54 protein-coding genes and 2 pseudogenes are annotated in these 42,273 nt (G+C 59.0%); 37 read left to right on the plus strand and 19 right to left on the minus strand.

The features are described 5' to 3' along the window. Nucleotides 1–145: 145 nt before the first annotated feature. The 3 genes from ACVWXC_RS09580 to ACVWXC_RS09590 form a co-directional block, all read right to left on the minus strand. Nucleotides 146–490, minus strand: a complete 345-nt coding sequence (locus ACVWXC_RS09580) for a class I SAM-dependent DNA methyltransferase (RefSeq protein ID WP_049749740.1) — start codon at nt 488–490, stop codon at nt 146–148. A gap of 9 nt (nt 491–499) precedes the next feature. After that, entirely contained in the window at nt 500–1,000 is a 501-nt protein-coding gene (locus tag ACVWXC_RS09585) for a tetratricopeptide repeat protein (protein ID WP_041438233.1), read from the minus strand. Between the two features lie 174 nt (nt 1,001–1,174). After that, entirely contained in the window at nt 1,175–3,193 is a 2,019-nt protein-coding gene (locus ACVWXC_RS09590) for a PD-(D/E)XK nuclease family protein (protein ID WP_143596958.1), read from the minus strand. Nucleotides 3,194–3,603: 410 nt separating this feature from the next. Between ACVWXC_RS09590 and rplC the strand changes: the two genes are divergently transcribed. The 23 genes from rplC (at nt 3,604) to ACVWXC_RS09705 (ending at nt 17,103) form a co-directional block, all read left to right on the plus strand. Beyond that, complete coding sequence (rplC, locus tag ACVWXC_RS09595) at nt 3,604–4,248, plus strand: 50S ribosomal protein L3 (RefSeq protein WP_457392339.1); 645 nt, start codon at nt 3,604–3,606, stop codon at nt 4,246–4,248. A 51-nt stretch (nt 4,249–4,299) separates the two neighbouring features. Then, a complete protein-coding gene (gene rplD, locus ACVWXC_RS09600; RefSeq protein ID WP_011430046.1) occupies nt 4,300–5,280 on the plus strand; it encodes a 50S ribosomal protein L4 in 981 nt (326 codons plus the stop codon). Then, nucleotides 5,273–5,572: a 50S ribosomal protein L23 gene (locus ACVWXC_RS09605; protein WP_011430045.1), complete on the plus strand. Its 300-nt coding sequence runs from the start codon at nt 5,273–5,275 to the stop codon at nt 5,570–5,572. Before rplD ends, ACVWXC_RS09605 begins: the two co-directional genes overlap by 8 nt. Nucleotides 5,573–5,632: 60 nt before the next feature. Next, nucleotides 5,633–6,517: a 50S ribosomal protein L2 gene (gene rplB, locus ACVWXC_RS09610; RefSeq protein WP_011430044.1), complete on the plus strand. Its 885-nt coding sequence runs from the start codon at nt 5,633–5,635 to the stop codon at nt 6,515–6,517. Between the two features lie 78 nt (nt 6,518–6,595). Next, complete coding sequence (rpsS, locus tag ACVWXC_RS09615; RefSeq protein WP_011430043.1) at nt 6,596–6,877, plus strand: 30S ribosomal protein S19; 282 nt, start codon at nt 6,596–6,598, stop codon at nt 6,875–6,877. A 42-nt stretch (nt 6,878–6,919) separates the two neighbouring features. Continuing rightward, nucleotides 6,920–7,291 (plus strand): 50S ribosomal protein L22, encoded by a 372-nt coding sequence (gene rplV, locus ACVWXC_RS09620; protein ID WP_011430042.1) that lies wholly within the window; start codon nt 6,920–6,922, stop codon nt 7,289–7,291. A 41-nt stretch (nt 7,292–7,332) separates the two neighbouring features. Beyond that, the gene (gene rpsC, locus ACVWXC_RS09625; protein ID WP_011430041.1) at nt 7,333–8,079 is read left to right on the plus strand and encodes a 30S ribosomal protein S3; all 747 of its coding nucleotides are present in this window, start codon (nt 7,333–7,335) and stop codon (nt 8,077–8,079) included. A 55-nt stretch (nt 8,080–8,134) separates the two neighbouring features. Beyond that, a complete protein-coding gene (rplP, locus tag ACVWXC_RS09630) occupies nt 8,135–8,611 on the plus strand; it encodes a 50S ribosomal protein L16 (RefSeq protein ID WP_011430040.1) in 477 nt (158 codons plus the stop codon). 17 nt (nt 8,612–8,628) lie between these two features. After that, nucleotides 8,629–8,865 (plus strand): 50S ribosomal protein L29, encoded by a 237-nt coding sequence (gene rpmC / locus ACVWXC_RS09635; RefSeq protein WP_011430039.1) that lies wholly within the window; start codon nt 8,629–8,631, stop codon nt 8,863–8,865. Then, on the plus strand, nt 8,865–9,116 hold the full coding sequence (rpsQ, locus tag ACVWXC_RS09640; protein ID WP_011430038.1) for a 30S ribosomal protein S17: 252 nt from the start codon (nt 8,865–8,867) through the stop codon (nt 9,114–9,116). Before rpmC ends, rpsQ begins: the two co-directional genes overlap by 1 nt. Continuing rightward, nucleotides 9,113–9,481 carry a 50S ribosomal protein L14 gene (rplN, locus tag ACVWXC_RS09645; RefSeq protein ID WP_011430037.1) on the plus strand — a complete coding sequence of 123 codons (369 nt, stop codon included), beginning with the start codon at nt 9,113–9,115 and terminating at the stop codon, nt 9,479–9,481. The genes rpsQ and rplN overlap by 4 nt, the downstream gene beginning before the upstream one ends. Beyond that, the gene (gene rplX, locus ACVWXC_RS09650) at nt 9,481–9,879 is read left to right on the plus strand and encodes a 50S ribosomal protein L24 (RefSeq protein ID WP_011430036.1); all 399 of its coding nucleotides are present in this window, start codon (nt 9,481–9,483) and stop codon (nt 9,877–9,879) included. Before rplN ends, rplX begins: the two co-directional genes overlap by 1 nt. Nucleotides 9,880–9,935: 56 nt before the next feature. Further along, the gene (gene rplE / locus ACVWXC_RS09655; RefSeq protein ID WP_457392348.1) at nt 9,936–10,478 is read left to right on the plus strand and encodes a 50S ribosomal protein L5; all 543 of its coding nucleotides are present in this window, start codon (nt 9,936–9,938) and stop codon (nt 10,476–10,478) included. A gap of 60 nt (nt 10,479–10,538) precedes the next feature. Further along, entirely contained in the window at nt 10,539–10,943 is a 405-nt protein-coding gene (rpsH, locus tag ACVWXC_RS09660) for a 30S ribosomal protein S8 (protein ID WP_414389265.1), read from the plus strand. A 26-nt stretch (nt 10,944–10,969) separates the two neighbouring features. After that, nucleotides 10,970–11,515 carry a 50S ribosomal protein L6 gene (rplF, locus tag ACVWXC_RS09665; RefSeq protein WP_011430033.1) on the plus strand — a complete coding sequence of 182 codons (546 nt, stop codon included), beginning with the start codon at nt 10,970–10,972 and terminating at the stop codon, nt 11,513–11,515. 2 nt (nt 11,516–11,517) lie between these two features. Continuing rightward, nucleotides 11,518–11,886: a 50S ribosomal protein L18 gene (gene rplR / locus ACVWXC_RS09670; protein ID WP_011430032.1), complete on the plus strand. Its 369-nt coding sequence runs from the start codon at nt 11,518–11,520 to the stop codon at nt 11,884–11,886. Nucleotides 11,887–11,904: 18 nt separating this feature from the next. Beyond that, on the plus strand, nt 11,905–12,441 hold the full coding sequence (gene rpsE / locus ACVWXC_RS09675) for a 30S ribosomal protein S5 (protein WP_011430031.1): 537 nt from the start codon (nt 11,905–11,907) through the stop codon (nt 12,439–12,441). A 23-nt stretch (nt 12,442–12,464) separates the two neighbouring features. Continuing rightward, nucleotides 12,465–12,938, plus strand: a complete 474-nt coding sequence (rplO, locus tag ACVWXC_RS09680; protein WP_011430030.1) for a 50S ribosomal protein L15 — start codon at nt 12,465–12,467, stop codon at nt 12,936–12,938. A gap of 108 nt (nt 12,939–13,046) precedes the next feature. Further along, nucleotides 13,047–14,345: a preprotein translocase subunit SecY gene (gene secY / locus ACVWXC_RS09685; protein WP_099812200.1), complete on the plus strand. Its 1,299-nt coding sequence runs from the start codon at nt 13,047–13,049 to the stop codon at nt 14,343–14,345. After that, a complete protein-coding gene (locus ACVWXC_RS09690) occupies nt 14,345–14,926 on the plus strand; it encodes an adenylate kinase (RefSeq protein WP_011430028.1) in 582 nt (193 codons plus the stop codon). Before secY ends, ACVWXC_RS09690 begins: the two co-directional genes overlap by 1 nt. A gap of 38 nt (nt 14,927–14,964) precedes the next feature. Then, nucleotides 14,965–15,738, plus strand: coding sequence for a type I methionyl aminopeptidase (gene map / locus ACVWXC_RS09695; protein ID WP_011430027.1), 774 nt, complete (start codon nt 14,965–14,967; stop codon nt 15,736–15,738). Between the two features lie 130 nt (nt 15,739–15,868). Beyond that, complete coding sequence (gene infA, locus ACVWXC_RS09700; protein WP_011430026.1) at nt 15,869–16,093, plus strand: translation initiation factor IF-1; 225 nt, start codon at nt 15,869–15,871, stop codon at nt 16,091–16,093. A gap of 29 nt (nt 16,094–16,122) precedes the next feature. After that, the gene (locus ACVWXC_RS09705; protein ID WP_011430025.1) at nt 16,123–17,103 is read left to right on the plus strand and encodes an alpha/beta fold hydrolase; all 981 of its coding nucleotides are present in this window, start codon (nt 16,123–16,125) and stop codon (nt 17,101–17,103) included. A gap of 172 nt (nt 17,104–17,275) precedes the next feature. Here the strand turns inward: ACVWXC_RS09705 and ACVWXC_RS09710 are convergent, their stop codons facing one another. The 4 genes from ACVWXC_RS09710 to ACVWXC_RS09725 form a co-directional block, all read right to left on the minus strand. Next, nucleotides 17,276–18,169: a PRC-barrel domain-containing protein gene (locus tag ACVWXC_RS09710; RefSeq protein ID WP_011430024.1), complete on the minus strand. Its 894-nt coding sequence runs from the start codon at nt 18,167–18,169 to the stop codon at nt 17,276–17,278. A gap of 97 nt (nt 18,170–18,266) precedes the next feature. Continuing rightward, complete coding sequence (locus tag ACVWXC_RS09715) at nt 18,267–19,388, minus strand: glycosyltransferase family 4 protein (protein WP_457392356.1); 1,122 nt, start codon at nt 19,386–19,388, stop codon at nt 18,267–18,269. A 60-nt stretch (nt 19,389–19,448) separates the two neighbouring features. After that, nucleotides 19,449–19,910, minus strand: coding sequence for a QcrA and Rieske domain-containing protein (locus tag ACVWXC_RS09720; RefSeq protein ID WP_228375465.1), 462 nt, complete (start codon nt 19,908–19,910; stop codon nt 19,449–19,451). A gap of 308 nt (nt 19,911–20,218) precedes the next feature. Beyond that, the gene (locus ACVWXC_RS09725; RefSeq protein WP_099812202.1) at nt 20,219–20,647 is read right to left on the minus strand and encodes a hypothetical protein; all 429 of its coding nucleotides are present in this window, start codon (nt 20,645–20,647) and stop codon (nt 20,219–20,221) included. A 118-nt stretch (nt 20,648–20,765) separates the two neighbouring features. Here ACVWXC_RS09725 and glmU point away from each other — a divergent pair. The 8 genes and pseudogenes from glmU to ACVWXC_RS09765 all read left to right on the plus strand — a co-directional run. Further along, nucleotides 20,766–22,118 (plus strand): annotated as a pseudogene (glmU, locus tag ACVWXC_RS09730) (bifunctional UDP-N-acetylglucosamine diphosphorylase/glucosamine-1-phosphate N-acetyltransferase GlmU); the annotation flags it as partial. Nucleotides 22,119–22,157: 39 nt separating this feature from the next. Continuing rightward, nucleotides 22,158–22,664: a PPC domain-containing DNA-binding protein gene (locus ACVWXC_RS09735; RefSeq protein ID WP_457392392.1), complete on the plus strand. Its 507-nt coding sequence runs from the start codon at nt 22,158–22,160 to the stop codon at nt 22,662–22,664. Nucleotides 22,665–22,754: 90 nt separating this feature from the next. Continuing rightward, complete coding sequence (locus ACVWXC_RS09740) at nt 22,755–23,207, plus strand: RNA-guided endonuclease InsQ/TnpB family protein (RefSeq protein ID WP_457392395.1); 453 nt, start codon at nt 22,755–22,757, stop codon at nt 23,205–23,207. A 252-nt stretch (nt 23,208–23,459) separates the two neighbouring features. Next, the gene (locus ACVWXC_RS09745; protein WP_457392360.1) at nt 23,460–24,308 is read left to right on the plus strand and encodes an RNA-guided endonuclease InsQ/TnpB family protein; all 849 of its coding nucleotides are present in this window, start codon (nt 23,460–23,462) and stop codon (nt 24,306–24,308) included. Between the two features lie 89 nt (nt 24,309–24,397). Beyond that, a complete protein-coding gene (locus tag ACVWXC_RS09750; RefSeq protein WP_414328976.1) occupies nt 24,398–24,844 on the plus strand; it encodes a pentapeptide repeat-containing protein in 447 nt (148 codons plus the stop codon). 52 nt (nt 24,845–24,896) lie between these two features. Beyond that, the gene (locus ACVWXC_RS09755) at nt 24,897–25,172 is read left to right on the plus strand and encodes a lipopolysaccharide assembly protein LapA domain-containing protein (protein WP_011434193.1); all 276 of its coding nucleotides are present in this window, start codon (nt 24,897–24,899) and stop codon (nt 25,170–25,172) included. A 197-nt stretch (nt 25,173–25,369) separates the two neighbouring features. Then, nucleotides 25,370–26,629, plus strand: coding sequence for a 4-hydroxy-3-methylbut-2-enyl diphosphate reductase (locus ACVWXC_RS09760; RefSeq protein ID WP_457392363.1), 1,260 nt, complete (start codon nt 25,370–25,372; stop codon nt 26,627–26,629). 26 nt (nt 26,630–26,655) lie between these two features. Next, the gene (locus tag ACVWXC_RS09765) at nt 26,656–27,588 is read left to right on the plus strand and encodes an AEC family transporter (RefSeq protein ID WP_414328971.1); all 933 of its coding nucleotides are present in this window, start codon (nt 26,656–26,658) and stop codon (nt 27,586–27,588) included. Here ACVWXC_RS09765 and ACVWXC_RS09770 read toward each other — a convergent pair. Both ACVWXC_RS09770 and ACVWXC_RS09775 read right to left on the minus strand, forming a co-directional pair. Continuing rightward, complete coding sequence (locus tag ACVWXC_RS09770) at nt 27,585–27,779, minus strand: hypothetical protein (RefSeq protein ID WP_414349826.1); 195 nt, start codon at nt 27,777–27,779, stop codon at nt 27,585–27,587. The two genes, ACVWXC_RS09765 and ACVWXC_RS09770, sit on opposite strands and share 4 nt — an antisense overlap. Before the next feature lie 301 nt (nt 27,780–28,080). After that, the gene (locus ACVWXC_RS09775; protein ID WP_414383537.1) at nt 28,081–29,616 is read right to left on the minus strand and encodes an ATP-dependent DNA helicase; all 1,536 of its coding nucleotides are present in this window, start codon (nt 29,614–29,616) and stop codon (nt 28,081–28,083) included. 94 nt (nt 29,617–29,710) lie between these two features. Between ACVWXC_RS09775 and ygfZ the strand changes: the two genes are divergently transcribed. Next, entirely contained in the window at nt 29,711–30,703 is a 993-nt protein-coding gene (gene ygfZ / locus ACVWXC_RS09780; protein WP_457392367.1) for a CAF17-like 4Fe-4S cluster assembly/insertion protein YgfZ, read from the plus strand. A 64-nt stretch (nt 30,704–30,767) separates the two neighbouring features. On the opposite strand, the gene ACVWXC_RS09785 is transcribed toward ygfZ, so the two are convergent. From ACVWXC_RS09785 to ACVWXC_RS09820, 8 genes are all read right to left on the minus strand, one after another. Then, the gene (locus tag ACVWXC_RS09785; protein WP_011430012.1) at nt 30,768–31,022 is read right to left on the minus strand and encodes an HNH endonuclease; all 255 of its coding nucleotides are present in this window, start codon (nt 31,020–31,022) and stop codon (nt 30,768–30,770) included. A 2-nt stretch (nt 31,023–31,024) separates the two neighbouring features. Then, entirely contained in the window at nt 31,025–31,447 is a 423-nt protein-coding gene (locus ACVWXC_RS09790; protein WP_457392370.1) for a KGK domain-containing protein, read from the minus strand. Between the two features lie 10 nt (nt 31,448–31,457). Next, a complete protein-coding gene (locus tag ACVWXC_RS09795; RefSeq protein WP_457392373.1) occupies nt 31,458–31,823 on the minus strand; it encodes a KGK domain-containing protein in 366 nt (121 codons plus the stop codon). Nucleotides 31,824–31,850: 27 nt separating this feature from the next. After that, nucleotides 31,851–32,006 (minus strand): KGK domain-containing protein, encoded by a 156-nt coding sequence (locus tag ACVWXC_RS09800; protein WP_457392376.1) that lies wholly within the window; start codon nt 32,004–32,006, stop codon nt 31,851–31,853. Between the two features lie 247 nt (nt 32,007–32,253). Further along, a complete protein-coding gene (locus ACVWXC_RS09805; protein WP_011430011.1) occupies nt 32,254–32,664 on the minus strand; it encodes a KGK domain-containing protein in 411 nt (136 codons plus the stop codon). Between the two features lie 47 nt (nt 32,665–32,711). Further along, complete coding sequence (locus ACVWXC_RS09810; RefSeq protein WP_457392379.1) at nt 32,712–35,246, minus strand: dynamin family protein; 2,535 nt, start codon at nt 35,244–35,246, stop codon at nt 32,712–32,714. 114 nt (nt 35,247–35,360) lie between these two features. Further along, on the minus strand, nt 35,361–36,020 hold the full coding sequence (locus ACVWXC_RS09815; RefSeq protein ID WP_099812211.1) for an SDR family oxidoreductase: 660 nt from the start codon (nt 36,018–36,020) through the stop codon (nt 35,361–35,363). 244 nt (nt 36,021–36,264) lie between these two features. Continuing rightward, on the minus strand, nt 36,265–37,062 hold the full coding sequence (locus ACVWXC_RS09820) for a CsgG/HfaB family protein (RefSeq protein ID WP_457392382.1): 798 nt from the start codon (nt 37,060–37,062) through the stop codon (nt 36,265–36,267). A gap of 553 nt (nt 37,063–37,615) precedes the next feature. On the opposite strand from ACVWXC_RS09820, the gene ACVWXC_RS09825 reads away from it, so the two are divergent. The 5 genes from ACVWXC_RS09825 (at nt 37,616) to ACVWXC_RS09845 (ending at nt 40,688) form a co-directional block, all read left to right on the plus strand. Further along, nucleotides 37,616–37,798, plus strand: coding sequence for a 50S ribosomal protein L32 (locus ACVWXC_RS09825; RefSeq protein ID WP_011430004.1), 183 nt, complete (start codon nt 37,616–37,618; stop codon nt 37,796–37,798). A gap of 94 nt (nt 37,799–37,892) precedes the next feature. Beyond that, nucleotides 37,893–38,291, plus strand: coding sequence for a J domain-containing protein (locus ACVWXC_RS09830; protein ID WP_011430003.1), 399 nt, complete (start codon nt 37,893–37,895; stop codon nt 38,289–38,291). Nucleotides 38,292–38,418: 127 nt separating this feature from the next. Then, entirely contained in the window at nt 38,419–38,682 is a 264-nt protein-coding gene (locus ACVWXC_RS09835; RefSeq protein ID WP_041438969.1) for a DUF3143 domain-containing protein, read from the plus strand. A 6-nt stretch (nt 38,683–38,688) separates the two neighbouring features. Then, complete coding sequence (gloB, locus tag ACVWXC_RS09840) at nt 38,689–39,447, plus strand: hydroxyacylglutathione hydrolase (RefSeq protein WP_011430001.1); 759 nt, start codon at nt 38,689–38,691, stop codon at nt 39,445–39,447. A 170-nt stretch (nt 39,448–39,617) separates the two neighbouring features. Then, nucleotides 39,618–40,688 (plus strand): EAL domain-containing protein, encoded by a 1,071-nt coding sequence (locus ACVWXC_RS09845; protein WP_457392387.1) that lies wholly within the window; start codon nt 39,618–39,620, stop codon nt 40,686–40,688. Here the strand turns inward: ACVWXC_RS09845 and ACVWXC_RS09850 are convergent. Then, a complete protein-coding gene (locus tag ACVWXC_RS09850; protein WP_011429999.1) occupies nt 40,639–41,829 on the minus strand; it encodes an MFS transporter in 1,191 nt (396 codons plus the stop codon). The two genes, ACVWXC_RS09845 and ACVWXC_RS09850, sit on opposite strands and share 50 nt — an antisense overlap. Before the next feature lie 41 nt (nt 41,830–41,870). Beyond that, nucleotides 41,871–42,137, minus strand: a pseudogene (locus ACVWXC_RS09855) (DUF190 domain-containing protein); the annotation flags it as partial. Nucleotides 42,138–42,273 lie beyond the last annotated feature (136 nt).

The following is a 42,273-nucleotide window of genomic DNA, read 5'->3' on the forward strand; positions in this document are numbered from 1 at the left end:
TGGGATAGCCGCGGCAGCACGCTTAATTCAGTATGGCTATTTTAGTTCCGTAAGACAATATGTTGTTCAGTAAATTCAGGACTAGAGGCTTGCCCTTTTGCCGGGCAATCTCCACCATGCGGGCGGAGAGATCCACACCCCGCAACTATCCAACGTAGGAGCGCACCTGGGATCCCGCCAGGCCGGTGCCACAGCCCAGATCCAGCGCCCGCTCAAACCAAGGAGACGCTCCCCCTGCGGCAGCCAGGATCCCTTGCCGCACAGCCTGTGGCCCCTGGTAGTTCAGTTTTTCCAGCAAATGCTGCTCAAAGCGGGGCGCATATTCGTCAAATAGACGTCGCACCCACTCCGGAGGAGTCCTGTCGGGCAGGGGCAGCTCCCCCACAATGGCCAGCATGTAGCGGGCATCGCTGTGTTCGGGCTGCAGGGCGAGCGCCCGCCGAAACCAAGAGCTGGCCACCTCCACTTGTCCCTGCTTCCAAAAGCCCATGCCGATCTGCTAAGGAATGTCTGCCTCTTGCTGGGATCCCTGCCAGGCCTGCAAATAATGGGCCAGAGCCGCCTCGTATTCTCCTCGCATCTGCAGCAGGTCGGCCAGCCCCACCCGCGCCATCAGCAGCGCTGGATCCCGGGCCAGGGCTTGCTCGAAGAGCCGTTGCGCCTGCTTTTTCTCGCCCATCTGCCGCAGTACTCCCCCCAGCAGCGCATGAACCTCAGCGGCCAAGCTGGCGGGAGCAGCAGGGGGACAGGCCACGATGGCCTGTTGGTAGTGCAGCATGGCGGCAGGGTAGCGACCGGATCCCTCCTCGATGCGCCCCAAAAGAGCATGGGCTTGCGTCAAGGCAATGGCCTCTTCCAGATCAGACCGGTCGGCAGCGGCGAGGATCTGCTCACAGAGCTGCCGGCAGCCAGCCCATTCCCCCCGCCGGAAGCGGCCTGCCGCCTGTCGGGCCGAGAGGAGCGGCTGTTTTTTCGCCGGTTTTCCAAAGCCCTTAGCCATCTCCCCAGTGTAGGAGAACCTAGCTTTCTCTCACGATATGCCCACGATAGGGGCATTCCAAATTGGCGACAATCTTGAGCACTCCCCAGTTGGGGATCGACACAACAGACAGCTTCGCTATGCTCTGGAACCTGGGTCTGGTTGCGGCTTGGGATGGGTGTAAGGTTGCTCCTCTCAGGCTGTGGCCATGGCCTTCGCGGCCTTTAAAATGAGGTAATCCAACATGCCGGTGTTCTCTTCGCCGCGGTAGTTAAAAGTGGAGCGCACCAGCCACAGCCCCTTCCGAGTTCGGCAACAGAGGTTGAGCAGCGTGCGAGCCAGGATTTGGTGACGTGCCTGTAGGTCTTGGGCTGCATTGAAAACCTCCCCATCCCACTCCGGCGTCAGCACACGGCTGTTGTAAAGCACACGCCAAAGAGAACGGGACCAAAGCGGATTCGTGATGTCGAACCAGAACTGATAATCCGCCTGCAAACCTCGGTTGATATAGGCCACCGGCGTCGCCACCACGAGGTAGCGGGAATAGTCGGGCTCGAAGCGGCTGTTGCTGGGGGTTTGTCCCGAGCGGATCATGGCCAAAAAGGCACGATCCTCTTCCGCAGGAAAGGCCCGGCGAAACCGTTGTGCCGCGTCGATCAGCGCTTGCAGCAGCTCTTGGTCTTGGGGCAAATCCATCCCCTGGGCTAGGTGCTCGGCGAAAAACCGCTGGAAGAAAGCGGCCAGGGAGGGCCCGCCGCGGTAGCTGCGCAGCCAATCCAGCAGCTTCTGGTAGCGCTCCAGGTTGGCAAACCCCACCCGCTCCGGCTGTCGCACGGCGGTCTTGGGCCGCAGGGAACGCCCTACCGGGTCAAGGGTATCTTCGGCCAGCAAAGCCGCCCGGATGGGATCCAGATCCAACACCCTGCCCAGGAGCAGTCGCCAGGCCGGCAAGGTGGGAAAAGCTCCCCACTCGGGATGGGCCACTTCCGCCGCCGTCAGCAAAGCCCGCACCAGTGGGTAGCGGATCAACGCCGGGAAAGGGGCGATCGGCAAGACCTCCGGCAACTGCTCCTGCAAGCTCAAGCTCACCCCCGCATCCATGCGAGGCAGCAGGACGGCGATGCGAGAGGCCGGGATCCCGGCCCGCAAAAGCTGCCGGATCTGGGCAACCATCGCCTCCACCGCCGCGAATTGGGTCTCGCCCTCCAGCACCTGCACCCTTGGCAGCCTCTCTGCCAGAGGCTCCGTCAGGGGATGGTCAAACCGCGGATCCAGCACCCGCGCAATCTGCAGTCCCAGGCGGATCATGCCGGCTGAGCCGCGGTAGCTCCCCTCCAGAAGCTGAACCTGGGTGTTTTCCCTCAGAAAGCGAGCCACGGCCTCTGGGATCCCCGTCAAAGAGACCCCGCCGCCGATGGTATAGCTGAAAAACTGGCTTTGCAGATGGGCTTGCCCTTGCCGGTAAAACTCCAGCGCCACCCCGCAACTGTCCTCCGCCTGATCCACGATCAGGTGATCCCACTCCTGCCAAAACTCGGCCAGCGGCAGGATGTGCTCGCCAAACAGCCGGATTTGCAGGCCGAAGTCCAGGGATCCCAGCCGCAACCCCACCTCCCACAGCCGCTCCACACAACAGCCCATCGCCTGCAAGGCCTCTGCCCGCCCCGGATCCCCCTCCGCCGGCCAGGCCGCCGCCAGCCGGGATCCCACCGCTTCCGCCGCCAAACCCGAAGCCCCCGCAATATAGGCAGCGCTGCTGATCTGATCCCAAATCTGGAACTCCTCCAGCCCAAGATCGGCAAAGACCTCCCCATGCCGCGGACACAAAGCACAGGCTCGCCCACAGAGAAATTGGGCCAGATCCTTGGCCAAGGGAATTGGCTCAAACGAGCGCGGCAACTGGGGAACCCGCTCGCACACCTGCGGCCAGTGATCGGCCAGAGAGCGCCCCACCCGCTGCAAAAACGTCTCGATCCGCCACGGGCCCACCCAGCTCGAGCTGAGCTGCTGTAAGCGCCGCAACACCCCCTCTGCCTGCCGCTGGCTGCGCACCAAAAACAAGATCCGGCCCGGATCGGTTCCCGCCCGCAACAAATCCAGGTAGCGATCTACACAAGCCTGGGTCAGCCCGCTGCCCGCCCACCCCATCACACTCCTAAAAGGAGGTGGCTCTTGCCGTCGATAGCTCTTTTCGCCCACCAGAGCGGCTTTCACAGTCGCTGCCCCCCGACCGAGCCATTTTCTCGGCAAAATCTGGACAAACAGGTCTTCACCTCATTATGATGTACTACTGTTGCCAATTAAGTCCGCCCGCTCTGACGACGGCTCTCGGCAACCTAGCGTACTGCTAAACCAGATACTGCCTCTTTGCAGGTAAGTCTGAGCAGTCTTTGAAAGCAGTTTGGCGTGTGATTTGAGGGTGAATTAAGCAAAGGGAGCAGCGCTGCTGGCGCTGTTTGGCCTGCGGGGATCCAAAGATTCCTTTTCGTTGCTTTTTCGCCTGAGCGGGCAGCCTCAGCTAGTCCTGAGCTTCCTGCTGCCGCGCCGTTGCTGCCTGGATCCGGCTCATTGAGCCAGTTGCAAGCTGACAGAAGCGAGTCGCAGAGGCTCGAGAGGAGGTTCTCGTGGCGCTTGGCATCCTTGGAAGAAAAGTCGGCATGACCCAGATCTTCTCTCCGGAAGGGTTGGCCATTCCGGTCACGGTCGTGCAGGCGGGGCCTTGCACGGTAACCCAGATCAAGACCCAAGCCACAGACGGCTACAACGCCGTGCAGTTGGGCTACTGGCCCACCGCCGAAAAGCACCTCACGCGAGCCCAGCGGGGCCACCTGAGCAAAGCGGGGGTGACGGAGCTGCTGCGCCACCTGCGCGAGTTCTGGGTCGACCAGCCAGAAGCTTACCAGTTGGGGCAAAAGATCACCGTCGAGATCTTCTCTCCGGGCCAGTTGCTGGATGTAGCCGGCACTTCCATCGGGCGGGGGTTTGCCGGCTACCAGAAGCGGCACCACTTTGGTCGCGGCCCCATGTCTCACGGCTCCAAGAACCACCGCCGACCGGGTTCTGTTGGCGCCGGCACAACCCCTGGCCGCGTGTTTCCGGGGCTACGCATGGCGGGCCGGATGGGAGGCTGCCGCGTCACCATTCGCAAACTGCAGTTGGTGCAGGTGGATCCGGAGCGGAACTTGCTGATCATCAAGGGCTCTGTGCCCGGCGTGGAAGGGGGGCTGCTGGAGATTACCCCTGCCAAGCAGGTGGGCAACAAACGCTAGGAAAGGGATCCCTGGCAAAGGCTGACCAGCATCTGCAAAGACGAGGAAACCATGGCAAGTTGTGTGGTGAAAAATTGGCAAGGGGAAACGGTGGGCAGCGCGGAGCTAAGCCTCAAAGTTGCCCGTCCCGAAACGGCCTCCCACATCCTCTATCTAGCTCTTCGCCGGCAGATGACCAACGCCCGCCAAGGCAACGCCCACACCAAGACCCGGGCTGAGGTGCGCGGTGGCGGCCGCAAGCCCTGGAGGCAAAAAGGCACCGGCCGGGCCCGCGCCGGCTCCATTCGCTCCCCCCTTTGGCGCAAGGGTGGAGTGATCTTCGGCCCCCGCAAGCGGGAGTACAACCTGGCCATGAACCGCAAAGAGCGGCAACTGGCTCTGCGCACTGCCCTGCAAAGCCGGGTGGAAGACCTGATCGTGGTGGAAGATTTCCAGGATCAGCTCAACCCGCCCAAGACTCGCGCCGTGGCCCAAGCTCTGCTGCGCTGGGGGGTGATGGAGGATCAGTCGGCACTGCTTATCGTCGCCGAGCGCTCGGAAGCCGTCGAGCGAGCCGTACGCAACATCGCCCGCGTCAAGCTGATCGGCCTGGATCAGCTCAATGTCTTTGATCTGCTCAACGTCGATTGGGTGCTGATTACCACCTCTGCCCTGGAGAAGCTCAAGGCCCGCTGGGGATCCGGCGCGGCAGCAGCAGCTCCAACCCAAGCCGATCGCCTTGAAGATCAGGCTCAGGCGGCAGAGCGAGAAGCTCGGCCAGTCGAACAAGCAGAAGGTCAAAGCCAGGAGCAGGAAGAGCAAGCAGAAGCTCAAGCCCAGCCAGAGGCTCCCCCGGCGCAGGCTGATCAGGCTAATCAAGTAGCTCTAGCAAACCCACAAGTTCAGGAAACCCAGGAAGAAGAGCTGGCCCAAGCACAAGAGCGAGAAGTTCAGGGACAAGCGGAACTAGCCCAAGAAGCAGAGCCCCTTGCCCAGCCGCCAGCTGGCGAGGAGGCCGAAACAGCCGCAGCAGAGGAGGAAGACAATGACTGAGAGCAAGCGGATCCTGGCCGATGTCCTGTTGCGTCCCGTCATCACCGAAAAGGCAACTGCCCTGATGGAACAGCGCAAATACGTCTTTGAAGTGATGCCCACTGCCACCAAGCCGCTCATCCGCGCTGCCGTCGAGGAGATGTTTGGGGTGCGGGTCACCGCCGTCAACACCCTTAAACTGCCCCGCAAGCAGCGGCGGGTAGGCCGTTCTGTCGGCTATCGCAGCCGTCCCAAGCGAGCCATCGTGACCTTGGCCGAAGGCGACTCCATCACCCTCTTCCCCGACACCTAACCAAACCCCTCTTCCCGCTTCGAGTTTTATTGCCACCCGTCCTTCACCCCCCCTCGAGCCATGGGCATTCGTACCTTCCGACCCTATACCCCCAGCACCCGCCACATGACGGTCTCCAACTTCGAGGAGCTGTCGCGGGACGAAAACGGCAAGCGGCCCAGACCGGAGAAGTCGCTGCTGCAATTCATCCACCGCAAAAAAGGGCGCAACAACCGCGGCGTCATCACCTGCCGCCACCGAGGCGGCGGCCACAAGCGGCTCTACCGCATCATCGACTTCCGCCGCGACAAGCGCGGGATCCCGGCCACCGTCAAGACCATCGAGTACGATCCCAACCGCAGCGCCCGCATCTGCTTGGTGGAATACGAAGATGGCGAGAAGCGATACATCCTCGCTCCCCGCAACCTCGAGGTGGGAGCCACCATTATGGCGGGGCCCGATGCCCCCTTTGAGCTTGGCAACGCCATGCCCCTGGAGCGGATCCCGCTGGGGACGGTGGTTCACAACGTGGAGCTGTATCCCGGCCGCGGTGGGCAAATTGTTCGCGCCGCCGGGGCCGGCGCCCAAGTAGTAGCCAAAGAGGGCAAGTATGTCTCCCTCAAGCTGCCCTCCGGCGAAGTCCGCATGATCCGAGGCGAGTGCTACGCCACCATCGGCCAAGTGGGAAATGTTGACCACAGCAACCTCAGCCTCGGCAAAGCGGGGCGTAGCCGCTGGCTAGGTCGCCGTCCCCACGTGCGCGGCTCGGTGATGAACCCTGTCGATCACCCCCATGGCGGTGGGGAAGGAAAAGCCCCCATCGGCCGCAGCACCCCTGTCACCCCCTGGGGCAAGCCCACCCTGGGATACAAAACCCGCAAACGCAACAAACCCAGCAACAAGTTCATCGTGCGCGGTCGCCGTCGTGGCGGCCGCCGGGACAAGAGCGGGAGGGCCGCTCAATGAGAGTCCGGCCATCTGCTGCGCCCCTGAATTTTCTTTTTCTTTCGACCCTTACCAGCTTGCCAGACTGTTGAGGTTGCTATGGGACGTTCACTCAAAAAAGGCCCTTTTGTCGATGCCAAGCTGCTTCTCAAAATCGAGAAGATGAACGAGCGCAATGAGAAGCACATGATCAAAACCTGGTCGCGAGCCAGCACCATCCTGCCCGTCATGATCGGCCACACCATCGCCGTGCACAACGGCAAGCAGCACGTGCCCATCTACATCACCGATCAGATGGTGGGCCACAAGCTGGGGGAGTTCGTCCCCACCCGTACCTTTCGCGGCCACGCGGGCAGTGACAAAAAAGCTGCCCGCCGTTAAGTCCAGCAACGAACAGAAGAGGCAATAAGCTAGGAGAGCGCCATGGCCGATCCATCCCCTGAAATCAAAGCGGTAGCTCGCTACATCCGCATGTCCCCCTATAAGGTGCGGCGCGTGCTGAACCAGATCCGGGGGCGCACCTATGCCGATGCCCTGATCCTGTTGGAGTTCATGCCCTACGCCGCCTGTGAGCCGGTTCGCAAGGTGCTGCGCTCGGCGGTGGCCAATGCCGAACACAACAACGGCCTGGATCCTCGGGACCTGGTCATCAGCAAGGCCTACGCTGACCAGGGGCCGACGCTGAAGCGATTTCGCCCCCGCGCCCAAGGTCGTGCCTACCCAATCCGCAAGCGCACCTGCCACATTACCATCGCCGTCCGGCCCATAGAACCTGAAGCGGCGACGGCCTCCTAGACGCCTGTACCCCCAGACTTTACCCCTCAACTGACACCACCATGGGACAGAAGATTCACCCCACCGGTTTCCGCCTCGGCGTTATTAAGGAACATCGCAGCCGCTGGTTTGCCGATCCAGCTCGCTACCCAGCCCTGCTGCGAGAGGACGATCTCATCCGCGCCTACCTGACCAAGCAGTTGAGCAGCGCCGGCCTGGCCGACATTCAAATTGAACGCAAAGCGGATCAGATCGACCTCGAGATCCGAGCCGCTCGCCCTGGAGTGGTGGTTGGTCGTGGGGGATCCGGCCTCGACGCCCTGCGCCAGGGCCTGCAGAAAGAGCTGAGCTCACACGGTAGCCCCGAGCGAACCATTCGCATCAATGTAGTAGAGGTCACCCGTGCCGATGCCGAGGCGGTTTTGCTGGCAGAAAACATCGCCCAGCAGTTGGAGCGGCGGATCGCCTTTCGCCGCATCGTGCGCCAGGTCATCCAGCGGGCCCAGCGGGCGGGGGTGCAAGGGATCAAAATTCAAATTGCCGGGCGGCTGAACGGAGCCGAGATCGCCCGCACCGAATGGACCCGGGAAGGGCGGATCCCTTTGCACACCCTGCGGGCAGATATCGACTATGCCGACCACATCGCTCAGACCACCTTTGGTGTCATTGGGGTCAAGGTCTGGGTTTTCAAAGGAGAAGTTCTCCCCGGGCAGGAACGGCCCGAACAAAAAGTTCCCCTGCAACAGCCCAAGCGGCGGCAGCAGCGGCGGCGGCCCACTTTTGAAGACCGCTCAGCAGTGGAGGCCTGAGGGCCAGCACCCGAAAATCCAGGGATCCCCATCGCAGTTGATTTAAGGAACGGCCATGTTAAGCCCCAAACGAACCAAATACCGCAAGCAACAGCGCGGGCGCATGAAAGGCAAAGCGACTCGCGGCAACCGCATCAACTTTGGGGAATACGGCCTTGTGGCTCTAGAACCCGCCTGGATCACCGCGCGGCAGATCGAGGCCAGCCGTCGGGCCATGGCCCGCTACGTCCGGCGGGGAGGCCAAATCTGGATCCGCATCTTTCCCGACAAGCCCGTTACCCAACGGCCTGCCGAAACCCGCATGGGATCCGGCAAAGGCAACCCCGAATACTGGGTTTGCGTCGTCAAGCCGGGCCGTATCCTCTTCGAGATGGGAGGAGTTCCTGAAGCCACGGCCCGAGAGGCGATGCGCCTTGCCGCCCAAAAGCTGCCGATCAAAGTCAAGTTTGTAACCAAGGCTAACTTTGAGGAGCCGGAACCTGTTCAGAAAGCAGCTCCAGAAACAACAGAAGTAGCAGCCAGCGCTATTTGAGGGAGGAGAGTTGAGCCATGCCCATGCCTAAAATTGCCGACGCTCGCGCCCTATCCGACGAAGAATTGAGCCAGGAGATCTACGCCGTCAAGAAAGAGCTGTTCGAGCTGCGTTTGCAGCAGGCCACGCGGCAGTTGAACCAGCCCCATCTCATTCGCCTGCGCAAACACAAGCTGGCCCAACTGCTGACCGTTGAGTCAGAGCGCAAGCGCGGCAAGTCCTTGTCCTCAACTCAGACCCAGAAGGAGGAGTAATGCCTGCTCGCGAAAAGATCGGCGTTGTCGTCAGCAACAAGATGCAAAAGACAGTGGTCGTTGCTGTGGAAAACCGGGTTGCCCACCCCAAATACGGCAAAATCGTCGTCAAAACCAAAAAGTTTAAGGCCCACGACGAAGAGAACCGCTGTCAAGAAGGGGATCTGGTGCGCATTACGGAAACCCGTCCCCTCAGCCGCACCAAGCGTTGGCGAGTGGCCGAAATCATACGGGAGGTCAAGAAACTATGATTCAGCAGCAGACCATGTTAACGGTAGCTGACAACACCGGCGCCCGCAAGCTGATGTGCATCCGCGTCCTGGGCAGCAGTGGCCGTCGCTACGCCAGCCTGGGAGATGTGATCGTTGGCGTCGTCAAAGACGCCCTGCCCAATATGCCGGTCAAAAAATCCGACGTCGTCAAGGCTGTGGTCATCCGCACCGTCGATACGGTACGCCGCCCCGACGGCATGTGCATCCGCTTCGACGACAACGCTGCCGTGATCATCAACGACGACGGCAACCCCCGCGGAACCCGCGTTTTCGGCCCTGTAGCCCGCGAGCTGCGGGAGAAAAACTTCACCAAGATCATCTCCCTTGCCCCGGAGGTTCTGTAATGGTTCGTCCCCTCAAGCCCAGCCAAATTCGACGGCTGATTCGGCAGACCGGCGTTCGCAAGCACCGCAACAGCCTACGCTACAAAATGCGCATCAAGAAGGGAGATACCGTCCAGGTGATCTCCGGCGACGACAAAGGCAAAATCGGCGAGGTGCTGCAGGTTTTTCCCGAACGCAACATGGTCTTGGTGGAAGGGGTAAACATAGTAACCTACCACCGCAAGCCGCAACGGGAAGGCGAAAGTGGTCGCATCGAGACCAAAGAAGCCCCGATCCACGCCTGCAAGGTGATGCTCTATTCCAAGAAGCAGGAAGTGGCCAGCCGTATTGGCTATCAAATCACCGCCGATGGCCGCAAAGTCCGTGTCCTCAAGAAAACCGGCGAGATCCTCGACTAGCCGTCCCTTTTTCGATAGAGCTCTGACCCAGCCCAGAGCCCCCAGGAGAACCGACCATGCCCCAGCGTCTGCAAATCCTCTACAACACCGTCATCGTTCCCAAGCTGCAAAAAGAGTTGGGCTACACCAACATCCATCAGGTGCCGCGTCTGGAAAAGATCGTGATCAATCGCGGCCTGGGAGATGCCTCCCAAAACGCCAAGGCCCTGGAATCCTCCATCGCCGAGATCAGCGCCATCACGGGCCAGCGTCCGGTGATTACCCGCGCCAAAAAGGCGATTGCCAGTTTCAAAATCCGCAAGGGCATGCCGGTTGGCCTGATGGTGACCCTGCGGCGGGAGCGCATGTACGCGTTTTTGGATCGGCTGATCAACATTGCCCTCCCTCGTATCCGCGACTTCCGTGGCGTCAGCCCCAAATCTTTTGATGGGCGGGGCAACTACACCCTTGGTATTCGCGAGCAACTGATCTTCCCCGAAATCAACTACGACTCTGTAAACCAGATCAGAGGTATGGACATCTCCATTGTGACCACCGCCGAAACCGACGAAGAGGGCCGTGCCCTGCTCAAAGAGTTTGGCATGCCCTTTGCCTCTTAAGGTTTGCCCATCTGCAATTGTCTCGACTTGATCGATCTTCCGAGGAGCACCGACCCACCCATGGCCCACACCAACGACACGATCGCCGACATGCTCACCCGCATTCGGAATGCCACCATGGCTCGGCATGAATCGGTGGCGGTCCCGGCCACACGCATGACCCGCAGCATCGCTCGCGTTCTTCATGAGGAAGGTTTTGTGAGCGACTGGAAGGAAGAGGGAGAAGGGAGCCACGCTCAGCTTGTGTTGCGGTTGAAGTACAAGGGCAAAGGTCGTAAGCCGATCATCAATGGCCTGAAGCGGGTGAGCCGGCCCGGGCTGCGAGTTTACTGCAACCACAAAGAACTGCCTCGGGTGTTGGGAGGAATTGGGATTGCCATCATCTCCACCTCCAACGGCATCATGACCGACCGGGATGCTCGCAAGCAGGGCATCGGCGGCGAAGTGCTCTGCTACGTCTATTGAGTTGTTCTCTTGCCAGGAGTTGGCCCATGTCTCGCATTGGCAAACGCCCCATCGCCCTTCCTGCCAAGGTAGAGGTTCAGATCGAGGGGCAGCAGATCTCGGTAAAAGGCCCGAAGGGAGAACTGTCTCGCAGTTTGCCCCCCTTGATTGCGGTGCATCAAGAAGCCCAGACGCTCAAGGTCAGCCGGGTCAACGAGTCTCGCCCGGCCCGCCAACTGCACGGCCTCTGCCGCACCTTGGTTGCCAACATGGTGGACGGCGTATCTAGGGGATTTGAGCGCAGGCTGGAATTGGTGGGTGTGGGCTACCGGGCTTCCACCCAGGGCAACAAGTTAATCTTGAACGTTGGCTACAGCCACCCAGTGGAGATCCCTTTCCCGCCAGGGATCCAAATAGCGGTTGAGGGCAACAACGTCATCGTCGTCTCAGGTATCGACAAAGAGCTGGTGGGCAACACGGCGGCGCGGATTCGGGCCGTCCGTCCGCCAGAGCCCTACAAGGGCAAAGGGATTCGCTATGTAGGGGAACAGGTTCGTCGCAAAGCAGGTAAATCCGGGAAGGCCAAGAAGTAGCTATGAAAATCACTCGCAAAGCTGCCACCCAACGTCGCCATCGCCGCATTCGCCGCAAGGTCTTCGGGACGCCCGAGCGGCCCCGTTTGGCCGTGTTTCGCTCCCATCGCCACATCTACGCCCAGGTGATCGACGATGTAGCCCAGCACACTTTAGTCTCTGCCTCCACGCTGGACAGGGAGCTGCGGGAAGCCTTCAAAGACATTGGCACGGCCACCCGAGAGGCTGCCGCCGTGGTGGGTCGCTCCGTCGCCCAACGGGCCTTACAGGCAGGCATTTGTCAAGTGGTGTTCGACCGCGGCGGCAAGCTCTACCACGGGCGTGTCCAGGCCCTGGCGGAAGCCGCCCGCGAAGCAGGCTTACAGTTCTAGGCCCTGAGGAGATGGCATATGGCTGAGCAAAGAGAACGTCGCAGAAGCAAAAAGAGCCGCGAAGAGCAGACTAGCGAGTGGCAGGAGCGGGTCATCCAGATCCGGCGCGTCACCAAAGTAGTTAAGGGCGGCAAAAAGCTGAGCTTCCGGGCCGTGGTGGTGGTGGGCAACGAGCGCGGCCAGGTGGGGGTTGGCGTGGGCAAAGCCAACGACGTCATCGGGGCTGTGCGCAAAGGAGTTGTGGATGGCAAAAAGCACCTAATCGAAGTGCCCCTCACCAAGGGTCTGTCTGTACCCCATCCCATGCGGGGATCAGGCGGTGGGGCCACTGTCCTGGTGATGCCGGCAGCTCCCGGGACAGGGGTCATCGCCGGGGGAGCGGTGCGCACGGTTCTGGAGCTGGCGGGCGTGCGCAACAGTCTGGCTAAGCAACTGGGATCCAGCAACCCCCTCAACAACGCCCGTGCCACCATTGACGCGCTGCGGCGGATGCGCACCTTTGAGCAGGTAGCTGAAGATAGAGGGATCGACGTGCGCCGCCTGTTTGGTAAGTAACAGCAAGTTAGCCGGAGGTCAGTATGCGACTAGAAGACATTCGCCCCCAACCAGGTTCGACGCGGCGGCGACGACGCCTGGGCCGTGGCATCGCTGCTGGACAGGGAGCCTCCTGTGGCAAGGGAATGCGGGGACAGAAGGCGCGCAAAGGAGGCGGTCCCCGGCCCGGCTTTGAGGGAGGCCAGACCCCCCTCTATCGGCGGCTGCCCAAGCTCAAGCACTTCCCCCGCTACGTGCGGCGCCCCCAGTACACCCTGATCAACCTGCGCGCTTTGGCCAAGTTGCCCGCTGGCAGCGAGGTCAGCTTGGAAAGCTTGATGGATTTGGGGATCGTGACCACCAACGATGGCCCGCTGAAGATCTTGGGAGACGGGGAAGTGGGCGTGCCCCTGACGATCAGAGCGGCTGCCATCACCCCCTCAGCCCGAGCCAAGGTCGAGGCAGCCGGGGGTCGGGTGGAGCTCGTGGGATCCCAGACTGCTTCCGCTGGATCCTAAAATTGGGCTGCAGTTTGCAGCTTCTCTATTTTGCCGACTTTCCCACCGGCAGCGTAGAGTGGTAAATAGCTCACCTTGCCTTTCCCTTCCGCGAGGTTTTCTAGATTTATGGCTGACCCACGAGGCTCCGCTCCCTCCGCCCAAGAGACCTTCATGCAGATGGCCATGGCTTCTGGCCTGCGCAGACGTCTGTTTCTTACCCTAGGCCTGTTGCTGTTGGTGCGGCTGGGCATTTACATTCCCATCCCCAGTATTGACCGAGCTCGCTTTGCCGCCGAAGCCGCCAACAGCCCTGTGTTTGGCTTTCTGGATGTCTTCTCGGGCGGCGGTATCTCCGCTTTGGGGATCTTCGCCCTCGGCATCCTGCCTTTCATCAACGCCTCCATCATCATGCAACTGCTGGTCTCGGCCATTCCGGCCCTGGAGAACCTGCAGAAAAACGAGGGGGAGCAGGGGCGGCGACAGATTTCCCAGTACACCCGCTACGTTACCCTGATTTGGGCCATCATCCAGGGCATCGGCATCTCCTTCTGGGTGCGGGAGTTCGCCAACACCAGCAACGAGTTGGCCTTTGTGGCCTCCACCACCCTGGCCCTGACGGCAGGTTCCATGTTTGTCATGTGGTTGGGGGAGATGATCACGGAGAAGGGGGTGGGCAGTGGGCCGTCGCTGTTGATCTTCGTCAACATTGTCGCCACGCTGCCCCGCGCTCTGGGCCAGACCATCAGCCTAGCCCGTGCTGATAGCAGCACCATCGGCGGCATCTTGGTGTTGATGGCCGTCTTCCTAGCCACCATTGTCGGCATTGTCTTCGTCCAGGAGGGCAGCCGCAAAATCCCTATTGTCTACGCCAAGCGCCAGGTGGGCAACAAGCTATTCCGTGAGCAGAAGAGCTACCTGCCCCTGCGGCTAAACCAGGGGGGCGTGATGCCGATCATCTTCGCCTACTCGGTGATGTCCCTGCCCTTTGCCTTGGCCCAGTACACCCAGAACCTGACTTTGGTGCAGGTGGCCAACCTTTTGGCCCCTACCTCTTGGTTTTACATTCCCTTCTACTTCGTGCTGATCCTCCTCTTCAGCTATTTCTACGCCTCTTTGATCATTAACCCGGTGGATCTGGCGCAGAACCTGAAGAAGATGGGGGCCAGCATTCCGGGAGTCCGCCCGGGCAAGGCCACTGCTGAGTACATCGAAGGGATCCTCAACCGGCTGACCCTGCTGGGGGCCTTGTTCTTGTGTGCGGTGGCCATCATCCCGACGACGGTGGAGCGGGCGACCGGCATCACCACTTTTCAGGGCTTGGGGGCAACTTCGCTGCTGATCCTGGTGGGGGTGGCGATCGAGACCTCCAAACAGATCCAGACCTACGTCATTTCGCAGCGTTACGAAGGGATGGTCAAGCAATAGTGCCGAGGTTAATCTTTTTGGGGCCGCCGGGAGCGGGCAAGGGCACCCAGGCAGAGCGGCTGGCAGCGATCTACCACACGCCCAAAATTTCTACAGGCGACCTGCTGCGGGCAGAGGTGAAAGCCCAAACGCCGCTGGGGTGCCAGGCTAAGGTGTACATGGATGCGGGAGAGCTGGTGCCTGACGAGGTGTTAATTGGGATGGTGAAGGGCCAGTTGCAACACTCGCCAGCGCAGGGCTGGATCCTGGACGGCTTCCCCCGCACCCTGGCGCAGGCGGAGGCTTTAGAAGAGCTGTTGCGGGAGTTGGGGCAAGACTACGACCACGTTCTCAACCTGGAAGTGCCGGACGACGTGGTGGTGGCACGGCTGTTGGCCCGCGGCAAGGAGCAGGGGCGCAGCGACGATGCCGATGAGGCGGTGATCCTCAAACGCTTGCAGGTGTATCGGGAGCAGACGGCTCCGCTGATCGACTTTTACGAGGCCAGGGGTCGTCTGCGACGGATCGATGGCAACCAGCCGATGGAATCGGTACAAGAACATCTGCGGGCTCTCTTGGAAGGCTTCAGGAGGACAGCGTGATCAAGACGGGGGCGGGAAATCTCTCCCCGCGGCGGGGCATGCAGCTCATTGAGATCAAGTCCCGCCGGGAGGTGGAGAAGATGCGGCGGGCCGGGCGGGTGGTGGCCCAGGTGCTGCAGGAAATTGCCGAGTGTCTGGAGCCAGGCTGGACAACGGCAGACATCGATGCCTATGCCGAGCGGCGGGTAGCGGAGTTGAATGCCCTGCCCAGCTTCAAGGGCTACTACGGCTTTCCCGCCTGTGTCTGTGTCAGCGTCAACCATGAGGTGGTACACGGGATCCCCAGCCCCCGCAAAGTGGTGCAGCCGGGGGACATCGTCAAGGTGGATTTTGGCGCCATGGTCGAAGGCTGGCATGCCGACTCTTGCATCACCATTGGCCTGGAGCCCCTCGGCGATGCCGCCCGCGACCTGATCGACACAGCGGCCAAAGCGCTGCAGACGGGCATTGACCACGTGCGCCACGGCGTCTGGCTGCAGGATGTCTCAGGCGCCATCGAGGACTACATCCAGGGGCGGGGCTACTCCGTGGTGAAGCAGTACGTCGGCCACGGCGTGGGGCGCAACTTGCACGAGGAGCCGCAGTTTCCCCACTACCGCACCCGCGACCTTCCCAATCCCAAGCTGCGCTCCGGCATGACGGTGGCAATCGAGCCGATGGTGAATGCAGGGGGAGAGGCCACGCGGGTGCTCTCGGATGGCTGGACGGTGGTGACGGTGGACGGCTCTTGGTCGGCCCAGTTTGAGCACACGGTCTTGATCACGGACTCTGGGGCTGAGATTTTGACGGATCGCACCCCTTTTCAGTCCTAGGGATCCCTTGCTGAAGGGCGGCAACGGCTAGGATAGAAGAGGTGGAGTATTGTTTCGGCTCTTAACTCGCTCTTAACAGGGCGGGTTTCCTATCGATATTTCTGTTGTGTTGTTTTTTAAGGAGGGTTCCTTGTCTAAAGAAGACGCCATTGAAGTGGAAGGGGTGGTTACCGAGTCCTTGCCCAACGCCATGTTCCGGGTGGACCTGGACAACGGCTTTAACGTCCTTGCCCACATCTCCGGCAAGATCCGCCGCAACTACATCAAGATCTTGCCCGGCGACCGGGTCAAGGTAGAGCTCAGCCCCTATGACCTGAACAAAGGGCGCATCACTTACCGCCTCAAGAAAAAGTAGCCGTCTGGCCTTAGCTGGGGCCGCTGAGCATGAAGGAGCTGAGCCAAGTTCTCAAAACCGGCCTCTGGGTTGCGGCCGGCGGGGTAAGTGCCCTGGCCGTGCTCAACGCCTGGATCGCTTCTCGAACCCAGCCTCTGCCCAGCCTCTTGCCGGGGGAGGAGAGGCACTATTTTTGGCGCGGCCACCGTCTGTTTTACAAGGTTGCGGGATCCGGCCAGCCCTTGTTGCTGCTGCACGGCATCGGGGCCGGCTCTTCCAGCTACGAGTTTCGCGCCGTGATGGCGGAGTTGGGCCAGCACTATCAGGTTTACGCTTTGGATTTGTTGGGTTGGGGCAACTCGGAGCGCCCCGATCTGGAGTACACCGGCCACCTATATGTCCGGATGATCGGGGATTTTGTCGGCCAGGTGATCGGGCGCCCCTGCCACGCCATTGCCAATTCTCTCTCGGCAGGGTTTGTGCTGCGCTCGGCCCGGCTGCAGCCTCAGCACTGGCAGAAGCTGCTGCTCATCGCCCCTCTAGGAGACAACAGCCTTGTCCCCGAGGCGCTAGGGATCCCTTTGGCTGAGGCGGTGTATGGTCTTCTCAGCTTGCCGGTTTTGGGGCTGGCCTTTTACAACGTCATCACCACCCCCTGGAGTGTACGTCTATTTACGGAGCAGAGCCTGTTCTCCCCTGGGTACGCTCTGGATGAGGCGGTGGTGGACTACTACTATCAGGCGGCCCACCAGGCGGGGGCCCAATTTGCCCCCCGTTCTTTTTTGACCGGCAAGCTTAACTTGCCCATTCAGGAGGACTTTCGCGTGGTGGACAAGCCGATGGCTCTGGTCTGGGGAGAAAACAACCGCCTTACTGGATCAGAACAGGCGGAGCGGTATCGTGCCTTGCGCCCAGAGGTGCCGATCTATCGACTGCCAGGGGCTGCTTTTCCCCACATCGAAGCGCCGCAAGCTTTTTTATCGGTGGCTTTGCGCTTTTTGGCCGAGGCCGATCCTGCCCTGCCAACCTAGGGGATCCCCGAGCAGGGAAAACTCACGCCTTTGCCGACTTTTTGCGGCGACTGTCCGGTCAGTCTGGTTTTTTCCAATCCAGGAAGAGTTCTCAGGCTCAGGCGCTCCGGCTGACATGGGGTCACCCCTAGGCCGTCACTTTGGGAGAGAGGAGCGAAGCCGGGCTCAGAGCTCAGGTTGGCTCCCCGGTATTCTCCTCCCAGGGGTCCCTATCCAAAGGGGAGCTGGGAGCGGCCGGGGCAGAGTCAGGAGCTGGCTCGGAAGGGGGGGCTTCTGCTTTGACGTACTCTTGCTCCCATTCTGGCTGCTCGGCAGCAGGAGCAGGCTCGGGCCGACGAGGAGGCGCCGCCTCGGCCTGGGGTTCAGGCTCTGCTTCGGGATATTCCTCTTCTTCGCCCTCGTATTCTTCGTCGTATACTTCCTCGTAGTTTTCCTCGACGGCAGGTTCATCAACGGCCCTGGGCAGGGCGGGGGCGGAGCCAGTGTCGACCAGCCAGGAGGGCTTGCCCAGGCCGAGGGTTTCCAAGATCCCTTTGGTCAGTTGGGCTAGGCGGGTTTCGGCGCCATCGGCCACGATGAGGCGATCGCCGCCGATGGAGACGATTTCATCAGCAGAGAGCAGGTAGGTGCTGAGGATAAAGCCGGGCAAAAAGGTCAGGCCGAGGTTGGAGAGGATCAAACCGGTGATTAGGCCGGAGACGGAGTTGAATTCGAAATCTTTGACTTTTCCAAGGCGGATCCCTTCTTCGGTAATCACCTCGCTGCCGACTACCCGGCTGAGACCCTCCAACTCCAAGTCCTCGAAGACTTCATCGCTGGGGACGAGGATGGCGTCTTGTCCTAGGGCCGTGACCTGCCGCAGCTCCAGAAAACGCGGCGATCCGGCAAAGGCCTTTTCCAGCACTCCTAGCACCAGGACTTGCCTAGCTTCCAGATCTGCCCAAACTTCGCTAACTACTCCAAGCCGGGCGGCATTGGCTTGGCTGATCACCTGCGTTCCCAGAACCTGTGACCGCCGACGAACCTCTGATCGCACCAGCGCAACAGATTCTTTCCCAGTCGTCATGGTGGTTTCCCCGTCGTGAGTCGAAGTGTCCGCGTCAGTGGGCTGGTCATCCGGCCCCAGGCATCAAAATCAAATAGTACCATTGCCTGTCTTCTCCCTAGCGGGCTGCCGGGATCGGATCCTGGACAATTTGCTCGCTCCAGGCCAGAAACCGCTCTGTCATGGCCTGCAGGGAATAGTGCTCTTCTGCGTGCTGTCGGCAGCGGCTTCTAGCGATCTGATCCAGGCGTTCCACCGCTGTTGCCAGAGCTGCCACGTCGTCTGGCTCCACCACCCAGCCGGTCTCGCCATCGCGGACAATTTCCGCCGGCCCGCCGCGGCGGTAGGTGATCACCGGCACACCGCAGGCCAAGGCTTCCACCGCCACCAGGCCGAAGGCTTCCACCCACTTAGGGGTCATGATCAAGGCCGAGCAGTGGCCCAAGAGCCGCTGCATCTGAGAGGTGGGCAAAAACCCCCGGTAATCCAATTGAGCCCGCGGGTACTGTTCTCGAATCTGCTGCCAGTAGGCCGGGTCTTGCAGGTGGCCCAGGATCAGCACCGGCCTCCCCGTCTTCTCGGCCAGGGCGGCGCAGTCTTCCAGGCCCTTTTCGGGGGCAATGCGGCCAACCCAGCACAGGGATCCGTTCCCCTCTGGCACAAACTCGTAGCGGCTGAGGTCGACGCCGCAGGGCAAATAGACAAAGGGATCCCGACCAGCCGCCATCTGGGCCCGGGCAAAGGCAAAGGTCTGGGCTTGGGCTCGCGAGTGTACCGCCAGCCGGCCAGGATAGGTGCGCGCGATGCGCTCCAAGGCCTGGTCAACGGCATCGCTAAGGGAGCCCATGCTGACGATATGGGCCACCGGCGTGCGGAAAAAACCTGTCAGGTAGAACGAGAGCCAGTCGTAGCTCCAGTTCACGATGAGCTCAAACTCATCCTGCAGTTGGGCAGCTCGCTGCCACAGGTTGGCCACCAGAGAAGGGGTGGAAAAACAGACCGGCTGGTCGCGGCGCTGGCTCTGGGCATAGGGCGGGGGGAGGCCGGCCACCGCCTCGATCACCCCTTCCGGCAAGTCGACACTGCAGGATCCCTCAGGGGCCAGCACGCGCACTTGGGCTCCCCTCTCAAGCAGGCTCCGCGCCAAGTTGACAAGGTTGAGCTCCACCCCGCCGCCAGCTCCCGATCCCAGGGGCCCAACGGGGGTGGAGACAAACAAGAAGCGGTAGGTACGAGGCATGGGCGCCCTAGCAGGCTCGACCCCTTGCTGGCTAGTCTGGTTGACCCTGGGGGGACAAGGTCAGGTTCTGGCCACGAAGATTTCCCCTTTCTCCACCTTAACTTTGTAGGCGGTCAGGTCGGCATTGGCCGGGCCACGGGTACGGCTGCCATCGGCGGCAAAAACTGAGCCATGGCAGGGGCAGACGAAGTTCTCCCCCCGCCAGTCCACGTCGCAGCCGGCATGGGGACAGGCTGCATCCAGAGCCAGCAGCGAGTCTTCCTTTTGGGGATCCCCGACTAGCCAAAGGGTGGCGGTGTTTTTCCCAAAGGCGTCTTCTACCTTGAAGGGGCCTTCTTTAAGATCTTCTAGCGTTGCCACTTTAACGAACTCCGGCTCAGCCGCTTTGGGGCCCGAAGCAGCACCCTGGGCAATGGCACGGTTAAAACGGCGCTGAGCCAAGGCAGGCAACAGGCCCACCAGCGAGCCAAAACCAAGCGCCAGCCAACGAAGAAAACCGCGACGATTGTTGTACATGGCCATGTGTCCTGAGATGGATGCAAGGTGTCGGTTAGGAACCAATCCAAGCGTGGCCTCCCAAACGGGACGCTAGCCCGGCGGCTCCTCTTAATATTTTGTTACACTAGGACAGCTTCAGCCAGCGCGAAACCGCACTTTTATGGGATTCTGGCGAAGGTCGGTCGGGCCTGTCCCTAGATTATGGGGAAGAACCGCCCACCCCTTCTAAGCATCGCCAGTCGGTTTCTTGGTCTGAGAGTGGGGAGGGTGTCAACGGGCTTGCTGTGGAGGGGGGATAGGTCGGAAATATCTTGGAGCAATCGCAGTCCCACTCACGAGATCTCGCGAAGGTAGCGGCGGCGCTCCTCGTATTCGGCGCGGGTAATCAAGCCCTGCTTCAACTGGATCTCCAACTGCTGCTCGGGATCCCGGACTTCCCGACTTTTCGCACTGGTCCAGTCCAGCTCGATGAGATCTCGATTGAAGCGAAAATCGAAGTCCTCATTGGTCATGGTGAGAAACCACAGCCCTTCCAGCAAACAAAGGGCGCGTACCCCGTAGCCGAGGAGCTGCAACGGGATGGAAGGAACGAACACCATCAGCCCCAGCACCAAGTAGCCCCAGCCCCAGCGCCTGTGGCCCATGTAAAAACGCTGCAGCCCTGGGATCAGCACCCCCAGCACCGCCAGCCAACCGGCCACCTCGCGCACCAGGCGCTGACGTTTCTGAAGGGGGGTATCAGAGCTTTTGCTCTCCGCCATCGTCTGCCCCACCTACACGTGCCACTAGGCTAGCTCAAGTGGCACGCGGCTCTGTCAAGCTACAGTTTGAGCAGGATCCTGCCGCATATACTTTATGGGGGCAGAGTCTGGGGGGAACATGGCAGAACGAGATCTGGCGGTGGCGATCCTGGCGGCGGGCAAGGGCACCCGCATGCGGTCGCAGTTGCCCAAGGTGCTGCACAAGCTGGGATCCCTGTCTTTGATCGAGCGGCTGCTGCGCACGGTGCTGACGTTGAAACCCCAGCGCTGTCTGGTGATTGTGGGGTACGGGCAGGAGCAAGTGCGCCGAGCCCTGCAGGAGTACCCGGTCGAATTTGTGGAGCAGGCGCAGCAATTGGGCACTGGACATGCGGTGCAGCAGCTTCTGCCCGTTCTGGAGGATTTTCAGGGGGATCTGCTGGTGGTCAACGGGGATGTGCCTCTGTTGCGGGCGGAAACCCTGCAGGCGCTGCTGGAGCGCCACCGCCAAGTTCAACCGGATGTGACCTTGCTCTCGGCCCAGGTGGCGGATCCCTACGGCTATGGGCGGGTGTTTTGCGATGCCCAGCAGCGGATCCTGGAGTTGGTGGAAGAGCGAGACTGCACCCCGGCCCAACGGCAAAATCGCCGCATCAACAGCGGGGTGTACTGTTTCCACTGGCCGGCCCTAGCAAGGGTGCTGCCCCGTCTGGGCCGGAACAACGCCCAGCAGGAGTACTACCTCACCGAGGCCGTTAAACTTCTGGACACCGCCATCGCCCTGGACGCCGAGAATGCGCGGGAAATCGTCGGCATTAACGACCGCCGCCAACTGGCCCAAGCCTACCAGATTCTGCAGGATCGCCTCAAGGAAGCCTGGATGGAAGCCGGGGTCACCTTTGTGGATCCCGACAGCGTCAGCCTGGAAGAGACGGTGGAATTGGCCCCCGATGTGGTGATCGAACCCCAAACCCACCTGCGGGGCGTCTGTCGCATTGGGCCACGCACTCGTCTAGGGCCGGGCAGTTGGATCGAGTCCAGCACCATCGGCTCCGATTGCCACATCCTCTACTCGGTGGTCAGCCACAGCCAGATCGGGGATCGCGTCTGGGTAGGCCCCTACGCCCACATCCGCCCCAACAGCTGCATTGGCGACGGCTGCCGCATCGGCAACTTTGTGGAAATCAAAAACGCCCAGATCGGATCCCATACCAACGCCGCCCACCTGGCCTACCTGGGCGACGCCAAGCTGGGATCCCAGGTCAACATCGGCGCGGGCACCATCATCGCCAACTACGACGGCCAGCAAAAGCACTTTACCGAAATTGGGGATCGCAGCAAAACAGGCGCCAACTCGGTGTTGGTGGCTCCTTTGCAGGTGGGATCCGATGTCACCATTGCTGCCGGCTCCACCATCCCTGCCCGCTACCCCCTGCCGGATGACTGCTTGGTGATCGCTCGCTCCCGCCCGGTGGTCAAGCCCGGTTGGCGACTTGGGATCCGCTCCTCCCGCCGCCAAGAGCTCCAGCCCATGCCACCGGGATCCCTCAAGATTTATCCCTTGCGCCTTTTCCCCGGCCAAGATCTCAAGCAGGAACTGGAGCGAGTGGCCCGGCAGCAGCCCTTGCAAGCGGGGTTTGTCCTCAGCGCCGTCGGCAGCCTTAGCCAAGCCACCCTGCGCCTGGCCGACCAAACGGGGGATCACCTGTTGTCGGAACGCCTGGAGATCCTGGCCCTGAGTGGATCCCTGTGCCCTGACGGAGTCCATCTCCATCTCACCGTTGCCGATGCCCGAGGCCAAACCTGGGGGGGACACCTGCGCCCCGGCTGCCTCATCTACACCACCGCCGAAATTGTCCTCGCCGACAGCCCGGAGTATCGCTTCTCCCGTCAACCGGATCCGGCCACCGGCTACCTGGAGTTGCACATCCAACCCGTGGCAGGGGATCCCTGCTGGCCGTCCCCACCCCCCCAACCCCAGCAAAACCAGCAGACAAAACCAGAGGCTGACAACAGCAGGCCGAAAACCTTACAGTAGTCAACATTGGCTACCTAAAGCTGGAAGAGGCTGGTGAGCGCCAAGCCAAAAGTTGCACGAAACTCATGGACGCTTTGCGGTGTGGCGGACATGTTACTGGGCTTCCAAACACAACTCATCCTCAACCACAAGCAAACAACTCTAGCAGCTCAACATGCTGGGGTAGCCCGCCACGCCTACAACTGGGGCCTAGAGGTCTGTCGGCAAGCCCTGGAGAACCAGCAAAAACTCCCCACCGCCATTGACCTGCACAAGCGCCTGGTAGCTGAAGTGAAGCAAGCGCATCCCTGGTACTACCAGGTCTCCAAATGCGCCCCTCAGCAGGCACTCCGCAACCTGAAGCAGGCCCTTAAGCGCTGGCGCAAGGGGCTAGGTCAGTTTCCCCGCTTCAAGCGCAAGGGGGTGCAGGACAGCTTTTACCTGGAAGGGAGTATTCGCACTTCTGGCAACCGCATCAAGGTACCTATCTTCGGTTGGCTGCGCTGCGCAGAGCTGCTCCCGGTGACCACACCCAAGAACGTGGTTGTTAGCTTGAGAGCATGACTCTAGTCAATAATAAGCTCAACTATACTGAAAATAATGTATAATATGTTCAGTACGGATTACTACCAGTTGATCTTTCTGTTTACTTTCGAGTCTGCCAACATGGTAGCCAAAGCAAAGCAGAAAATTGGTAGTAAGACGACACGGAAACTGCGCTTTGGGTATTCTACTCAAAGCTTTGCGGGATACCGCCATTCTGTTTGGAAACAAACAGAATGCTATCGCTGCATAGTTGAACAGTGATGTTCAGCAGTGTTCAGCGTAAATGTATCAGCCGGACATTGGTACATCTCCTTCAAGTACGAAGCTCCAACACCCCAGGTGGAGAAGACCGGAGAGGTGGTGGGAGTGGATTTGGGTATCCATCACCTGGCCACCTGCTCCGGCGGGGAAGTGTTTCCCAATCCCAAGCCCTACCGCAAGGCCCAGCGGCGTTTGGTCAGGCTGCAACGGCGGCTGAGCCGTAAGCAGAAAGGCTCTGCCAACCGCAAGAAGGCGGTGGTGCAGTTGGGCAAAGCTCACAAGCGGGTGGCAGACATAAGGACTCCGTCCCGCTTACGCGATCGGCAAGACAATCTGCACAAGCTGACGACTTACCTGGCCAAGAGATACCGAGTGGTGGTGGTAGAGGACTTGCAGGTAAAGAACCTGCTCCAGAACCGCAAGCTGGCGGGATCCCTGTCAGACTGTGGGTTCTACGAGCTGAGGACTCCGTCCCGCTATCGCGAACGGCGACAGCTAGAGTACAAGGCCCGGCTCTACGGCTGTCAGGTGGTGGTGGCGGATAGGTTTTATCCGTCCAGCCAACTGTGTTCACGGTGTGGCCACAAACAGAAGATGCCACTCAGCGAGCGGGTATTTCGCTGCCCGTGTTGTGGTCTGGGGATAGACCGCGACCGCAATGCAGCGCTGAACCTGGTGCGGTGGTATTTTGAGTGCTACTTAAAGCGCTCAACTACCCCAAGCTCTGGGGAAAGAGACGCCTGTGGAGATTCCTCTGGCGGGGTGGTAAGCCTGAAGCTTACTACCAGTCACGAGTCGTGGAAGCAGGAAGAAAGCAGAGACGCGACAGGCACTGAACACTCTGGAAGTGTTTGTTAGCGTTTCGTAGGTCTTTCGGAGCGGTCATCAGTACCCCGTTGAGCAGCCAGAAATTGTTAAGCTTAACGCACGGATGGCAGTATCCGGCCATGCCCCGAGTGACAACTGCTGACGAGCTGCTGACAGAATATGCCTCTGGCGAGCGCAACTTTCAAGAATCCAACCTGGTGGGGGTGGACTTGGTGCGCTCCAACTTGCAAGGGGTGAATCTGAGAGGGGCCAACCTCTCCTTTGGCAAGCTGAGTGGCATTAACCTGCAGGAAGCCGATTTGCGCGGCGCCGATCTCAGCTCGGCCAACTTGATGGGGGCCAACCTCCGCGGGGCCAATCTTTGGGAAGCCAACTTGATCGGCGCGGATCTCAGCTTTGCCGACTTGCGAGAAGCCAACTTGCACGGTGCCTACCTTTGGGAAGCCAAGCTAACCCGTGCACAACTGCAGGGATCCGATCTAAGCGGGGCAAAAATCGGCGGAGCAGTGCTGACCGGCGCTGACCTCAGCGGAGCCACCCTACCCGACGGGAGTGTGCGGGCTTGAGCCACCCCCCCAGCAGACAAGGCAGAATGGAACTGTTGCGACGGGATCCCTGATGTTGCTGCTGTTCAACTTGGTCTTGACACTGCTGCTGGCTTTGGGAGTGGCAGTCCTGGCCGGGCAAAACCCCACCACCCTGACCGTACATTTCTTAATGTGGCGCTCGGTGGAGCTGCCTTTGGGATTTCTCATTGCCGCGGCTGTCGGCTTGGGCCTGTTGACGGTGGGGCTGGGCTCTCTCCTCTGGCCTGGGCGCAGCTTTTCTGCCACCGCCCGCCAATTACAGGAACGGGTGCGCCAACTGGAAATGCAGGATCAACCGCCCCAATGACGCACAATTGCCAAAGGGATCCCTCTGCTTTCTGGCTTTGGCTCAACGGCTTCGCTCCCGCCGTTGACTTGCTGGACGATTTTGTCGGTGGCCCTGAGGAAAGCGTGCCGAAATAGCTCGCCGACTGAGACTGGGCGTAAGCTGAGAAAGGATCCCTTCGCCGTCTGCTTGATCAGTGCGTATCTCCAACCGTAACCATGCCTCATTCCCAACCCACTTCCCCGGATCCCTCTCCCCAAGACCCACGGGCCCTGCGCAAAGCCCTGCGCGGATCCAGTACCTACTTCGCCAAGGGGTTTGAAGAACACAAGGATCAAGCTCAACTGGAGCTGCAAACCACCTACAAAAGCCCCCTTGTGGAGCAAATCCGCGCCCAGGCTTACCGCTATCAGCGGGGCGACATTACCATTCACCTGGCCAAAGCCTTTGGCTTTTGCTGGGGTGTGGAACGGGCGGTGGAATATGCCTATGAAGCGCGGCGACGCTTTCCGGATCGGCAACTGTGGATCACCAACGAGATCATCCACAACCCTTTGGTAAACCAGCACCTGAAGGAGATGGGGATCCGCTTTGTGGAGAAAGGCCCGGACGGCAAGAAGGACTTTTCTCAGATCCGGCCCCAAGATGTGGTGATCTGGCCTGCTTTTGGGGCGAGTGCCTCGGAAATGGCGTTTTTCCGGTCGCAGGGCAATGAGATCGTCGATACCACCTGCCCCTGGGTTTCCCGCGTGTGGAACCAAGTGGACAAGCACCGCGCGGCCCAATTTACCTCTGTCATCCACGGCAAGTACAACCACGAGGAAACCGTAGCCACCAGCTCCTTTGCCGAAAAATATCTGGTGGTGCTGAACCTGGAAGAAGCAGAATGGGTCGCCCGCTACATTTTGCAAGGCGGAGATGCGGCAGAATTTCGGCGGCGCTTTGGCAAGGCCACTTCCCCCGGTTTTGATCCGGATCGCGATCTAGAGCGGATCGGCATCGCCAACCAAACCACCATGCTAGAGGGGGAGACCCGCGCCATTGCTAAGCTCTTTGAGACCACCATGCTGCGCAAATATGGCCCCCAGGAGTTGGACAATCACTTCATGAGCTTCAACACCATCTGCAATGCCACCCAAGAGCGGCAGGACGCCATGTTCGAGCTGCTCGAGCAGCCTTTGGATGTGGTGGTGGTGATCGGGGGGTTTAATTCCTCGAATACCACCCACCTGCAGGAAATTGCCCTGGCCAAGGGCTTGCCTTCCTTCCACATCGATGGCCCCGACTGCATCCAACCCAACAACCGCATCCGCCACAAGCCCCTTCACCAAGACCCGACAGTTACCGAAGGTTGGCTGCCCGCCGGGCCGGTGCAAATCGGCATTACCTCCGGTGCCTCTACCCCAGACCGCGTTGTTGAAGAGGTGATTCAACGCATCTTCGCCCTGCGTGAAGAACCCCGGCGGATCCCTGCCTAGGGATCCCTTCCCTCTTCCCTTTGAGCGTGCTCAACACCCTTTTTCAGGTTTATCCTCCCTTGCTGGGCTGGACGCTGCTGGGGTTTGCTCTCCAGAAGGGGCTGCCCGGCGGCTGGAATCGTTGGCTGGATCCCCACGCCTTGGGGCGATTCATGTTTTGGGTGGGAGTGCCCCTCAGCATTGTTGGGTTTATGCAGGGGGTGGATCTGTCGGGCCAAATCTGGGTCGCCCCTCTGATCTGTTGGCTGTCGGTGGGGCTGGGGTTTGCCTTGACCAGCGCTTGGCTGTGGTGGCAGCGCCACAACTGTTGGAGCAGTGCCCAGCAGGGCAGCTTTCACCTAACCGCCACCCTGGGGAACACCGGGTATTTGGGCTATCCCATCTGTCTGGCTGTGGCCGGAAGGGCTTACTTTGGCTGGGCCCTGTTCTACGATCTGCTGGGCACTCTGTTCATGGCCTACGGGTTTGGCGTGTGGGTGGCCAGCCGCCACGGCAGTTCCCATGCTCAGCCTTGGCAGGTGGGCCTCCACATTCTGCGCACCCCTGCCCTCTGGTCGTTTGCGATGGGCCTACTGCTGACCCGCGAACCCCTGCCGGGTTGGCTCTCTCAAGGGTTGGCGGCTTTTGCCTGGAGCATGATCCCGCTCAGTTTGATGATTTTGGGGATGCGGCTGGCCCAGGTGAAGCGCTGGGGATCCTTTCTTGCCGCCGGAGTGGCCCTCTTGATCAAAATTGTGATTGTGCCGCTCTTGGTGGGAATCGGCCTTGCCTTCACCCCCTACCCGCCTCTGGCCAAGCTGGTGCTGGTCCTGCAGAGCGGTATGCCCCCCGCCATCGCCACCCTGGTGCTCACGGAAGAATACGACTTGGATCGGGAAATTACCGTAACTGCCTTGGCCGTGGGGTACTTGGCCGCCTTGCTGACCTTGCCCCTCTGGCTGGGACTCTGGGGATCCTAATAGGCCAGGTGAGACAACGTCTGCTCTAGGTAGCGATGCACCAGTTGATCCAGCTCTGCTTCCTGAGTGGGCAACTCCCGGCCCTGGAGCCATCCCCGAAAACCCGAGCTTTCCACAATGGCCTGCCGCAATGGCTTCCAAACTGCTTGCGTGCGCAGTGCTGTATCGGAGCTGAGAGCAGGACTGATCATGAGAAGAAGGTGAGTAGGAGTGATTCACCCTCAGAATAGCTTGGATCCCAGTTGACTTTGGCTCTCTAGGATACAAATCTCCCCTCTATGCTGAGCAAGCCTTCTCTCAGTCGCTCAAGCCAAAAAATCCTCAATATAGTCATTCCAAACTAGATTGAGACACTCCCCAGGCGTTCCGCGCTGCTTCCGCGGCCACCCCCAGACCTTCTCCCAGAGGGAGAGAGGAGCTGGACAGAAATGTTTCATTCCTGTTTAAAATGACCATACATCCCATCAACTCGAGCAAGAGGCCCAGGGATCCCTAAACGAACAATTGGCTGCGCTGCTCGACCCGTAAAGTTGGCCCCAAGGCATTGAGAAGAGAGACGCCGTAGCTGCGGACGATAATGCGGCTATCCAAAATAGCCACCCATCGAGTGGGGGAGCTGGGGTCTTCTCCCGAATCAGAGCCTTGCCGCAGAGGCGCGACGGCCCGTTGCAACTGGGCAGCAGCCACCGGCAAAAGGTACTGACGAAACCAGTCCTGCTGGGTGCGTTGCAGATATTGCACCCGTCCGGCCACCCTTGGGTCTTCCACAGAAGGGAAGGGCAAAGTGGTGATCACCATCAGTTCCGGGCGAGGCAAGCCGGCCTTGTGGTGCAGCCAGTAGGGCCAGTCGCAGACCAAAATGCCCTTTTCGCCGGGGAACGGGCTGTTTACCCGCACCCGTGAGCCGAATTCGGCAGCCAAAGCCGCCCCCACCTGTGCCTGCAGAGGCTGATCCGACACCAACACCACCACAAAGCCCTGCGCTTGAGGGATCAGCTTTTTCAGCTCTTGCAGCAGGTGATCCTGAAATAGAGGGCTGTTGGGCAGGGGGAGGCGCGGCAAGTAAAGGGAAAGCTCCGCCCCGCCAGAACGTGGCCAACCCTCGCCTGAGGCAAACCGCAGCGGCGTCAGATCCGGCAAGCCCAACCGTCGCCGATAGGTTTCCGCCTGGCGATCCAGATCCAGCGCTTCCCCAATAATCACCACCGGCTGTGTGGCCCAAATGGGGGCCAACCAATCCTGCAGAGCCGCCGGGCTGTGGTGAAGGGTGAGGCGACCGGTTTCTCGGTCGGTTTCGGCCCACCAAATCCATTTGGAGACGGGATCCCCCTCAGAGCTGAGCCGCCGGCGGATTTGATCCCAGGGATCCGGCAGCCAGCCGGGGTAGCCTGTCACCAAAGACAGCACAGCATCCAGGTGAACCTGTTCATCCGCATGAAGCAGACAGCGGGAAAGAGGCCGCCGCAAAAGCTGCAGGGACAAATTGACCTGAACCTGGGAGAGCTGCTCCGCCTCGGCAGGGAAGATTTGCCGGAGCTGTTGCCAATGGCTGGCTTCCAGGGTCACCGTTAGCGCCTGGTAGGCCCAATCTTCTAGGTCTTCGGCTCCGTCGAGGATCAAAGGGATCCCTGTCGGCACTTGCGAGGATCCCTTTCTCAAGCGAGCTTGCAGCCAATCCAGGGGATCCACCAACAGCAACCCCTGGAAATCGGGATCCGGCCAACGGTCTTTTTGCAGGACAGGCTTATGCAACTGCAGGGTGTGCTGTAGCCAGGGGATCTCTTCCCCCAAAATTTGCGCCTGCACAGGAGCTGTAGCGCAGAGCAAGGTGGGGTTGGGCCACATCAGGGCCGGCAGCAGATAACTGAGGCGGTGCTGACCCCCAGCAGGCACCTGGATCAAGGTGCTGCGACCCAACCGCAACCCTCGCGCCACCATGCGAGCCATCGTCAACTGGTGGGGCCACAGGGCTTCGGGAGACTGCCGCAAAAGCTGCCGCAACTGTTGGTGGACTTCAACCTCAATCACAGTTCAGTACGCCGGGGATCTGCCACAGACGGTAGGGTGAACTAGCCTATTCTAGGGTAGAGAAGAAAACCAAAGCCCATCTCTGGGGTGAGCGATGTCTCTTCTAGCTGCTGTTTCCACAGAGGGCCAACCCGTTGCACAGACGGGATCCCTGCTTCTAGACCGCTCCGGGTGGGGCCGTTTGCGCATGAAGGGATCCCCAGGCTTGGACTATCTGCACAACCGAAGCACCCAAAATCTGAAGGCCCTCCAGCCAGGGCAGGGGGCCGACACGGTTTTCGTGACCCCCACCGCCGGCATCCTGGATTTGGCAACGGTGTACGTGGGAGAAGAAGACTGCTGGATCTGGACTTCACCCCAGCGGCGCAGCCTGCTGATGCAGAGTTTGGGGCGCATGCTGCCTTTGGTGCGGGGAGCACAGTTGAAAGATGAGACAGATCAGACCTTTGGTTTTGGATTGCTCGGATCCCAGAGTCAAGCTCTCCTGGAGCAAGTGGTGAGCTCAGAAGAGATCCCGACTGGGCCTCATGAGCACTGCGCCGTGGAGATCCAGGGGATCCCTGTCCATCTGGCTTGTGGCACGGGTCTTGCCCAGCCGGGGTTTACCCTCTGGGGCACCATTGACCAGAAAGTCGCTCTTGAAGAATGCTTGCTCCAAGCCGGAGCCAAGCTGGCCCCACCTGAGCTGTGGGAAGTCCTCCGCCTAGAAGCGGGTCGCCCCGCCGCCGACCAAGAGCTGACCTCAGACTACAACCCCCTAGAAGCCGGCCTGTGGCGAGCTGTTTCCCTTGACAAAGGTTGCTACGTTGGCCAGGAAGTCTTGGCCAAGCAAGTAACCTACAAGCGCATTCGGCAAACCCTGTGGGGGATCCGCCTTCAAGGAGAAGCTCGTCCTGGCACAGAGATTTTGCAGCAGGGGGAAAAGATTGGTTTACTGACCAGCGCGGGCTTGACTTCGCAAGGGTACCTGGGATTGGGATACGTGCGCACCAAATTCAATCCTGCCGAGGGGCTGGAAGTTGAAGTCGGCTCAGCGCCGGGAGTCCTGACCCGAATGCCGTTTTCCAGCTTCCCGCCTATTGTCTAGCATTATTTTTGCGGCAGAAAGCTCTCCTGCTTTGTAGAGAGAAAATGGGCAAAGGATTAAGAACTTACCAGTCAAAGTGGCGGCGAAAGCGGGGATCCCGTCGATCCTTTTTGCGTCGGTTACAGGTTTTGCACAACGTTTGCAGATTGCTGATGTCGTTGCTGCCCCCTTGGGCAATGGGGATGATGTGATCGATCTGAAGCTGAACCTCTGGAGGCGATTTTCCGCAACCGCGACAACGGAAGCCGTCTCTTTGGAAAACATACTCCCGCACGGCTGCTGGAATTAGAATCCTTTCGCCGGATTTTCTTTCTTTCATCGTTATTCATCCATACTGCGAAGATCGTCCAGTGGAGACTTTTCATCTAGAGGTTCTAATATCTCTTGGTCGGGTTCTTTTATCAGAAATTCAGGATTGTCAGGATAAAAGTCAATCGTAACTTCTACTCTTACTTTTACTCTACCGGTCTGCCAACCGTTAGTTTTAGGAGAAAGAATCGAGCATGGAACTCCTTTATCGAAAAAATGAACCTGATCTTCATAGGGAATACCTGTTTGTATCCGTATCTCAAACGAACTCAAGTAACTGTCTAGTCCTCTTCCCATTTGGTCAAACCTCAGGAAATAAGAATTGATAGAATCGCAAAGCTTGGAAATCATGTAGACTTCCTGCTCATTGTTCTCGTTGATAAAAGTGATAACTCCGTCTCGCAGTTGGCTAAGATTAATGGATGTTTTTGTCATCTTATCGACCTCAAGACATAGAGACAACTTGAACAGCCCGTAAATCATCCAGTATAGAATCCTCTAGTTTTCTGGGAGCGCTATCTCCAGAATCTCTATATGGGTCATCAGGAACAAACTCGAGATAAACTTTGACTGATATCTTGCCAGAGATCCACGACTTTCTGGGCTGTAAGACTCTAGATTCTATTCCATCCACGAGCATTCTAATGTTCGCATAAACCTTTCTTGATTGAAGGTAACCGTTTGTCCGGGAAGTATCTGAAAGAAGGTAATTAATAATTGCACTATGCAAGCTACTTGGAAGGTAGACTTGATCACCAATTTCAACGACAGTTTCCCTATCATCTGACCTAAAAACTATCGGATCGACCACGGCATTGTCTCCTATTGCTAACAGACTTTACTGACTGACATCTTCCCGAATGTCATCCAAAGGCGATCTACTGCTCCCTGATCCCGTTTCTTCTGGCTCAAACTCAACCACTAGTCTCATCCTAACTCTACCAGCAATCCACGGTGAGCCAGGACGTAAGAGTTTAGCAGGAATTCCTTTCACGTTAGTTATTCCGTTCAAGTTGCTTCATAGAATCGAGACTCCCTTTTCGCTAAGTTTGCTGGATAAGTAGGATCTGATACTCTCATAAACAATCTCTGAGTACACCTGAGCAAACTCTTGCGAGTAGATTAGGCGTCCTCCTATATCAATGACAGTATTTTGGAAAATATCTAGCTCAACAAAGCACTCCTGAGATTGATCATTACTTGACACTTGCCCAACCCCCTCTATGTCTCTCTGGCTTAGGCTAGCTCTCACTTTCGCGAAGGTCATCCAGAGGGGATCCACTGCTGCTCTCTGAGCCTGTATCCTCTGGCTCAAACTCTACAATGATCCGCAATCTGACTCTGCCTTTTTCCCAATCCTTCTTGCCCGGCACCAAGAGCTGACAAGCAAGTCCCTGCCCAAACCACTTCGCTTCTTGCAACAATTTTTCTTCTGGCTTGGGAGCAAGAAGGCTACTGGCAATGTTGAGCAAGTCTTCCGGCGGCAGGATCCCTGAGGATCTCAAGGCCGCAATGAACAAGCGATGCAGCTCTTCTTTCTTGGTCAAGTCCTCTTGGGCTGCTTTGACCAAGTTGGCAACCTTGAAAGTTTTCTCCCTTACAGAGAGGATCCCTTCTGGGTGCTGCTGTAGAGGTATTGATTTGGATCCCATGACTTTATCTGGATCGAGTGAAAGGCCAAAAACAAAGACAAGCCGCTCTATCTCAGATCATCGAGGATGCTATCCAACTCTGGAAAACTCTCGTCTATGGGTGTAGAACGACCAAGAGCGACTGCTTCGCTTGCATTGCTGTCACCTACTTGCTGTTCAGGAAGACTTGCCAAAATCTGAACTGACTCACCAACAGAGGAAGGCTCAGGACGAGTAATCAAGGGCAGCATCTCGCGATTGAGGCCCAAAGCCTGCAGGCAGAGGTTGATCCCAGAAACAGCTTGGTTGTACTTGTCTATGCTTGCCTCCAGTTCTTTCAGCCGCTGTTGGTTAAGCGCAATTTTCTCTTCAGCCTCTTTTCTGAGAGTTGCTTCCATGAACTGCTTTGCTTCTGGGTACTTTTGCAAAATCTCATCGGCTACTTGCTTGGCAACCGGCAATAGCTGAGTTTTTAGAGTATTGTTGGTCTCTTGTCGGAAGCTAGAACGCACTGTCTGGTTAACTTTCTGCTCGAAGTCAAGCTTAAGTAATTGTCGGATTCCAGGCTCTGCGTCTTGAATGGCAGAGATGTCGTATGATTGGCTGGTTTGTTTTAGGACTTCTCGAAACTGGTAGATCGAGAATGTTCCTTCCTCATAGAAGCGGGGACTTTCTCTGAGGTAGCGGTCGCACTCTTTTCGGGCACCATTGACAAGAGAGCTCAAAGTTACATCTCTAACCGAAAGAAGCTTTTTCTCCAAGTCCCCATCGGATCCCAGTAGGCGAAACAACTGCCTGTAGTAGCTCGAGCTGCGAACTTCATCAACAAGGCGACGAAAGAAGTTCTCTACAAGCGTGCTGGCTGATTCTACCAGGATGTCCTCTAGATGGTTGGACAAATAATAAAAGGCTTCGACCAATACAGCTAAGAATGGAGCTGTGGAGTTGCGGGGACGAATGCGAACGGCTTGACTGTAAACATTGTCCAACGAAAAAGTATCCAAAAGCTCATCTAGCCTCCGTACCATCCTAGTCTTCAATTTATGGAAATCGTTCTCAAATTCTTTGTTTTCTCCGTTAATAACTTTATTGACTACTGTCTGGATATGCTCGTCAAACTCTCGGCCAATACTGGCTAGCTGCTGATTGATCAGCGTCAGCTCATAGGAAATCATGCTGTCAATCTCTTTGGGCTGGCTATCAATGTCTCGGTAGAGATCTAGATAGGACTTCCTCATCTCGATGCAGAGAGGTTGCAAATCATCGGCCAGCGCGGAAAATAGCTGTGGCCGCTTTTCTTCCGTTAAATAACGAGTGATCCCAGCCCGAAAGTCTTCAATACCGCTATCTTTAATCATATACTCAATCAAAGGTTTTCCCCACTCCCTCAGAATCCGAACGTAGTTATTTATGGGTGTGTCGTACCCATGTACAGAAGGGCGGAACGGGGATCCAACTAGCCTACCCGACGTGCAGTACTTATTAAACTCGCTGACAAACTGGGGCGTTTCTTCCTCACCACCCAATTCTTTGATGCTTTCTGAAAAAATCGTATCCAGTCCAAATCGATCCTCGGGGGTAGTTGCCTTGATCTGGGAACCATAGAAGCCGAGAAGGCCGCTTGTCTTAAATACGCGGAGTTGACGAAACTGCTGGTCGATAATGTTTTCTAGTCTCTGCTTTAGTTGTGCGTTGTACCAAGTCTCGTCAATCCGGTTAAATACATAGAAGACCCGATCCCTGATGCTATCATTACTTTGAATATGCTCAATAAGCTCTGTCTCTTCCTTGGTCAGCTCACCCGTTGCAGCACACTTGAGAACGCAAACAACTGCGGACGTATCCGGATCGGCAATTTTTCGATAAGTACGCTCTGCATCCGCTTTGACTGGAGCATCGATCCCAGGAGTATCGACAATAACGTTTCCATCTTCCAGCAAGGGGTGGTGGCAATAGTATTCCACCTTTCGCAAAACTGCGCTATTGGCGCCGCGCCGGGCAAAACCCGCAGCTTCTCTTAGGTTGCCGAAGTTGAGCTGCTCCATCGAGAAGACTTTGTTCTCGGTAGGGTGAATTTTGTCCCGGTTCTGCTGGAAACCTGTAATCAACAAGCGGAGGGCATCCGCCTGCTTTGCCCGCTCTGACTTGCTTTTACCTCCCTCCTGTTGAATAATAGCCTCAGCACGCTCCTTCAGGGGATTCAGTGCAGTGTCTTCCAGCCTGCTGAGTGACGGAGCCAAGTTTAGGAAAGCGCAGAAGGCGGTCATCTGTTCTTGCACTTCCTGCTCGCTGAGAAAAGTGAGCACCACTCTCTCAGCATTTGGCTCTGCGTAGCCAATGTAGCACTCTGTCCCTGTGGCGTGTCCTTCGGCGCTGTAGAGAAGCTCCCTTTCTAGCAAAGCGTTGATCAACATCGACTTGCCGGCGCTAAAAGCACCGGCGAAGACAATCTCAAAGGTTGGGGAAATAGCCTTGCTCAGCGAAGCTTGAATTCGGGTTGTATCTTGCTTTCCTGAAAGGGTGGGATCCTGCTGCCAGAGGTTTAGAATCGTTTCAACGTGCTCCCGTAAGTTTTCGCACTGAGGCAAGAGTTGCACAGCCATCTCAGGGATCTCCGCTAGGGCTGGGGAGATTATAACGCCCTCAGCCCTAAGGGGAAGGTTCTCATGCTACTTTTCTTCAGATAAGGCACCCTTTGATGGCTAACAGCACAGAACCTAGCTTGCCAGGGCAAAGAGGTCGCTCCACTCGCGGTTGGGAACGCCGGGCTTGGCGATGATCTCGAAGATGCGGTTTTTCGCTGCCGGTTGAAACAAGCTTTCGACAGCTACCTGGGCAACTTTGATGCGAGGGACGCTGCCCTCAAAGAGGGTATCGGCCTTGGAGAGGACAATGCCATCTTCGTTGTCCTGGTTTTTCAGGCCCCCTGGCCGAATGATGGTGTAGGTGAGGCCGCTTTTTTGCAAGTATTCTTCGGCTTGCTTTTTCCACACCAAGATCAGCCAAAACAAGTTGAGAGGATGGAACAACTGAGACACGCACAGAGAAGAAATCAAAACAAAGTGTTGGATCCCTTTGGCCTTGGCTACATCCACTAAGTTCTTGGTGCCTTGGTAGTCCACTCGGTAGGGCAGAAAGGGATCCCAACTGGGCCTAGCGCCAGTAGCGCAGAGCACCACCGTGCATCCTTCCATGCCGGCTTCCAGCGTGGCCGGATCCAGCACATCTCCCACCACCACTTCTGCTTCGGGGGGCAGAACCCGAGCGGCCAACTCGCGGCTGCGCACCAGCGCCCGTACCGGGATGCCGCGGCCCACCAACTCTTGGACAATGCGCCGCCCTGTTTCTCCTGTAGCCCCTGCAACAAAAGCCTTCATCCTCTCCCCCTGCCAAACTGCTTAATGTGACGGTGGCGGTTCCAGGTTCCATGCTGGCCTTGCTAAGACCATTATCTTCCCAAAATCCGCCCAGGCAGGGATCCTGTCCATGCGACAGGGGTAGTCGCGGCAACCGCGGGCGCCAGCTTCGATCCCGGCAGCCGGCCAGCTCCAAAACATCCTCCGCTCCACCGCCGGGTAGACCTGCGGTTCAAAGGGAAGGGATCTTGAAAGTCTTGAAGCTTTATTGAATAGGTTTGGCCACATCCCCCACCTTAAAGCCAGAGCTGCTGAGAATGCGGCCCACACTGGATCCCTGATCCACCTCTGTCAGTTGGATCTGGCCAGCGGGCTCAGTCAATTTGCGCAGGACTGCCCCCGTGGCCGGATCTTTAACCTCGCGAACGACGCGCTCCACAGACAGGATCAATCCCACGCGGTAGCCGTCGCTGCTGCCCTTGTTCAAGATCACCTGGTTACCATAGACATCCGCCACCAAGGCATCGACGGTCGGCAAAGAGCGGGGCTGGGCCGCTAAGCGACTGGCAAAACCGGCCAACTGCTGGGCAATTTGCTCCACCGCCTGTTGGCTGGCCAAAACCAGCAGCTTTTCTTCGTTGCTGGTGGCCGATCCCCCGCCAAAGTCGGCAACCGTGACGGTGCTATCCGACTGGCTGACGTTGCCCCGGCCCTCGACCACGGCCAAGATCTCCGCCGTGCTGGTGCTCACCAGGCGGGCATTGAGCTGCACGTTGGCATCAGCATCCACCACCTCGGCCCCCACCGCCAGCGGGAAGCTGCCGAAGGGGGTCAAGACCCGCGCCTCACCCCCAGAACGGCGCACCGACACATCGAACTGGGTAACACTGCCGAGGATCACAGCATCGACCCCGAGGATCCGGCCCACCTGAGCGGCGGTGTTGGCATCTAAGCGCCCCGATAGCCCCAAGTTCTGCTCGGCCAAGATCGCGTCCAGCCGCGAGGGCTCGATAACCGAAAAGGTGCCATCTCTCACCAGCCGATCCACCAGCAGATCGCTCACCCCCCGGGATGCCTCGCGCAGGCTTTAGGAATTGCTGAGGCTGCTGAAATCAAAATCCAAAACCGCAACGCGCGGGCGAGTGGTGGGTTGAGGCGCTTGTCCTACCTGGCTGGGGGCAGAGAGATTGCAGCGAAGGTCTTGGGGAAACTTCTGGCACAGCTCCGGATTGGTGGCAAGCTCAGCAGCGGGATCCCGAACAGGAGAATGGAAGAGAGGCTGCGCATGGTTGAGCGATCTCCTAGATCGAGATCGAAGAGGTGGCCACAGTCCATTCTCAGCTTGCACCCAAAAGCGGGGCGGTGACCGGCATCACCTGGGCGCCTGTTCCCAGAAGATGTCCTATACTCTACCGATTCCAAGGCCATTGGGAGAAGGGATTGAGAAGGTTGGCACAGAGGAGTTGACAGATCTCAACAGTTAAGACTGAGCAGAGATGCTCGCCCTTTGTGAGTTGCCGGAAAAAGCTTGACCCGCTTTATTGGGCCGGGTTTAGATTGGGATCGAGCGTGCAAACTCAGTGTTAGCCTAGTAAAGCTGTGTTTTTGTACAAGCTATGCCTGTTCCTAAGAAGAAAACCTCCAAAGCCCGCAGTCGCAGGCGGTATGCGGTTTGGCTGGGCAAAGCCAAGCTTCAGGCCCAGCGGGCGATGACCATTGGGCGCGCCATCCTCAGCGGTCGCAACACCGGCTTCTACTACCCCAAAGCCAAGTCGGAAGAAGAGGAGGGAGAAGAATAGGGATCCCCATAGCCGGAAGAGTGGTTTACATTGGGGTCAGGCTCTCTTGAGAGCTGTTCTGCTACCTCCCAGTCTTGGCTGTTCAGCGACTTGCATGCGCTCGTTGACCTCTCTTACCTACTACCAGCGGCTGGGCTTGTCTCCAGGGGCCTCTCCTGAGGACATTCGGCGGGCCTACCGGCAGTTGAGCAAACGCTACCATCCCGACACTTCTCCTCTGGCGCCAGAGGTGGCGATTCGTTGCTTCCAAGAACTCCAGGAAGCCTACCTTGTCCTCAGCAACCCGGCAAAACGGGCCATCTACGATGCCAGCCTGCGGGCGGTGACGGCCAACATGGGATCCCCCGGTGCTGATTCTCTGGAGCTGCGCATGGAAACCCGGCCTCTCTCGGCGGGCGAGCTCTGCGCCCTGCTGCTGATGGGCTCCACCTTCGTGGCGTGTTTGGTGTTGGCGGTTGCTTTGGCCTGGCTACGGGAGGGTGGGGTGGGCTGACCAACTCCGGTTGCTTGTGGATGAGGTTAAGACAAAGCGCTCAGGGCTTCCCATTGATAAGGTGCTTGAATGGAATAGGTTGTTAACTTTTGTTTTGTTCGACGGCTTCTCTGCGCGCCATCTCGCCATGCCTTTGCCTCCTGCAACTACGCCTCTCTACAATCACCCGCTCCACGCCATCGAACGCTGGCTGGAGGATCAGGGCTGCACCCGTGACCCGCAGGATGTGGAGCAGTGGTTTTGCGAGCGGCCCGGCTGGAAAGCCTGCCTGCGCCTGGAGGAGACCAGCATTTGGGTGCGCTATACCTATCCTGATGGCAACACCAAAACTCTGTCTTTTCCCTATTCGCTAAGCCGCCAGGATGTAGAGCAGGCCATTTTTGAGGACTAGCCGGCTATGCGCATTCTGCAACTGCCTGCCCTGCGCGACAACTACATCTATCTGCTGCACGATCCCGAGACGGCCACGGCAGCGGTGGTGGATCCGACAGTGGCCGAGCCGGTGCTGGATAAACTGGCTGAGCTAGGGGCGGAGCTGGTGGCCATCTTCAACACCCACCACCACCACGACCATGTGGGGGGCAACCTGCAACTTTTGGCCCGCTACCCCCGTGCCGTCGTCTACGGCAGCCAGGCGGATCGGGGACGGATCCCGGGCCAGACGGTGGAGCTGCAGGCGGGAGAGACGGTGGCATTTGCGGGCCGGCAGGCGAAGGTGCTGTTTGTGCCCGGCCATACGCGGGGACATGTTGCCTACTACTTTCCCGAAAGCGGGGATCTCTTCTGCGGCGATACCCTGTTTGCCGGGGGATGCGGGCGCCTCTTTGAGGGCACCCCGGAGCAGATGCTGGGATCCCTGGATCAACTGCGGCAGTTGCCGGAAGCCACGCGGGTCTGGTGTGCCCACGAATACACCTTGAACAATCTCAAGTTTGCCCTGACGGTGGATGGGGACAACCCCGACTTGCAGGCGCGCTACCAACAGGTGGTGGCCCTGCGCCAGGCGGGATCCCCAACTGTCCCCAGCACCATCGGCGAAGAGCGCCGCACCAATCCTTTTTTGCGCTGGGATCAGCCGGCTTTGCGGGCGGCTACGGGCGCTCAAGATCCGGTGCGGGTTTTTGCCCGGCTGCGGGGTATGAAGGATCAATTCTAAGGCTGGCCGGAACGCGAACGGGGCCGAGTTGTGATTGGGATCCTGTCCTGACGCTGGGAATTCCCAGTTTGCTTTCCGTAAGATTGGCTTCTTTTTTCGGGAAGGCGGGACATACTGCTAAGTAAGATAGGTAACCTCGGTGGGCCTGCATGGCTACTCCCTAAGCCCCCATGTCTTGTCTTGACTGCCCAGCTCTGCCCACCTTTTTGCAGGAGGCAGGGCGTTTGTTTCTCTGGCTGCCCACTCCTCATACCCACCGGAAAATCTGGCAGGCCCTGGAGGCCAAGACAGAGGTTCCCGTTCAACTTTTGGAAGACCTTGGCCTAGTTGTTGCCATTGCCCAGGGGGCCCTCAAGAAGACCCTGGAGACAATGGCCGAGGTTCTCTCCCAAGAAGAGATGCAGGTCAGCCGCGCCTTGTTTTTGCCTGGGGATAGGGATCCCTGCTGGCAAGATTGCGCCCGGGTGGAGTCGTTGCTGCAGTTGTTCCACCGCACCCAAGCCGAGCTGTTGTTGGAATTGTTGAAGGAAAACCGCCTCACCACCTATTTCCAGCCCATTGTCCGGGCGCGGGATCCCGCTTGGGTGGTGGGCCACGAAGCGCTGGTGCGGGGGTTGGACAGAGAGGGCAAGGTCATTGGCCCGGACTTGCTTTTTGCCACGGCCCGCGAAGCCGGGTTGCTCTATCACCTGGACTTGGCTGCCCGCCGCACGGCCATTGCTGCCGCCACCCAGCACCGCCTCGAGGGGGATCTGTTCATCAACTTCAGCCCCACGGCCATTTACGACCCAGCCTTTTGCCTGCGCTCTACTGTCTGGGCCATCAGCCGCGCCGGGATCCCGCCAGAACGGGTGGTGTTTGAGGTCAATGAATCCGACCGCAGCCCCGATTTGGATCATTTGCAGCGGATTTTGCGGTTTTACCGGCAGGCGGGCTTTCGGGTGGCGCTGGATGACCTGGGCGCCGGCTACGGATCCCTAAACCTGTTGCACCGGTTGCAGCCAGATGTCATCAAGCTGGATAGGGAGCTCATTCGCGGCGTAGATGGGGATCCCTACAAGGCGGTGATTGCCCAAAAGGTGCTGGAGCTGGCCCAAGAGCTGGGGATCGTCACCCTGGCCGAAGGGATCGAGACGGCAGAGGAGCTGCAGTGGGTGCGCGACCACGGGGTGGACCTGGTGCAGGGCTTTTTCATCGCCCGGCCCCAGCCTGTTCCCCCAGGATTAGGATCCATAGGATAGCTGCCCCCACGGCTTGAGCGGCTACTGAGAAGATGACCAAAGCTGGGAGGAAGAGATCGTAGAGCACCCCCATCAGGGCGCTGCCCAAAAACCAGGCCAGGCCGTAGAGGCTGGTAAACAGCCCAAAGGCAAAGCCCCTCGCCTGGGGAGCCACCATGCCGGCTACTGCCGCCTTCATGACCGATTCCTGAGCCCCCAAGCCAATCCCCCAGAGCACTATGCCCACCACCGCCAGCCCGTAGCTGCCGGAAAAGGCCAGCGGCGCAAAACCGGCAGACAGGACCACCGCCCCCAGCAGGCTCCCCAGCCGGATGCGGTCAAACAGCCAGCCACAGCCCAAGGCCGCCAAGGCATCCACCCCCATGGCCAGGGCGTAGAGCAAGGGGATCCCTGCCTCCTCGCTCCCCGACTGTCGTTGCAGATGGAAAGCAATGAGGGGAAAGTCGGCAAACCCCACGGCCACACAGGCCGCTGCTATGAGATAGAGCCAAAAGACCCTGGAAAAGCCTTGTGCTGGAGCGGTTTCCGGCTCCGGCTCAAAGTCGCGCGGGGTGGGATAGAGCCATCGGGCCAGCCCCAGCACCCCCAGCCCCAGGGCCGCCGGGATCCCCAAGGCCAAGAATCCACCCCGGAACCCGTAGCCGGCGGCAACCATCCCTGCCACCAGCAGCGGCCCCCCCACCGCCCCGATTTGATCCAAGGTCTCGTGCAGGCCAAACCCAATGCCCTGGCCCACCTGCAGAGCCGCATGGGAGAGCAACACATCCCGCGGCGGGGTGCGGATCCCTTTGCCCAGGCGCTCGGCCAGCAAAAGCAAAGCGGCCCAAGGCCAACTGTCCACCCAGGCCAAAGCGGGGATCGCCGCCGTGTTGACAACATAGCCCAGGGTGGTGAGCTGCCAGTGCCCTCGACTGGGCCGAGAGGGATCCCTACTGAGCCGGTCGCTCCAGTAGCCCACGCCCAGGCGCAGCCCATAGGCCAACAATTCTCCCCCGCCGGCCACCAGCCCCACCACCGTGCCGCTGGCCCCCAGGGATCCCAAAAAAGCTCCGGAGATGCTGCGGGCCCCCTCGTAGGTGGCGTCAGCGCAGAGGCTGACGATCCCGAGGAGGAAGATAAAGCGCCAAGCAGAATCGGACATAGCCAGCTCCTGAGGACGGGCAATCCAACTGGGGATCGGGACTATGGCTGGGGCTGAGGAGCGTGATGGAATACTTGGACGCTGTGGCAAGTAACTAGACCGTCGCGCACCAGGTTTTTGACATCCGGCAGAAAGGCCTTGATTTTCTCCGGCGTGTCGATAAACGTTACCAAAATGGGCAGATCTGTGTAAAGCTCGAGAAGGTTGCTGCTGCGAATGTGACTGTTGTGGCCAAAGCTGGCAATGGCTCTCACCATGGTACCGCCCGCCATGCCCCGCCGACGGGCCAGCTCCAGCAGAGCCAGGTAGAGAAGCTTATTTTGTCAGTGATCCGACTCGCCAATGTAGATACAGCCTTTTAATTTAAAATAGGGTACAGGTATTCAAGAGGAAGGAGAGAAAGGAATGCCGACTCATTCTTTGGATTTGCGGCAAAGAGTTGTA

Source organism: Thermostichus sp. OS-CIW-20 (assembly GCF_054061455.1).

Bases quoted from the DNA above. Each gene is read 5' to 3' on its own strand.
- rplN (WP_011430037.1), top strand. From the start codon at position 9,113: ATGATTCAGCAGCAGACCATGTTAACGGTAGCTGACAACACCGGCGCC.
- secY (WP_099812200.1), top strand. From the start codon at position 13,047: ATGGCTGACCCACGAGGCTCCGCTCCCTCCGCCCAAGAGACCTTCATG.
- rplR (WP_011430032.1), top strand. From the start codon at position 11,518: ATGAAAATCACTCGCAAAGCTGCCACCCAACGTCGCCATCGCCGCATT.
- ACVWXC_RS09830 (WP_011430003.1), top strand. From the start codon at position 37,893: ATGCGCTCGTTGACCTCTCTTACCTACTACCAGCGGCTGGGCTTGTCT.
- ACVWXC_RS09710 (WP_011430024.1), bottom strand. From the start codon at position 18,169: ATGACGACTGGGAAAGAATCTGTTGCGCTGGTGCGATCAGAGGTTCGT.
- ACVWXC_RS09720 (WP_228375465.1), bottom strand. From the start codon at position 19,910: ATGGCCATGTACAACAATCGTCGCGGTTTTCTTCGTTGGCTGGCGCTT.
- rpsE (WP_011430031.1), top strand. From the start codon at position 11,905: ATGGCTGAGCAAAGAGAACGTCGCAGAAGCAAAAAGAGCCGCGAAGAG.
- ACVWXC_RS09835 (WP_041438969.1), top strand. From the start codon at position 38,419: ATGCCTTTGCCTCCTGCAACTACGCCTCTCTACAATCACCCGCTCCAC.
- ACVWXC_RS09715 (WP_457392356.1), bottom strand. From the start codon at position 19,388: ATGCCTCGTACCTACCGCTTCTTGTTTGTCTCCACCCCCGTTGGGCCC.
- rplV (WP_011430042.1), top strand. From the start codon at position 6,920: ATGGCCGATCCATCCCCTGAAATCAAAGCGGTAGCTCGCTACATCCGC.
- ACVWXC_RS09825 (WP_011430004.1), top strand. From the start codon at position 37,616: ATGCCTGTTCCTAAGAAGAAAACCTCCAAAGCCCGCAGTCGCAGGCGG.
- rplX (WP_011430036.1), top strand. From the start codon at position 9,481: ATGGTTCGTCCCCTCAAGCCCAGCCAAATTCGACGGCTGATTCGGCAG.
- ACVWXC_RS09755 (WP_011434193.1), top strand. From the start codon at position 24,897: ATGTTGCTGCTGTTCAACTTGGTCTTGACACTGCTGCTGGCTTTGGGA.
- ACVWXC_RS09580 (WP_049749740.1), bottom strand. From the start codon at position 490: ATGGGCTTTTGGAAGCAGGGACAAGTGGAGGTGGCCAGCTCTTGGTTT.
- ACVWXC_RS09805 (WP_011430011.1), bottom strand. From the start codon at position 32,664: ATGGGATCCAAATCAATACCTCTACAGCAGCACCCAGAAGGGATCCTC.
- ACVWXC_RS09760 (WP_457392363.1), top strand. From the start codon at position 25,370: ATGCCTCATTCCCAACCCACTTCCCCGGATCCCTCTCCCCAAGACCCA.
- ACVWXC_RS09815 (WP_099812211.1), bottom strand. From the start codon at position 36,020: ATGAAGGCTTTTGTTGCAGGGGCTACAGGAGAAACAGGGCGGCGCATT.
- ACVWXC_RS09810 (WP_457392379.1), bottom strand. From the start codon at position 35,246: ATGGCTGTGCAACTCTTGCCTCAGTGCGAAAACTTACGGGAGCACGTT.
- rpsC (WP_011430041.1), top strand. From the start codon at position 7,333: ATGGGACAGAAGATTCACCCCACCGGTTTCCGCCTCGGCGTTATTAAG.
- ACVWXC_RS09740 (WP_457392395.1), top strand. From the start codon at position 22,755: ATGTTACTGGGCTTCCAAACACAACTCATCCTCAACCACAAGCAAACA.
- ACVWXC_RS09790 (WP_457392370.1), bottom strand. From the start codon at position 31,447: ATGACAAAAACATCCATTAATCTTAGCCAACTGCGAGACGGAGTTATC.
- ACVWXC_RS09735 (WP_457392392.1), top strand. From the start codon at position 22,158: ATGCCACCGGGATCCCTCAAGATTTATCCCTTGCGCCTTTTCCCCGGC.
- rpsS (WP_011430043.1), top strand. From the start codon at position 6,596: ATGGGACGTTCACTCAAAAAAGGCCCTTTTGTCGATGCCAAGCTGCTT.
- rpsH (WP_414389265.1), top strand. From the start codon at position 10,539: ATGGCCCACACCAACGACACGATCGCCGACATGCTCACCCGCATTCGG.
- ACVWXC_RS09705 (WP_011430025.1), top strand. From the start codon at position 16,123: ATGAAGGAGCTGAGCCAAGTTCTCAAAACCGGCCTCTGGGTTGCGGCC.
- rplB (WP_011430044.1), top strand. From the start codon at position 5,633: ATGGGCATTCGTACCTTCCGACCCTATACCCCCAGCACCCGCCACATG.
- rplO (WP_011430030.1), top strand. From the start codon at position 12,465: ATGCGACTAGAAGACATTCGCCCCCAACCAGGTTCGACGCGGCGGCGA.
- ACVWXC_RS09850 (WP_011429999.1), bottom strand. From the start codon at position 41,829: ATGTCCGATTCTGCTTGGCGCTTTATCTTCCTCCTCGGGATCGTCAGC.
- ACVWXC_RS09585 (WP_041438233.1), bottom strand. From the start codon at position 1,000: ATGGCTAAGGGCTTTGGAAAACCGGCGAAAAAACAGCCGCTCCTCTCG.
- rplD (WP_011430046.1), top strand. From the start codon at position 4,300: ATGGCAAGTTGTGTGGTGAAAAATTGGCAAGGGGAAACGGTGGGCAGC.
- ygfZ (WP_457392367.1), top strand. From the start codon at position 29,711: ATGTCTCTTCTAGCTGCTGTTTCCACAGAGGGCCAACCCGTTGCACAG.
- ACVWXC_RS09785 (WP_011430012.1), bottom strand. From the start codon at position 31,022: ATGAAAGAAAGAAAATCCGGCGAAAGGATTCTAATTCCAGCAGCCGTG.
- rplF (WP_011430033.1), top strand. From the start codon at position 10,970: ATGTCTCGCATTGGCAAACGCCCCATCGCCCTTCCTGCCAAGGTAGAG.
- rpmC (WP_011430039.1), top strand. From the start codon at position 8,629: ATGCCCATGCCTAAAATTGCCGACGCTCGCGCCCTATCCGACGAAGAA.
- ACVWXC_RS09605 (WP_011430045.1), top strand. From the start codon at position 5,273: ATGACTGAGAGCAAGCGGATCCTGGCCGATGTCCTGTTGCGTCCCGTC.
- map (WP_011430027.1), top strand. From the start codon at position 14,965: ATGCAGCTCATTGAGATCAAGTCCCGCCGGGAGGTGGAGAAGATGCGG.
- ACVWXC_RS09750 (WP_414328976.1), top strand. From the start codon at position 24,398: ATGCCCCGAGTGACAACTGCTGACGAGCTGCTGACAGAATATGCCTCT.
- rpsQ (WP_011430038.1), top strand. From the start codon at position 8,865: ATGCCTGCTCGCGAAAAGATCGGCGTTGTCGTCAGCAACAAGATGCAA.
- rplP (WP_011430040.1), top strand. From the start codon at position 8,135: ATGTTAAGCCCCAAACGAACCAAATACCGCAAGCAACAGCGCGGGCGC.
- gloB (WP_011430001.1), top strand. From the start codon at position 38,689: ATGCGCATTCTGCAACTGCCTGCCCTGCGCGACAACTACATCTATCTG.
- ACVWXC_RS09770 (WP_414349826.1), bottom strand. From the start codon at position 27,779: ATGATCAGTCCTGCTCTCAGCTCCGATACAGCACTGCGCACGCAAGCA.
- ACVWXC_RS09845 (WP_457392387.1), top strand. From the start codon at position 39,618: ATGTCTTGTCTTGACTGCCCAGCTCTGCCCACCTTTTTGCAGGAGGCA.
- ACVWXC_RS09725 (WP_099812202.1), bottom strand. From the start codon at position 20,647: ATGGCGGAGAGCAAAAGCTCTGATACCCCCCTTCAGAAACGTCAGCGC.
- rplE (WP_457392348.1), top strand. From the start codon at position 9,936: ATGCCCCAGCGTCTGCAAATCCTCTACAACACCGTCATCGTTCCCAAG.